The organism is Variovorax sp. 770b2 (assembly GCF_900115685.1).
Classification (GTDB): Bacteria; Pseudomonadota; Gammaproteobacteria; order Burkholderiales; family Burkholderiaceae_C; genus Variovorax.
The window spans coordinates 1-57671 of record NZ_FOXJ01000005.1 but is presented as its reverse complement, the minus strand read 5'-3'; the positions used below and the strand labels follow the sequence as shown (position 1 = coordinate 57671).

47 protein-coding genes and 1 pseudogene (1 of these 48 running past the window's edge) are annotated in these 57671 nt (G+C 68.0%); 20 read left to right on the top strand and 28 right to left on the bottom strand.

What is annotated here, in order from left to right; translation table 11 throughout:
- The 5 genes from BM133_RS24215 to BM133_RS24195 all read left to right on the top strand — a co-directional run.
- Positions 1 to 234, top strand: the 3' portion of a protein-coding gene (locus BM133_RS24215) for a phosphocholine-specific phospholipase C (protein ID WP_093440361.1). The gene continues 1971 nt to the left of window position 1, outside the view; only the last 234 of its 2205 coding nucleotides appear in the window; its start codon lies off the left edge, out of view; the stop codon is at positions 232 to 234.
- 22 nt (positions 235 to 256) lie between these two features.
- The gene (locus BM133_RS24210) at positions 257 to 2503 is read left to right on the top strand and encodes a phosphocholine-specific phospholipase C (protein WP_093439517.1); all 2247 of its coding nucleotides are present in this window, start codon (positions 257 to 259) and stop codon (positions 2501 to 2503) included.
- 424 nt (positions 2504 to 2927) lie between these two features.
- Positions 2928 to 3128: a hypothetical protein gene (locus tag BM133_RS24205; protein WP_093439515.1), complete on the top strand. Its 201-nt coding sequence runs from the start codon at positions 2928 to 2930 to the stop codon at positions 3126 to 3128.
- Between the two features lie 33 nt (positions 3129 to 3161).
- The gene (locus BM133_RS24200) at positions 3162 to 5432 is read left to right on the top strand and encodes a phosphocholine-specific phospholipase C (RefSeq protein ID WP_093439513.1); all 2271 of its coding nucleotides are present in this window, start codon (positions 3162 to 3164) and stop codon (positions 5430 to 5432) included.
- 22 nt (positions 5433 to 5454) lie between these two features.
- Positions 5455 to 6852, top strand: a complete 1398-nt coding sequence (locus tag BM133_RS24195; protein WP_093439511.1) for an 8-oxoguanine deaminase — start codon at positions 5455 to 5457, stop codon at positions 6850 to 6852.
- A gap of 15 nt (positions 6853 to 6867) precedes the next feature.
- Here the strand turns inward: BM133_RS24195 and BM133_RS24190 are convergent, their stop codons facing one another.
- Positions 6868 to 7287: a hypothetical protein gene (locus BM133_RS24190; protein ID WP_093439508.1), complete on the bottom strand. Its 420-nt coding sequence runs from the start codon at positions 7285 to 7287 to the stop codon at positions 6868 to 6870.
- The gene (locus BM133_RS24185) at positions 7278 to 8045 is read right to left on the bottom strand and encodes a LysM peptidoglycan-binding domain-containing protein (RefSeq protein ID WP_093439505.1); all 768 of its coding nucleotides are present in this window, start codon (positions 8043 to 8045) and stop codon (positions 7278 to 7280) included. The genes BM133_RS24190 and BM133_RS24185 overlap by 10 nt, the downstream gene beginning before the upstream one ends.
- A gap of 269 nt (positions 8046 to 8314) precedes the next feature.
- Between BM133_RS24185 and BM133_RS24180 the strand changes: the two genes are divergently transcribed.
- A complete protein-coding gene (locus tag BM133_RS24180) occupies positions 8315 to 10324 on the top strand; it encodes a lipoxygenase family protein (protein WP_093439502.1) in 2010 nt (669 codons plus the stop codon).
- 6 nt (positions 10325 to 10330) lie between these two features.
- On the opposite strand, the gene BM133_RS24175 is transcribed toward BM133_RS24180, so the two are convergent.
- The 3 genes from BM133_RS24175 to BM133_RS24165 are packed head-to-tail and all read right to left on the bottom strand — an operon-like array spanning position 10331 to position 12526.
- Positions 10331 to 11614 (bottom strand): c-type cytochrome, encoded by a 1284-nt coding sequence (locus BM133_RS24175; RefSeq protein ID WP_093439500.1) that lies wholly within the window; start codon positions 11612 to 11614, stop codon positions 10331 to 10333.
- Between the two features lie 7 nt (positions 11615 to 11621).
- On the bottom strand, positions 11622 to 12341 hold the full coding sequence (locus BM133_RS24170) for a c-type cytochrome (RefSeq protein ID WP_093439497.1): 720 nt from the start codon (positions 12339 to 12341) through the stop codon (positions 11622 to 11624).
- A complete protein-coding gene (locus BM133_RS24165) occupies positions 12338 to 12526 on the bottom strand; it encodes a DUF2970 domain-containing protein (RefSeq protein WP_093439494.1) in 189 nt (62 codons plus the stop codon). Before BM133_RS24165 ends, BM133_RS24170 begins: the two co-directional genes overlap by 4 nt.
- A gap of 98 nt (positions 12527 to 12624) precedes the next feature.
- Here BM133_RS24165 and BM133_RS24160 point away from each other — a divergent pair, with 98 nt between their 5' ends.
- Positions 12625 to 14055 carry an aminotransferase-like domain-containing protein gene (locus tag BM133_RS24160; protein WP_093439492.1) on the top strand — a complete coding sequence of 477 codons (1431 nt, stop codon included), beginning with the start codon at positions 12625 to 12627 and terminating at the stop codon, positions 14053 to 14055.
- On the opposite strand, the gene BM133_RS24155 is transcribed toward BM133_RS24160, so the two are convergent.
- The 5 genes from BM133_RS24155 to BM133_RS24140 form a co-directional block, all read right to left on the bottom strand.
- Positions 14003 to 15271 (bottom strand): MFS transporter, encoded by a 1269-nt coding sequence (locus BM133_RS24155; RefSeq protein WP_093439489.1) that lies wholly within the window; start codon positions 15269 to 15271, stop codon positions 14003 to 14005. The two genes, BM133_RS24160 and BM133_RS24155, sit on opposite strands and share 53 nt — an antisense overlap.
- A gap of 94 nt (positions 15272 to 15365) precedes the next feature.
- A complete protein-coding gene (locus BM133_RS35590) occupies positions 15366 to 15500 on the bottom strand; it encodes a hypothetical protein (protein WP_256219343.1) in 135 nt (44 codons plus the stop codon).
- A gap of 65 nt (positions 15501 to 15565) precedes the next feature.
- Entirely contained in the window at positions 15566 to 17281 is a 1716-nt protein-coding gene (locus tag BM133_RS24150; protein WP_093439487.1) for a putative 2-aminoethylphosphonate ABC transporter permease subunit, read from the bottom strand.
- 3 nt (positions 17282 to 17284) lie between these two features.
- On the bottom strand, positions 17285 to 18367 hold the full coding sequence (locus tag BM133_RS24145) for an ABC transporter ATP-binding protein (protein WP_093439484.1): 1083 nt from the start codon (positions 18365 to 18367) through the stop codon (positions 17285 to 17287).
- A gap of 118 nt (positions 18368 to 18485) precedes the next feature.
- Positions 18486 to 19520, bottom strand: coding sequence for a putative 2-aminoethylphosphonate ABC transporter substrate-binding protein (locus BM133_RS24140; protein WP_093439480.1), 1035 nt, complete (start codon positions 19518 to 19520; stop codon positions 18486 to 18488).
- Positions 19521 to 19698: 178 nt separating this feature from the next.
- On the opposite strand from BM133_RS24140, the gene BM133_RS24135 reads away from it, so the two are divergent.
- Together BM133_RS24135 and BM133_RS24130 are read left to right on the top strand one after the other, a co-directional pair.
- Positions 19699 to 20259 carry a phosphonate degradation HD-domain oxygenase gene (locus BM133_RS24135; RefSeq protein WP_093439478.1) on the top strand — a complete coding sequence of 187 codons (561 nt, stop codon included), beginning with the start codon at positions 19699 to 19701 and terminating at the stop codon, positions 20257 to 20259.
- 108 nt (positions 20260 to 20367) lie between these two features.
- Positions 20368 to 22158 carry an ABC transporter ATP-binding protein/permease gene (locus BM133_RS24130; RefSeq protein ID WP_093439475.1) on the top strand — a complete coding sequence of 597 codons (1791 nt, stop codon included), beginning with the start codon at positions 20368 to 20370 and terminating at the stop codon, positions 22156 to 22158.
- Here the strand turns inward: BM133_RS24130 and queC are convergent.
- Positions 22140 to 22853 carry a 7-cyano-7-deazaguanine synthase QueC gene (gene queC, locus BM133_RS24125; RefSeq protein WP_093439472.1) on the bottom strand — a complete coding sequence of 238 codons (714 nt, stop codon included), beginning with the start codon at positions 22851 to 22853 and terminating at the stop codon, positions 22140 to 22142. The genes BM133_RS24130 and queC overlap by 19 nt on opposite strands.
- A 77-nt stretch (positions 22854 to 22930) precedes the next feature.
- Between queC and BM133_RS24120 the strand changes: the two genes are divergently transcribed.
- Positions 22931 to 23341: a DUF2177 family protein gene (locus BM133_RS24120; RefSeq protein ID WP_093439470.1), complete on the top strand. Its 411-nt coding sequence runs from the start codon at positions 22931 to 22933 to the stop codon at positions 23339 to 23341.
- 87 nt (positions 23342 to 23428) lie between these two features.
- Positions 23429 to 24571, top strand: coding sequence for an acyltransferase family protein (locus tag BM133_RS24115; RefSeq protein WP_093439467.1), 1143 nt, complete (start codon positions 23429 to 23431; stop codon positions 24569 to 24571).
- A gap of 7 nt (positions 24572 to 24578) precedes the next feature.
- Here the strand turns inward: BM133_RS24115 and BM133_RS24110 are convergent, their stop codons facing one another.
- A complete protein-coding gene (locus BM133_RS24110; protein ID WP_093439464.1) occupies positions 24579 to 25064 on the bottom strand; it encodes a cyanophycin metabolism-associated DUF1854 family protein in 486 nt (161 codons plus the stop codon).
- Entirely contained in the window at positions 25061 to 27103 is a 2043-nt protein-coding gene (locus tag BM133_RS24105; protein WP_256219342.1) for a cyanophycin metabolism-associated ABC transporter, read from the bottom strand. Before BM133_RS24105 ends, BM133_RS24110 begins: the two co-directional genes overlap by 4 nt.
- Between BM133_RS24105 and BM133_RS35585 the strand changes: the two genes are divergently transcribed.
- The 6 genes from BM133_RS35585 (at position 27086) to BM133_RS24080 (ending at position 33819) form a co-directional block, all read left to right on the top strand.
- Complete coding sequence (locus BM133_RS35585) at positions 27086 to 27283, top strand: hypothetical protein (protein ID WP_256219341.1); 198 nt, start codon at positions 27086 to 27088, stop codon at positions 27281 to 27283. The genes BM133_RS24105 and BM133_RS35585 overlap by 18 nt on opposite strands.
- A 136-nt stretch (positions 27284 to 27419) precedes the next feature.
- Positions 27420 to 29729, top strand: a complete 2310-nt coding sequence (cphA, locus tag BM133_RS24100) for a cyanophycin synthetase (RefSeq protein WP_093439459.1) — start codon at positions 27420 to 27422, stop codon at positions 29727 to 29729.
- A gap of 76 nt (positions 29730 to 29805) precedes the next feature.
- Positions 29806 to 32373, top strand: a complete 2568-nt coding sequence (gene cphA, locus BM133_RS24095) for a cyanophycin synthetase (protein ID WP_093439457.1) — start codon at positions 29806 to 29808, stop codon at positions 32371 to 32373.
- A gap of 151 nt (positions 32374 to 32524) precedes the next feature.
- Positions 32525 to 32935, top strand: coding sequence for a hypothetical protein (locus tag BM133_RS24090; protein ID WP_093439454.1), 411 nt, complete (start codon positions 32525 to 32527; stop codon positions 32933 to 32935).
- Between the two features lie 34 nt (positions 32936 to 32969).
- Positions 32970 to 33431 carry a hypothetical protein gene (locus BM133_RS24085; protein ID WP_093439452.1) on the top strand — a complete coding sequence of 154 codons (462 nt, stop codon included), beginning with the start codon at positions 32970 to 32972 and terminating at the stop codon, positions 33429 to 33431.
- Between the two features lie 133 nt (positions 33432 to 33564).
- A complete protein-coding gene (locus BM133_RS24080; RefSeq protein ID WP_013539587.1) occupies positions 33565 to 33819 on the top strand; it encodes a hypothetical protein in 255 nt (84 codons plus the stop codon).
- Positions 33820 to 33844: 25 nt separating this feature from the next.
- On the opposite strand, the gene BM133_RS24075 is transcribed toward BM133_RS24080, so the two are convergent.
- A complete protein-coding gene (locus tag BM133_RS24075; RefSeq protein WP_093439449.1) occupies positions 33845 to 34621 on the bottom strand; it encodes an SDR family NAD(P)-dependent oxidoreductase in 777 nt (258 codons plus the stop codon).
- A gap of 119 nt (positions 34622 to 34740) precedes the next feature.
- Between BM133_RS24075 and BM133_RS24070 the strand changes: the two are divergent.
- Positions 34741 to 35613 (top strand): annotated as a pseudogene (locus tag BM133_RS24070) (LysR family transcriptional regulator); the annotation flags it as partial.
- Positions 35614 to 35656: 43 nt separating this feature from the next.
- Here BM133_RS24070 and BM133_RS24065 read toward each other — a convergent pair.
- The 10 genes from BM133_RS24065 to BM133_RS24020 all read right to left on the bottom strand — a co-directional run bounded on the left by BM133_RS24065 (position 35657) and on the right by BM133_RS24020 (position 48290).
- On the bottom strand, positions 35657 to 36574 hold the full coding sequence (locus BM133_RS24065) for a dihydrodipicolinate synthase family protein (RefSeq protein WP_093439447.1): 918 nt from the start codon (positions 36572 to 36574) through the stop codon (positions 35657 to 35659).
- Positions 36575 to 36583: 9 nt separating this feature from the next.
- Entirely contained in the window at positions 36584 to 38332 is a 1749-nt protein-coding gene (locus tag BM133_RS24060; protein WP_093439444.1) for an IlvD/Edd family dehydratase, read from the bottom strand.
- A gap of 30 nt (positions 38333 to 38362) precedes the next feature.
- The gene (gene yjfF, locus BM133_RS24055; protein WP_093439442.1) at positions 38363 to 39397 is read right to left on the bottom strand and encodes a galactofuranose ABC transporter, permease protein YjfF; all 1035 of its coding nucleotides are present in this window, start codon (positions 39395 to 39397) and stop codon (positions 38363 to 38365) included.
- Entirely contained in the window at positions 39394 to 40428 is a 1035-nt protein-coding gene (locus BM133_RS24050) for an ABC transporter permease (protein WP_093439439.1), read from the bottom strand. The genes yjfF and BM133_RS24050 overlap by 4 nt, the downstream gene beginning before the upstream one ends.
- Entirely contained in the window at positions 40425 to 41945 is a 1521-nt protein-coding gene (locus BM133_RS24045) for a sugar ABC transporter ATP-binding protein (protein WP_093439437.1), read from the bottom strand. The genes BM133_RS24050 and BM133_RS24045 overlap by 4 nt, the downstream gene beginning before the upstream one ends.
- A gap of 4 nt (positions 41946 to 41949) precedes the next feature.
- The gene (gene mmsB / locus BM133_RS24040) at positions 41950 to 43164 is read right to left on the bottom strand and encodes a multiple monosaccharide ABC transporter permease (RefSeq protein WP_093439434.1); all 1215 of its coding nucleotides are present in this window, start codon (positions 43162 to 43164) and stop codon (positions 41950 to 41952) included.
- A complete protein-coding gene (mmsA, locus tag BM133_RS24035) occupies positions 43151 to 44677 on the bottom strand; it encodes a multiple monosaccharide ABC transporter ATP-binding protein (RefSeq protein ID WP_093440358.1) in 1527 nt (508 codons plus the stop codon). The genes mmsB and mmsA overlap by 14 nt, the downstream gene beginning before the upstream one ends.
- 44 nt (positions 44678 to 44721) lie before the next feature.
- Positions 44722 to 45792 (bottom strand): multiple monosaccharide ABC transporter substrate-binding protein, encoded by a 1071-nt coding sequence (chvE, locus tag BM133_RS24030; RefSeq protein ID WP_093439430.1) that lies wholly within the window; start codon positions 45790 to 45792, stop codon positions 44722 to 44724.
- A gap of 15 nt (positions 45793 to 45807) precedes the next feature.
- Positions 45808 to 46773, bottom strand: a complete 966-nt coding sequence (locus BM133_RS24025) for an ABC transporter substrate-binding protein (protein ID WP_093439428.1) — start codon at positions 46771 to 46773, stop codon at positions 45808 to 45810.
- Positions 46774 to 46835: 62 nt separating this feature from the next.
- Entirely contained in the window at positions 46836 to 48290 is a 1455-nt protein-coding gene (locus tag BM133_RS24020; RefSeq protein ID WP_093439425.1) for an aldehyde dehydrogenase family protein, read from the bottom strand.
- A 141-nt stretch (positions 48291 to 48431) separates the two neighbouring features.
- Here BM133_RS24020 and BM133_RS24015 point away from each other — a divergent pair, with 141 nt between their 5' ends.
- Positions 48432 to 49391: a LysR family transcriptional regulator gene (locus BM133_RS24015; protein WP_093439423.1), complete on the top strand. Its 960-nt coding sequence runs from the start codon at positions 48432 to 48434 to the stop codon at positions 49389 to 49391.
- A 118-nt stretch (positions 49392 to 49509) separates the two neighbouring features.
- Here BM133_RS24015 and BM133_RS24010 read toward each other — a convergent pair whose 3' ends face one another.
- Entirely contained in the window at positions 49510 to 50283 is a 774-nt protein-coding gene (locus BM133_RS24010) for an SDR family NAD(P)-dependent oxidoreductase (protein ID WP_093439420.1), read from the bottom strand.
- A gap of 130 nt (positions 50284 to 50413) precedes the next feature.
- Here BM133_RS24010 and BM133_RS24005 point away from each other — a divergent pair, with 130 nt between their 5' ends.
- On the top strand, positions 50414 to 51334 hold the full coding sequence (locus BM133_RS24005) for an SMP-30/gluconolactonase/LRE family protein (RefSeq protein WP_093439417.1): 921 nt from the start codon (positions 50414 to 50416) through the stop codon (positions 51332 to 51334).
- Positions 51335 to 51430: 96 nt separating this feature from the next.
- Here BM133_RS24005 and BM133_RS24000 read toward each other — a convergent pair whose 3' ends face one another.
- The 3 genes from BM133_RS24000 to BM133_RS23990 form a co-directional block, all read right to left on the bottom strand.
- Positions 51431 to 52501: an aldose epimerase family protein gene (locus tag BM133_RS24000; RefSeq protein ID WP_093439414.1), complete on the bottom strand. Its 1071-nt coding sequence runs from the start codon at positions 52499 to 52501 to the stop codon at positions 51431 to 51433.
- On the bottom strand, positions 52498 to 53466 hold the full coding sequence (locus BM133_RS23995) for an alpha/beta hydrolase family protein (protein ID WP_256219339.1): 969 nt from the start codon (positions 53464 to 53466) through the stop codon (positions 52498 to 52500). The genes BM133_RS24000 and BM133_RS23995 overlap by 4 nt, the downstream gene beginning before the upstream one ends.
- On the bottom strand, positions 53463 to 57671 hold a 4209-nt coding region (locus BM133_RS23990), incomplete at its 5' end, for a CapA family protein (RefSeq protein ID WP_093439411.1). The genes BM133_RS23995 and BM133_RS23990, both read right to left, overlap by 4 nt.

The following is a 57671-nucleotide window of genomic DNA, read 5'->3' as shown; positions in this document are numbered from 1 at the left end:
GCCGCCAGGTTCACGGTGCGCGCCAAGGCCTATCGCAACGACGGCCCCTGGGGTGCCACCGTTGCCGGAGGCGCCAAGGCCGAGCAGCTGTGGGAACTGGCCGGCAGCGGCCAGTGGTACGACTTCGCGGTGACCTGCGATGCCGACCCGGCCTACTACCGGCGCTTCGCGGGCCGCGTGGAAACCGGCAGGCACACGGTGAGCGATCCGGCGATGGGCCTGGCCGATCTGTGAACCTTGCGCACGCCGACAACAGATGAACTCACGCCGCAAATTCCTCACGGGCAGCGCCACCACCGGCGCCGCCGCGCTGGCGCTCTCGGCCTTTCCGCCGAGCATCCGCCGCGCCCTGGCGATTCCCGCCAACAACAAGACCGGCACGATCATGGACGTGGAGCACGTCGTGATCCTGATGCAGGAGAACCGCTCGTTCGACCACTACTTCGGCACGCTCAAGGGCGTGCGCGGCTTCGGTGACCGCTTCACCATTCCGCTGCCCAAGGGCCTGAACGTGTGGCAGCAGAGCGATGCCGCCGGCAAGCCGATCCTGCCCTACCACTTCGACAGCCGCAAAGGCAATGCGCAACGCGACGGCGGCACGCCCCACGACTGGAACGACAGCCAGAACGCGTGGGACAACGGCCGCATGTACCAGTGGCCGCGCTACAAGACCAACAAGGCGATGGGCTACCACAAGGAGGCCGAGGTCCCCTTCCAGTACGCACTGGCCAATGCCTTCACGATCTGCGATGCGTACCACTGCGGGATGCACACCGGCACGGATGCGAACCGCTCGTTCCACATCACCGGCACCAACGGAGCGACCGCGCAAGGCGTGGCGTTCGTGCGCAACGAGTGGGACTGGATCGAGGGCAAGCCCGCATCGGCGAACACCGGCTACACGTGGAAGACGTATGCCGAGCGCCTGGAGGATGCAGGCGTCAAGTGGATCAGCTACCAGAACATGCCCGACGAATGGGGCGACAACATGCTGGGCGCGTTCCAGCAGTTCCGCCAGGCCAACCTCGCCTCTGGCTTTCCGGTCTCCAGCGGCGGTGCGCCGCAGAAGCCTTACGCGCTGACCGGCCAGGCGCTGCCGTACCACGCCTACGACGCGGCCTCGGACAACGCGAAGAACCCGCTCTACAAGGGCGTGGCCAACACGCTGCCGGGCACGACGCCCGAGACCTACCTGGACGCCTTCAAGCGCGACATCCGCGAGGGCAAGCTGCCGCAGGTCTCGTGGATGAATGCCCCCTCGATCTACTGCGAGCACCCCGGTCCCTCCAGCCCGGTGCAGGGCGCCTGGTTCCTGCAGGAAGTGCTGGACGCGCTCACCGCCGTGCCCGAGGTGTGGAGCAAGACCGTGCTGCTCATCAACTTCGACGAGAACGACGGCTACTTCGACCACGTGCCCTCGCCCTCGGCGCCTTCGCCCAATGGCGACGGCAGCTACGCCGGCAAGACCACGCTGGCCGATGCGGACCTGGGCGCCGAGTACTTCACGCATCCGGCGCCGGCTGGCAGCGGCAGCCAGCCCAAGCCCGATGGCCGCGTCTACGGCCCGGGGCCGCGCGTGCCGATGTACGTGATCTCGCCGTGGAGCCGTGGCGGCTGGGTCAGCTCGCAGGCCTTCGACCACACCTCGGTGCTGCGCTTTTTGGAAACGCGCTTCGGCGTGAAGGAACCGAACATCTCGCCATTCCGCCGCGCGGTGTGCGGCGACCTCACGAGCGCCTTCAACTTCGCCACGCCCAACAGCGAGGCGCTGCCCACGCTCACGGGCCGCACGACGAAGGCCGATGCCGACAAGCTGCGCACCGACCAGCAGGCGCTGCCGCAGGTGCCGCTGCCGCTGGACCCGCAGCTGCCGCGCCAGTTCACCGGCACGCGGCCTTCGCGCGCGTTGCCTTACGAATTGCATGCGAGCGCCAGGGCCGACACGATCGGCGGCAAGGTGCAACTGCTGTTCGCGAACACCGGCAAGGCGGCTGCGGTGTTCCACGTCTACGACAAGCTGAACCTGGACCGCCTGCCGCGCCGCTACATGGTGGAGCCGGGCAAGACGCTGGACGACGCATGGGCCGCGATGACAGACAACAGCGGCTTCTACGACCTCTGGGTGCTCGGGCCGAACGGCTTTCACCGTCACTTCAAGGGCGACCTCAATCGCCTGCGCGCGGGCGATGCGGCCGTGCCCGAAGTGCGCGTGTGCTACGACATCGCCAACGGCAACGTCTACCTGAGCATGCGCAACGACGGCAAGAACCCGTGCAGGTTCACCGTGCGTGCGAAGGCCTACCGCGACGACGGCCCGTGGACCGCGACGGTCAACGGCGGTGCCACAACCGACCAGCACTGGGAACTCGCCGCGAGCGGCCAGTGGTACGACTTCGCGGTGACCTGCGATGCCGATGCGAGCTACTACCGCCGCTTCGCGGGCCGCGTGGAAACCGGCAAGCACACGGTGAGTGATCCGGCGATGGGGTTGGCCGATCTTTGATCTTTTGTGAGGGGGTTCCCGGGGTGGGTGCACAGGCCACCGGGTACTCCCCTCCGCGAATGTCCCCCGGGCTTCGCCCTCCTCCTTTATTTCGCTGCGGGGAGCACCCGATGCCCTGCGCACTTGGGCACGCTCTGGGTGAACCGCGGATCAACGACTGCTCTGAAGCGCTCGCGCTGATGGTGGGCTCTGTTTCGCGAAATCAAGGGGAGGCCGCAGGCCGGAGGACATTCGCGAAACAGAGCCCACCGTCGGCGCGAGTGCCGCCCCGAATACGTAGCAACGGCCTTCCCGCGTTTCGCACGCTTACACCTCGCCCCCTCCGGTTCATGGCGATGTCACGAGCATTTTTTAGCCTCGAGTCCAGCGGCCTCCACGACCTGCGTGGAGTGCCCGCACAACAACTCCAAGAGGATCTCTTTCGATGCAACTTCTTTCTTATCCCATGCGGCTTGCACCCGCACTGATCGTGACCTGCATGCTCGCCGCCTGCGGTGGCGGCAGCGATGGCGGCGGCGGCTTCTTCGGCGCCCTGCCCGGTGCCGGCGCGCCCCCCACGACCACCCCGCCCGTCACGACGCCGCCCGATACCGGCGTCAAGCCCGAGATGCGCTGCGCGCCCTGATCGCACGACGAGAAACACCCAGAACAAAACACCATGACCTCACGCCGCAAATTCCTCACGGGCACCGCGACCACCGGTGCCGCCGCGCTCGCGCTCTCGGCCTTTCCGCCGAGCATCCGCCGCGCCCTGGCGATCCCCGCCAACAACAAGACGGGCACGATCATGGACGTCGAGCACGTCGTGATCCTGATGCAGGAAAACCGTTCGTTCGACCACTACTTCGGCACGCTCAAGGGCGTGCGCGGCTTCGGCGATCGCATGACCATTCCGCTGCCCAACGGCCTGGCCGTGTGGCAGCAACTGGACGACGCCGGCAAGCAGGTGGTGCCCTACCACCTGGATGCGACCAAGGGCAACGCGCAGCGCGTGAGCAGCACGCCGCACACCTGGGTCGACTCGCACAACGCCTGGGACGGCGGGCGCCTCTACCAATGGCCGCGGTACAAGAAGGTGAGCAACAAGGCGCCCTTCACGCAGTCGATGGGCTACCTCGCGGAAGCCGAGCTGCCGTTCCAGTTCGCGCTGGCCAACGCCTTCACGATCTGCGACGACTACCACTGCGCGATGCACACCGGCACGCACGCCAACCGTTCGTTCCACTGGACCGGCACCAACGGCCCCAACAGCGCGGCCGGCGGCAACCAGGCCTACGTGAACAACGTCAACCCGTGGAGCTCCACCGGTCCCTCGACCGAAGGCTACGAGTGGAAGACCTATGCCGAGCGCCTGCAGGAAGCCAACGTCAGCTGGATCGTCTACCAGAACATTCCCAACAACTACGGCTGCAATCCGCTCCTGGGCTTCAAGCCGTACCGCAAGGCGAACGAGACTTCGGGCAAGCCGGTGAGCACGTCCGGAGCGCAGGGCTCCTCGCCCGCCTACGCGCCCGGCGACGATGCCGGCAACCCGCTCTACAAGGGCACGGCCAACACGCTGCCGGTGGCCGACCAGGCGGCCTTCGATGCGGGCGCGATCTTCGATGCGTTCCGCGCCGACGTGAAGGCCGGCCGCCTGCCACAGGTCTCGTGGGTCATTCCGCCGGACGTGTACTCCGAGCACCCCGGCCCGTCGAGCCCCGTGCAGGGCGCCTGGTACATCCAGGAAGTGCTGGACGCGCTCACCGCAGTGCCCGAGGTGTGGAGCAAGACCGTCTTCATCGTCAACTTCGACGAGAACGACGGCTACTTCGACCACGTGCCCTCGGCCTCGGCGCCTTCGCCGATTCCCTCGGCCGACCCGGGCGTGAAAACCTTCGCCGGCAAGACCACGCTGTCGGACGCGGACCTGAGCTACGAGTACTTCAACCACCCCAAGCCCCCGGGCATGACCGCCTCGCAGCCCACGCCCGACGGCAACGTCTACGGCCCCGGCATGCGCGTGCCGATGTACGTGCTCTCGCCGTGGAGCCGCGGCGGCTGGGTCAACTCGCAGACCTTCGACCACACCTCGGTGCTGCGTTTTCTCGAAGCGCGCTTCGGTGTGAAGGAAACCAACATCAGCCCGTTCCGCCGCGCGGTGAACGGCGACCTCACGAGCGCCTTCAACTTCGCCACGCCGAATGAAGAGGCGCTGCCCACGCTCGCAGGCCGCCGCAGCAAGGCCGAGGCCGACCAGGTGCGCGCCGCGCAGGACGCGCTGCCGCAGGTCACGCCGCCGGGCGATGGCAAGCTGCCGGTGCAGGTCACGGGCACGCGGCCGTCGCGCGCGCTGCCTTACGAGCTGCATGCGAGCGCCAAGGCCGACACGACCGGGGGCAAGGTGCAGCTGCTGTTCGCCAACAGCGGCAAGGCCGCGGCCGTGTTCCATGTCTACGACAAGCTGAACCTGGACCGCCTGCCGCGCCGCTACATGGTGGAGCCGGGCAAGTCGCTGGACGACACCTGGGCCGCGGCCGCCGACAACGCCGGCAAGTACGACCTGTGGGTGCTCGGGCCGAACGGCTTTCATCGCCACTTCCAGGGCGACCTCAACGCCGTGCGCGCGGGCGATGCGGCGGTGCCCGAGGTGCGCGTGTGCTACGACATCGCCAACGGCAACGTCTACCTGAGCATGCGCAACGACGGCAAGGCGGCCTGCAAGTTCACCATCCGCGCCAAGGCCTACCGCGGCGACGGCCCGTGGACCGCGACGGTGAACGGCGGCGCCACGACCGACCAGCACTGGGAGCTTGCAGCGAGCGGCCAGTGGTACGACTTCGCGGTCACCTGCGATGCCGACCCGGCCTACTACCGGCGCTTTGCCGGCCGCGTGGAAACCGGCAAGCACACGGTAAGCGATCCGGCGATGGGCTTGCCGGACCTCTGAGCCTCGCGCGCAAAATGCCGGCATGCTGATCCTTCGACATGCCGACATCCTCGTCACCATGGACGCCGCGCGGCGCGAAATCGCCGACGGCGCCGTGGTGACCGACGGGCCCGCGGTGGCCTGGGCCGGGCCCACCGCCGAGCTGCCCACCGCGTACCTCGACGCGCTGCGCAACGGCCAGGCCGAGGCCATCGACATGCATGGCCATGTGGTGATGCCGGGCCTGGTCAACACGCACCATCACATGTACCAGAGCCTCACCCGCGCGGTGCCCGAGGCGCAGGACGCGGAGCTCTTCGGCTGGCTCACGAACCTGTACCTGCTGTGGGCGCGGCTCACGCCCGAGATGATTCGCGTCTCGACGCAGACCGCGATGGCCGAGCTGATGCGCTCGGGCTGCACCACCACGAGCGACCATCTCTATCTCTTTCCGAACGGCTCGAAGCTGGACGATTCGATCGAGGCGGCCGATGCGATGGGCATGCGCTTCCACGCAGCGCGCGGCAGCATGAGCGTGGGCCGCAGCGCCGGTGGCCTGCCGCCCGACGAGGTGGTGGAAACCGAGGAGGCGATATTGCGCGACAGCGAGCGCCTCATCGGCCGCTGGCACGATGCCTCGCGCCATTCGATGCGCCGCATCGTGCTCGCGCCCTGCTCGCCGTTCTCGGTCTCGCGCGACCTGATGCGGCTGTCGGCCGAGCTGGCGCGCGAGCGCGGCGTGTCGCTGCACACGCACCTGGCCGAGAACGACAACGACATCGCCTACTCGCGCGAGAAGTTCGGCATGACACCGGCCGAGTACGCCGAAGACCTGGGCTGGGTCGGCCGCGACGTGTGGCACGCGCACTGCGTGAAGCTGGACGAGGCGGGAATTGCATTGTTCGGTCGCACCGGCACGGGCGTGGCGCACTGCCCGTGCTCGAACATGCGCCTGGCCTCGGGCATCGCGCCCATCGGGGCGATGCGGCGCGCGGGCGTGTCCGTGGGCCTGGGCGTGGACGGCAGCGCATCGAACGACGGCGCGCACATGCTGGGCGAAGCGCGGCAGGCCATGCTGCTGCAGCGCGTGGGCTACGGCCCCGCGGCGATGACGGCGCGCGAGGCGCTGGAGATCGCGACGCTCGGCGGAGCGCGCGTGCTGGGGCGCGACGACATCGGCGCGCTCGAGCCGGGCATGTCGGCGGACATCGTGGCCTTCGACATGCGCGGCGTGGCGCACGCGGGGGCGTGGCATGACCCGGTGGCGGCGCTGGTGTTCTGCACGCCGGGGGAAGTTTCGTTGAGCGTGATCAACGGGGAGATCCGCATTCGTGAGGGGCGCTTCACGGGGCTGGAGCTGACGCCGCTGCTGGCGAAGCATCGGAATCTGGCGCGGACGCTGTACGAGAGCGCGCGGCATCCGCATGTGGCTGCGGGGTAGGCGCGGCCGGGGCGATCAGTTCAGGCGGACCATGGGGCATTCAAGGACGAAGCGTTCCGGCACAGGAGAATTGCGCCAATCCGGCAGCTCCCGCTTCTGGAACGCTTCGAGCGACGGATAGCCATCCGCCGCCCAGCCGTATCGACTGACCTGCTGGAGTTCGAACACTTCGTACCTGCACTGGCGGCTGCGCGTCTTGACGCGAAACGCGATCCGCTGGTGATCACCCGCCAGATCCTTCTCGAGAACTTCGTAGCGGCTCGGCTTGCAGATGCTGTAAGTCGATATCCACTCGATGGTCCGTTGGCGCACGAAGAGAGAACCGTTGCACGCGCGGCCCGTGCCGTTGAAAGCGCCGGTGAACGAGGTATCGGCCGCTGCCGCAAGGCCTGCAACGCAAAGCAGGCAAAGGCCCACGGCCCTGATCAATTGCATGTCGCACCCTTCGCCTGGCGCACGGCGCCCAGCGCGTGGTCCATCTTCCTTGCGTACATCGAATCGCCCCCGGCGTTGTAGTAGGTCGCGACACCCGAAGGAGTGATCGGCTTCCAGCCGGTAACGACACGCTGGATGGATGCCTTCTGGTACTTCAACACATCGCCGGGCTTGAGCAGGTAGCTCGACGGGTTGAGCTTTCTCATCACCTCGGGCGTACTTCCCTGCGCTCTCGCGATCTTGTCGATGCTGTCGCCGGCCCTCACGGTCACATCGTAGGTCTGGGTGTCTCGGTCCGGCACGCTCTTGAATTCAAAGTTCGCCATCCGCATGAGCAGGTAACCGATGCCGGCCCGGATGTTATGGGTAGGCGCGGACTTCACCGCGCCGACGGACAGGCCAACGCGAAACGACGGGGGGATGATCAGGTCGCCGCCCTCTTTGCCACCGAGCAGTGCCATCAAGCCAGGATCACTGTTGTTGCCGATCTGCATGGGGGCCGATCTCCATTGAGGAAGATTCGCCCCCGTCTCCACCCACAGCATCGCCTTGACGACCCGCCAATCGAGCGGAACGTAGCCCGGCGTGCGCGACAGATGCCTGTCGTATTCATCGACGGCCGACCGTATCTCGCAGTCGTAGGCATTCCATCGGTCGTCGGCCTTGTCGATGTTGTCTTCCCATTTTTCGAATCCGGTCCTGGGTTTGGGCTTCGGTGCGGCGTGCCTGGCTGCTGGATGTCCTGCGGTCGTGTTCATGAGCTCCCTTGTGCGCTTTTATTGGAAGCTCCGTTGTAGACCTCCCACGACAAACACACTGTCAAGCATCGTCACCCGCCATGGCACTTGTTCTCGCGGAACGCAATTTCATCGCCGCATGAGCACCTTCGCCCTACGCACCAACCCTCATTGCCAAGCCCCCGCCCCCTCCGCAGAATCCGCCCACTAAATAGAACGAGCGTTCGATTTAACAGGCCAAGCCCACCCACGGCCTCTCGAGATTCACAACAACGACAGGGACTCCCCGAATGAAGCGCAGAGACATCCTCAAGTGGTCCGCCTCGGCGGGCGGTCTCGGCCTGCTGGCCGGCAAGCCTTCCACCGCATCGGCCGCGCTGCCGGTGCTCAAGCCCACGCTGCCGCAGAAGATCGACCCGATCAGCGCCACGCTGCGGCGGCTCGAGCTGGTCGGGCGACAGGCGACTTACCTCTGGACCGAATCGCACATCAACCTCGCGGGCGTGCCGATGGGCGCGGTGGTGCCGGTGGGCGAGCTGCCGGCCGTGGAGCATCAGCTGAAGACGGTGTCGAAGGCGGTCGAGGCGGTGACCAACTTCGCGGCCTCGTTCGCCACCAGCACGCTCGCCTCGGGCAGCCTGCAGTCGCTGGACAACCTGCGCACGCGCATCGCCGGGCTGCAGGCCACGTTCGACCAGCTGGCGGCGCAGAACGCAGGCCTCCTCGCGCTGCCGGCGGCGGTGCTGGCGCTGCTGGGCACGCTCGCCGGCAGCGTGGGCGACGCGGGCACGCAGCTCAAGCAGATCCACCACGACCTGCTCTCGCAAGGACCGCTGGGCGCGCTGAACGGACCCAAGACGCTCGCGCAGTACGACGCGCTGTTCGTCACCATCGAGAAGCCGTCCATCTCGCAGATCCTGCACGACAACGACCTGTTCGCGGCCATGCGCGTGGCCGGGCCGAACCCGATGCTGCTGCAGCGGGCCACGTCGCTGCCCACCAGGTTCCCGCTGGGCAACGCGCAGTACCAGCAGGTCATGGGCGCCAACGACAGCCTCGCCGATGCGGCGGCCGCGGGCCGGCTCTACCTGCTGGACTACGAGGGCCTCGGCGACATGGCGCCGATCGGTCCGGTCGCCAAGCCGCTCACGGGCACGGGTTACGTCTACGCGCCGATCGCTCTCTTCGCGCGCCCGAAGAACGGCCGCTCGCTCGTGCCGGTCGCCATCCAGTGCGGGCAGGACCCGCTGCAGAACCCGATCTTCCTGCGCGCCGACGACACCACCGATGCCGAGGCCTACTGGGCCTGGCAGTCGGCCAAGACCGCGGTGCAGGTGGCCGACTTCAACTACCACGAGATGTTCGTGCACCTGGGCCGCACGCACCTGATGTCCGAGGCCTTCGCGATGGCCACGCAGCGCCAGCTCGCGACGGCGCATCCCCTCAGCCGCCTGCTCTCGCCGCACCTGGAAGGCGCGATGTTCATCAACGAGTTCGCCACGCTGATCATCATGGCGCCGCTGACCACGGGCGACGTGATCCTCGCGGCGCCCATCCAGACGCTGCAGCGCGAGTGCGGCCGCGACCGGCTGGCCTGCGATTTTTACGACCGCCTGATGTTGCCCAACGACCTGCGCGCGCGCGGCGTGGACGACACGACGGCGCTGCCCGACTACCCTTACCGCGACGACGCGCTGCTGGTGTGGAACGCCATCGCGCAGTGGGTGGCCGACTACGTGGCCGTGTACTACCCGAGCGACAGCGACGTGACGGGCGACTACGAACTCGCGGCCTGGGCGAGCGAACTGGCCACGACCGGCAAGGTGAAGGGCTTTCGCGCCATCGCCACGCGCGTGCAGCTGGTCGACGTGCTCACCGCGATCATCTTCAACACCAGCGCACAGCATGCGGCGGTGAACTTCCCGCAGTATTCGGTGATGACCTATGCGCCCTTCAGCGCAGGCGCGGGCGGCACGCCGGCACCCACGACGAGCGCGGGCCAGAGCGAGGCGAGCTGGTCGCAGATGCTGCCTTCGCGGCTCGCGGCGCAGGAGCAGATCCTGCTGTTCCACATTCTCGGAGGCGTGTACTACCGGCCGCTGGGCGAATACAAGGACAACATCTTTCCGCACCTGCCGGTGCTGCTGGATGCGGCGGTCGCGGGGCCGGGCGGGCCGCTGGAGCGCTTTCGCACCGCGCTGGCCGGCATCGAGAACACCATCCGCCAGCGCAACACCACGCGCACCCGGCCTTACGAGCACCTGCTGCCGAGCCGCATTCCCTCGAGCACGAACATCTGAGGGCGCTCAGCGCCGCATGGTGTCCAGTTGCGTGACGGGCGTGCTGTCGTTGCCCCACGCGCCGCGGATGTAGGTGAGCACGGCCGCCACTTCCGCTGCATCGAGCACCTGGCCGAACGGCGGCATGCCGTAGGGGCGCGGATTGCCCGCCGTCGATGGCAGGAAGCCGCCGTGCGAGACCACCTGGATGAGGTTCGTCGGCGGCGACATGTTCACCGCGCGGTTGCCCGCCAGCGGCGGGTAGGCGCCGGTCGCGCCCTGCCCCTGGTCGCCATGGCAGTAGGCGCAGCGCTGGTCGTAGATCTTGCCGCCGCGCGCCATCGTGCCGGCGTCGCGGCGGATGGAAGCGGGCGTGCGTGCAGGCTCGCCCGACTTGGGAACGTCGGGCAGGTCTTTCAGATAGCCCGCCATCGCCGTGAGGTCGGCCTCGCTCAGGTGCTGCGTGCTGCGGAACACCACGTCGGCCATCGGCCCCATCACCGAGCCGCCCGGCGCGGTGCCGGTCTTGAGCAGCGCCACCACGTCGGCCGTGGGCCATCCGGCCACGCCGGCCTGGTGCCTGTCGGTGAGCGATGGCGCATACCAGTTCTCCACCGCGATGAGCCCACCCGAGAGGCCGAGCCTGGTCTCGGTCGCACCCAACGAATTGCGCGCGCCGTGGCAGGCGATGCAATGGCCGAGGCCATCGACGAGGTAGGCGCCGCGGTTCCATTCGGCCGGCTTGCCCGCGTTGGCCACGAAGGGCTCGGGCTTGAACGAGAGCGCGCGCCACACCGCCAGCGCGGCCTGCGTGTCGTAGGGAAAGCGCAGCCGGTGCGCCAGGTTCGGCGCGGGTGCGGGCGCGACGGTGCGCAGGTACGCGTAGATGGCGTCCGAGTCCTCGCGCGTCACCTTGGTGAAGTTGGGGTACGGGAACGCCGGGTAGAGAAGCCGCCCGTCCTTGCTGCGGCCGTTGTGCATCGCGCGCCAGAAGTGCGCGCTGCTCCAGCCGCCGATGCCGGCCTTCGCGTCGGACGTGAGGTTGCTCGAATGGATGGTGCCGAAGGGTGTCTCGATCGGCAGGCCGCCCGCGTAGGGCTGGCCGCCGCGCGTGGTGTGGCAGCCCGCGCAATTGCCGGCCAGCGCGAGGTAGCGGCCGCGCTCGACCTGCTGGGGCGTGGCGTCGAAGGCCTGGGCTTGTTCGGGCAGCGGGTCTTCGCCGCGCAGGTTCATCGCCACGAGCACGCCGGCGCATACGGCCGCCAGCACGATCAGGGTGAGGAGGGTCCAGCCGAGGTGTCGCAGTTTCATCGCGCGCTCACTTCGGCATGCCGCCGCAGGCTACACGCTGCGATCCAGGCAGGGGTGCGGGCAGCGTTGCCGCCGGCTTTGTGTCCGCGGGCATCGGCTGCACGGCCAGCCAGCTCGCGACGGCATTGATGTCGGCCGTGCTCATGTGGCGGCCGACCTCGGCCATGCAGTCGGGCGCCATCGCATGCCGCTCGCTCGTGAGCCAGGCGCCCAGCTGCGAGGACACATAGAGCCGCGGCAGCCCGAGCAGCCCCGGGATCGCCGGCTGCACGCCGGTGAGCGCCGCGCCGTGGCACTGCACGCAGGCCGGGATGCCGCGCGCCGCATCGCCTTCGAGCGCGAGCTTGCGGCCGCGCTGCAATTGGTCGGGCGTGGCGTCGCTGCTGGGGGAGATCGGCGGATACGGCAGGTCGAGCCCCGCGAAGTACTCGGCCATCTCGCGCAGGTACGCGTCCGAGAGGTGCTGCACCATGTACGCCATGTCGGCGTTGAAGCGGCGGCCGTCGCGAAAGCTCACGAGCTGGTTGAACAGGTAGCCCGCGGGCTTGCCGGCCAGCCGCGGAAAGAAGCCCGCATTGGTGGTCGCGCCTTCGCGGCCGTGGCAGGCGATGCACGCGGCCACGCGCTGCTCGATGGTGTCGGGCACGGTGGCCGGCGGCGCGGCGCCCGCCAGGCCCTGCGCGAGGAACAGCAGCGCGAGCGCGAAGGAGCGGAGACCGGCCGTCATGTGCCGGCCACGAAGCGCGCCAATGTGATCAGGCCCGCGACCAGCAACAGCACCACGACCAGCGCGACGCCGATCAGCGGCAGGATGCCGACCTGCGCGGTCCGCCCCTCGGCGTCGGCGCGGCGTCCGCCCAGCCCGATGAAACTCCAGAGAACGGCGCGCACCGCGCGCATGAGATTGGACATGCACCGACTGTGCCCCAGAAAGCCCCCAAAAAACAGATGCAGATTCGACCCGATTCACCGGTGCAGATAAAGTCCGTGCCAATGAAGAACCCCGCGCCATGAAACGCTACGAGGCCCTGGCCGCAGACATCGAGGCCTCGATCCGCAACGGCACGCTGAAGACCGGCGACCGCCTGCCCTCGGTGCGCCACACCGGACAGAGCCGCGGGGTCAGCGCCTCGACGGTGTTCCAGGCCTACTACCTGCTGGAAGCGCGCGGCCTCGTGCGGGCGCGCGACCGTTCGGGCTACTACGTCACGGGCGGGGGCCTGCGCGATGCGCCGCCCGAATCCACCCTCACCTCGCGCCCCGCGGACGGCCCCATGTCGCTCGACGTGAGCGACCAGGTGTTCGACATCCTGGAAGCCAGCATGTCGCGCAAGGTCGTGCCCTTCGGCTCGGCGTTTCCGAGCCCGCTGCTGTTTCCGCTGGCGCGGCTGGGCCAGTTCATGGCCGCGAGCGCCAAGTCGCTGGACCCATGGAGCACGGTGGACGACCTCACGCCGGGCAGCGCGGCGCTGCGGCGGCAGATCGCGCTGCGCTATCTGGCCGACGGCATGCAGGTGCCGGCCGAAGAAATCGTCATCACCAACGGCGCGCTCGAGGCGCTCAACCTGTGTCTCGCGGCGGTCACGCGGCCGGGCGATGCGGTGATCGTCGAATCGCCCACCTTCTATGCCGCGCTGCAGGCGCTGGAGCGCATGGGCCTGAAGGCCATCGAGGTGCCGACGCATCCGGGCGAAGGCATCGACCTCGGCGCGCTCGAGCAGGCCATCGCGGCGCACCAGCCCAAGGCCTGCTGGCTCATGACGACTTTCCAGAACCCGCTCGGCAGCCTGATGCCCGATGCGAAGAAGAAGGCATTGGTCGAACTGCTCGCGCGCCACGAACTGCCGCTGATCGAGGACGACGTGTACGCCGAGCTCTACTTCGGCGAGCGCCGGCCCGCGCCGGCCAAGGCCTTCGACACGCAGGGGCTGGTGCTGCATTGCTCGTCGTTCTCCAAGTGCCTGGCGCCGGGCTACCGCATCGGCTGGACCTCGGCCGGGCGGTTCGCCCGCAAGGTGGCGCGGCAGAAGCTCACGTTCACCCTCAGCACATCGGCGCCCGCGCAACTCGCGCTCGCGGCGTACCTGGAAAAAGGCGGCCTCGACAAGCACCTGCGCAAGCTCCGCCAGACGCTCGCGATGCAGCAGGCGACCTTCGCGCAGGCGGTGGGGCACTACTTTCCCGAAGGCACGTGCGCCACGCGGCCGCTGGGTGGCTACTTCCTGTGGGTCGAGCTGCCGCCGCAGGTGAACGCGCTGGACATCCATCGCCAGGCGCTGGCGCTCGGCATCAGCGTCGCGCCGGGGCCGATCTTCTCGGCGACGCGCGCGTTCACGCACTGCCTGCGCCTGAACTACGGCCACGCGTGGAACGCGCAGAGCGAGAAGGCTATGCGGACACTGGGCCGCCTGGTGGCCGAAGCCGCAGGCGGTACAGCCTGAACAGCAGGAACGACGCGATGCAGAGGTTCAGCAGGTTCCAGCCGATGCCGTTCAAGAACGCCGCGTGGTAGCTGCCGGTCAGGTCGAAGACCTTGCCCGACATCCACCCGCCCAGCGCCATGCCGAACAGCGAGAACATCAGCACCGTGCCCACGCGCGCGCCGGCTTCCTTCGGCGGAAAGTGCTCGCGCACGATGATCGCGTAGGCCGGCACGAGGCCGCCCTGGAAAAGCCCGAACAACGCCGAGATCACGTAGAGCGACGCGAGCCCGTCGAACGGCAGGAACAGGAGCAGCGCAATGCACTGCAGCACCCCGCCCAGCAGCAGCGTGCGCAGCCCGCCGATGCGATCGCAGATGGCGCCCGACACCAGCCGGCTCACCACGCCGAAGCCCAGCATCAGCGACAGCATCATCGCGCCCTGCGTGGGCCCGTAGCCCAGGTCGCCGCAGTACGCCACGATGTGCACCTGCGGCATCGCCATCGCCACGCAGCAGGCCACGGCCGCGACGCACAGGAGGCCCTGCGCCGTTGTCATGCCGAGGCCGAAGGGGCGCGTCATGTCGCGCGGCGGCACGGCATTGTTCGATGCATTGCCGGTCGGCGCCACGGCCACTGCGGGCGGCCGCGCGCGAAAGAAGAGCGCGAGCACCGCCATCGCGATGCCGCAGAAGATGCCCATGCCGATGTAGGTCTGGCGCCAGCCGACCGTCTCGATGAAGTGCTGCGCGATGGGTGGCCAGATGGCACCGGCGACGTAGTTGCCGCTCGCGCAGATCGCCACCGCGATGCCGCGCCGCTTGACGAACCAGAGCGAGGTGTCGGCCACCAGCGGCGCAAAGGCGGCCGAGCTGCCGAGCAGGCCGACCAGCAGGGCCTGCGCGATGGTGAACGAGACGATGTCGCCCGACAGCCCCGTGGCGATGTAGCCCGCCGCGAGGAAGACCGAGCCCACGAGGAGCGGCCACATCACGCCGAAACGGTCCGCCAGCTTGCCCATGACCACGCCGCCGAAACCGAAGCCGAGCATCAGCCAGGTGTAGGGCAGCGAGGCCGCGGCTCGGTCGATGCCGAATTCGGCCTGCACCGCAGGCAGCATCACCGAGACCACGTACATGCCGCTGCTGCCGACCGTCATGATCAGGAGCGTGAGGGCCAGGCGCAGCATGGCGTAGCGCGAATCCGCCGCGTGGACGGTTGTCTCGGATGTCTTCATTGTTTTTCTCCTCGCCGAGGATAACCCTCCGGCGCGAAGACGCGGGCACGTAATGTCCGGCGGCGCGGGGCCGCCTGCGCGCGCGAGACGCGGATCAGCTCACCGACACGACCGGCAGCGTGACGTTCGCCGAAGCCTTGGGCATCGGCCCACCCGGCTTGGGCTTGTCGTCGCAACCGGCTGCGAGGAAGCCGATGCAGAACAGAAGAGCGAGTGCTGTGCTTCTCATGCGGCGGATGCTATGCCCGCCGCCTTGCGCGTCAAGTCGGACGCCGCGCCGAGAGAGGCCAGACGCTACCGGTTTCTCCAGGCCTGGGTGCGCTCGAGCGCCCAGTGGCCGGCCAGTGCGAACACCCCGCGGCCGATGGCGGCCGTGAGCATGATCAGCGAGGCCATCGCGGCCGCGGGCGCCACGTCGCCGGCATCGTCCATGTTGAGCACGGCGATGGCGGCCAGCGTGGTCTGCGGCGAGTAGAGGAACACGACGGCCGACACGGTGGTCATCGCGTTGACGAAGAAATAGCCGCCCACGTTGAGCACGGTCGGCAGCGCCACCGGCAGGTGCACGCGCCAGAGCGTGCGCCAGAACGGCACGCCCATCGACTCGGACACCAGCTCGTACTCGCGGTCGAGCTGACGCAGCGCGGCGAGCGAGGTGAGGTGCGCTACCGAGAAGAAATGCGCCACCGTGCAGATCACCAGGATCGTCATGCCGCCGTAGAGGCCGTTCAGCGGATTCGACGGCGAGATGAAAAAGAAGATGTAGCCCACGCCCAGCACCAGCCCCGGCACCGCGAGCGGCAGGTTCGCCAGCAGGTTGAGCAGTTCGCGCAAGAGGCCGAAGTGGCGCGGCTTCTCCACCAGGTAGGCCGAGACGAAGGTGACGAGCGCACCCGCCAGCGCGGCGCACAGCGCAAGGCGCAGCGAGTTGAAGTAGCTGCCCCAGCCGCCGCCGTCCATGTTGCTGAAGTCGTAGTTCTTCAGCGACGGCGCGAGCTGGTAGGGCCAGTAGGTGGCCAGCGATGCGAACACCGCCATGCCGATCATCACGAGGATGGCAAAGGCCGTGAGCACGCAGAACGCGAGCAGAGCGCGATCGCGCACCTTCACCGGTTCAGGCCGGTATGGCGTGGCGCGTGCCGAGAGCGCCGAGGCCTGCTTGCCGCGAACGTGGCGCTCGACCAGGAAGGACAGCACCGCCGGAATCAGCAGCACGAGGCCGACCACCGCGCCCATCTGGAAGTTCTGCTGGCCGACCACCTGCTTGTAGATGTCGGTCGCGAGCACGCCGGTCTGCCCGCCGACCACCTTGGGCACGCCGAAGTCGGTGATGACGAGCACGAACACCACCATCGCGGCCACGATGAGGCCGTAGCGCGAGGACGGCAGTGTCACGGTGCGGAAGATGCGCCAGCGCGAGGCGCCGAGCGTCTCTGCCGCTTCATAGAGGCGGCCATCGGACGTGGCCATGGCGGTGGTGAGGATCAGCAGCGCATGCGGCAGCGTCCAGAACACCGAGCCGAGCACGATGCCCAGCGGCCCGTAGATCGAGGCATCGCCCATCAGCCCCTTGAAGAGGCCCTGGTTGCCGAACAGGTAGACCAGGCTGATGGCCGGCAGCAGCGAAGGCGCGAGCAGCGGGATGAGCGCCACCGCGCGCAGCAGCCCCTTGGCCGGCATGCACGAGAGCGTGAGCGCGTAGGCGAACACGTAGGCGATGGCCGTGCAGATCACGGCGCTGACCGCGGCGATCCACAGGCTGTTGAAGGCCGACTGCACGAGCGCCGGGCTGTCGAGGTAGCGCGCGAAGTTCGCCAGGCCCACGAAGGCGCCCGTGCGATCGAAGAAGCTCTGGCCGACCAGCGCGCCGACGGGCAGCGCGACGATCACGACCAACAGCAGCACGACGAGGGCAACCGCCGCACCGGTGAGCCAGCGCTCGCGGTCGAACGCGCTCGTGCGCGGCATCGCCATCGGCCGGGCGGCGATGGCGTCGGGGGTGCTGCTCATGGCTCAGTGCGCCAGGACCGACAGTGCATTCAAAGGCAGTTGGATGTGCACCATGCTGCTGGGCACCAGCGGCTCTTCGCCGCCGTAGCGCGCATCCGCGGGCAGCTCGGCTTCGATCTCGATGCCCAGCGGCTCGCAGGCCAGCCGCGCCGAGGTGCGGTTGCCGAAGAATTCCGTGTCGAGCAAACGTGCCGCAAAACTGTTGGCGCCCAGCTCGGTGCCGAAGCGCTTGACCACCACGTGCTCGGGACGGATGCCCACGGTGGCCTGCGAACCCACACTCAAGCTGTTGAGGTTGCCCGGCGCGCAGAACAGTTCGCTGTCCCGCACGCGCACCTTGCCGTCGGCCAGCACGGTCGCGGGCAGCATGTTCATGCGGCCGACGAAGCCCGCGACGAAGCGGGTGCGCGGCTGGCGGTACAGCTCATCGGGCGTGCCGGCCTGCTCGATGCGGCCGTTGTGCATCAGCACCACGCGGTCGGCCATCGAGAGGGCTTCTTCCTGGTCGTGCGTGACCATGATGGTGACGATGCCCAGGCGCTTTTGCAGCGAGCGGATCTCGCTGCGCAGGCTCGCGCGCACCTGCGCGTCGAGCGCGGAGAGCGGCTCGTCCAGCAGCAGCAGGCGCGGGTTGGGCGCCAGGGCGCGGGCCAGGGCCACGCGCTGCTGCTGGCCACCCGAGAGCTGCACCGGGTACTTGTCGGCATGCGCGGCGAGGCCGACGAGGTCGAGCATCTCGCGCGAGCGCCTGGCCATCTCGCGGGCGAGGGCGCCGGTGGGATGCAGGCCGTAGGCGATGTTCTGCGCCGCCGTGAGGTTGGGAAACAGCGCATACGACTGGAACACCACGCCGAAGCCGCGCGCCGCGGGCGGCAGGCCCGCAATGTCCTGGCCGCCCAGCAGGATCTGCCCGCTGTCGGCGCGCTCGATGCCGCACACGATGCGCAGCAGCGTGGTCTTGCCGCAACCCGAGGGACCGAGCAGGCACACGAATTCGCCCGGCTCGATGTCCAGGTCGATGCCGTCGAGCACGCGGGTGGCGCCAAAGGACTTGCCGATGCCGCGGAGAGAAAGAAAACTGGTCATGGTCGAAGCCCGTCAGTCAAGGAACACCGCGGAACCGGCTTTGCCGGGCCGCAGGTGTTGCCCCCGGTAGGGGGTTGGCGAAGCGACACGAAGTGCGCGCAGACTGGGGGCGAGCTCATTACATCGGCTTCTTTTCGGACTTCGATTCGTAGCGCTTGGACCATTCCGTCAGGATGCGGTCGCGGTTCGCGGCAGCCCAGGTGAAGTCGTTCTTGGCGAGCAGCTTCTCGACGTCGCCCGGCACGAATTCGAGCTTCTCCTGGATGCCCGGCAGCGCGAGCACCGCGAAGTTCTTTGCGTACAGCTCGTTGGCCTGCTTCGTCACAGCCCAGTCGGCCAGCGCCTTGGCGGCTTCCTGCTTCTTGCTGGTCTTGATGATGCCGGTGGCTTCCATGTCCCAGCCCAGGCCCTCCTTGGGCAGCACGATGTCGATCGGCGCGCCGTCGCGCTTGGTCTTGTTGGCGCGGTATTCGAAGGACATGCCGAGGGCGAACTCGCCGGCGCCGGCCTGGCGGCAGGGCTTGCTGCCCGACTGGCTGTAGATGCCGATGTTCTGGTGCAGCGCGTCCATGTACTTCCACGCTTTTTCTTCGCCCATCATCTGGATCCAGCCCGACACCATCAGGTAGCCGGTGCCCGATGCCGCGGGGTTGGGCATGGTGATCTGGCCCTTGTAGATCGGGTTGGCGAGGTCGGCCCAGCTCGTGGGCTTGGGCAGGTTCTTCTTCGTGGCTTCGGCGGTGTTGAAGCAGATGGCCGACGACCACACGTCCATGCCGACCCACTTGGGCGGATTGGCCGGATCGCGCATGGTGGGCTTGATGGCGTCCAGGCCCTTGGGCGCGTAGGGCTGGAGCATGCCTTCCTTGTCCAGCAGCATCAGCGAGGTGGCGGCCAGGCCCCACACCACGTCGGCCTGCGGGTTGGCCTTTTCGGCCAGCAGCTTGGCGGTGACGATGCCGGTCGAATCGCGCACGAACTTCAGCTCGATGCTGGGGTTTTCCTTTTCGAACGCGGCCTTGTAGGCCTGCACCTGGTCGGCTTCGAGCGCGGTGTAGACCAGCAGTTCGGTGCGGCCCTGTGCAAAGGCTGCGAACGCCAGCGAGAACAGGGCGGCTGGCACGGCGGCACGACGGATGAAGCGAAGCAGCATGATGGGAAATCCCTCGGGAAAATTGGAAATGACGCGGACAAAAGTACGCACGACCTCGGCCGTGAACGCGGCGATGCTCGCAGCGCCATGTGACAGGGGTTTGTCAGATGCGTCACACGGATGTCATGGCGCACGGCGACGCTTCACGGGCTGTCGCACGCGCTTCCGTTTCACTTCCATGACACTCGACCTCGCAGAGATCGCCCGCCTGTTCGCCGAACGCGGCGGGGTTGCCTACGCGGGCGAGCCGGTGTCGCAGCTGGAGCACGCGCTGCAGTGCGCGTGGTTCGCCGAGCAGGCGGGCGCGGGCGATGCGCTCGTCACGGCCGCGCTGCTGCACGACCTGGGCCACCTGCTGATCGCCGAGCACCAGACGCTCGTGCAATCGCCCACCGAACTGGGCATCGACGACCGCCATCAATACATCGCGCTGCCTCTTTTGCGCGGCGCCTTCGATGTGGAAGTGCGCGAGCCGATCCGGCTGCATGTGGATGCCAAGCGCTACCTGTGCGCGACGCGGCCGGACTATTTCTCCAGGCTCTCGCCGGATTCGGTGCGCAGCCTGGCGCTGCAGGGCGGGGTGATGGATGCGGCGGCGGCGAGCCGTTTTGCCGAGCACCGCTGGGCCGGCGATGCGGTGCGGCTGCGGCTGTGGGATGAAGAGGCGAAGGTCGAAGGGCTGAAGACGCCGCCGCTCGCGCACTTTCTTGCGACGGCTGCGCGGGTCCTGTTGCGCTGACGGAACTTTTGCGGTCCGGCGGCCAGGTTTCAGGTCCGTTTAAGAAACATTTGTCTACTATGGTTTCCTCATGATGTCCGGCGCACCTGCGCCTGCGAGGAAATCTGCATGTCTTCATCCGTCACGGCGCGCGCGAGCTCGTTCATCCAGGTTCTGCGCCGCGTCTTCACGCTGGCGGCGCCCTACTTCCGGTCCGAGGAGAAATGGCGGGCCCGCACGATGCTGCTGGCCATCGTGGCGCTCAATCTCTTCTATGTGTACGTGGCGGTGCTGGGCAACCAGTGGTACGGGCGCTTCTACGACGCGCTGCAGAACAAGGATTCGGTGGTCTTCTGGCGCGAGGTCGGCGTCTTCGGCTGGATCGCGTTCGCCAACATCGCGGTGCAGGTGCTCAAGTTCTACGTGACCCAGCTGCTGCAGTTGCGCTGGCGCGCCTGGATGACGCGCAGCTACCTTGCGCGCTGGATGGCCGATCGCACCTTCTATCACCTGGAACTCGCGCGCTATGCGGGCCAGAACGGCCAGGCGCCGGACAACCCCGACCAGCGCATCCAGGAAGACATGCAGATGTTCACCAGCGCCACGATGTCGCTGTCGATGGGCCTGCTCAATGCCGTCGTCACGCTCCTGAGCTTCATCGGCCTGCTCTGGGGACTGTCGGGCAACTTCTCCTTCACGTTCAGTGGCACCACCTACCAGATCGTCGGCGCGATGGTCTGGGTGGCACTGGGATATTCGATTGCCGGCACGGTCGTCACCCACTTCATCGGCCGCCCGTTGATCGGGCTGAACTTCAGGCAACAGCGCTACGAGGCCGACTTCCGGCACCACCTGGTGCGCGTGCGCGAGTACAGCGAAGCCATCGCGCTGGACCGCGGGGAAAAGGTCGAACGCGAGCAGCTCGGCCTGCGCTTTGGCGACGTGCTGCGCAACTACCTGCTGCTGATCAAGCAGCAGAAGAACCTGGTGACCTTCACCTCGTTCTTCGGGCAGGCGGCCGTGATCTTTCCGTTCCTCGTGGCGGGGCAGCAGTACTTCGGCGGGGCCTTCCAGCTTGGCCACCTGATGCAGATCGGCTCGGCCTTCGGCAAGGTGCAGGAGTCCCTCAGCTGGTTCGTGGACAACTACGACAGCGTGGCCGTGTGGCGCGCCACCACCGACCGTCTCACCACCTTCGACGATGCCATGCGCGCCCACGCCACGCGGGAGAACGCCCTGCAGCGCGACCCGGCGGCCATGCTGCAAACCGGCGACCTGGCGGTCTCCCTGCCCAACGGCACCCCGTTGCTTTCAAGCGCCGCGTTCTCGGTCCTGCCGGGCGACAGCGTGCTGCTGCAGGGCCCCTCGGGCAGCGGCAAGTCGACGCTGTTCCGCTCCTTTGCGGGCATCTGGCCCTTCTCGCGCGGCCGTGTGCAGGTGCCGGACGATGCCGTCTTCATGCCGCAGCGGCCCTATGTGCCCGATGGCAAGCTGCGCGATGCGTTGACCTATCCAAACCCCGCCGCGAACTTCACCGACGACCAGTTGCGCCAGGCCCTGGCCGACGCCCTGCTCCCCGACCTGGCCAGCCGCCTGGACGACAGCGATTCGTGGAGCCAGAAGCTCTCCGGCGGCGAGCAGCAGCGCCTGGCCATCGCGCGGGTGCTGTTGAAGAAGCCGGCATGGCTGTTCGCCGACGAGATCACCAGCGCCCTCGATGCCAAGGCCGAGGGCGAGCTCTACAAGCGGTTGTCGGACACGGTGCATGCGGCCGGCGGCGCGATGGTGTCGATCGCGCACCGCGCGGCGGTCGGCGACTTCCACAACCAGCGCTGGACGCTGGTGCCGCAGGAAGAAGGCGCCGCCGGTGGCGCGCGCTACCGGCTGGACACCTCGTCGATTCAGCCGGCAGCGGCCTGATCGGAGTAACGCTCCCAGCCCTTCTTGCGCAGGTCGCAGGCGGGGCATTCGCCACACCCGTAGCCCCAGGCCTGGCGGTGCACGCGATCGCCGAGGTAGCAGGTGTGGGTCTCTTCCACGATCAGCTCGACCAGCGGCTCGCCGCCCAGGCGCTGCGCCATCTGCCAGGTCTCGGCCTTGTCGATCCACATGAGCGGCGTCTCGATGACCAGGCGGCGCTCCAGCCCGAGCGAGAGCGCGAGCTGCATCGCCTTCATGGTGTCGTCGCGGCAGTCGGGGTAGCCGGAGAAGTCGGTCTCGCAGACGCCGGTGACGATCACCTGCAGGCCGCGCCGGTACGCCAGCGCGCCGGCCAGCGTGAGGAACAGCAGGTTGCGCCCGGGCACGAAGGTGTTGGGCAGGCCGTCGGCCTGCATCGCGAAGGCGACCTCGTCGGTGAGCGAGGAGCCACCCAGCTGGGCCAGCGCCGCGAGCGTGAGCACGTGGTCTTCGCCCAGGCGCGGCGCCCAGTCGGGAAAGCGCTCGCGCAGCTGCGCGAGGATGGTGCCGCGCACGTCCAGCTCGACGCGGTGGCGCTGCCCGTAGTCGAAGCCCAGCGTCTCCACACGCTGGTATTTGGAGAGCGCATCGGCAAGGCAGGTGGTCGAGTCCTGGCCGCCGGAGAACAAGACGAGGGCGGTGGTGTGCAGGGGCATGTCCGTCAGCGGGGCCGTTGTAGTCCAAAGACGCGATTTTCGCAGGCCGGGCCGAAAGCGCGAATACGATCCCGCGCATGAGCACCAAACACCTTCTTGCATGGGCCGCCACCTTCATCGTGCTGCTGGTGATCGACATGCTCTGGCTCGGCGTCGTTGCCAAGAACCTGTACCAGCAAGCGATGGGCGACCTGATGTCGCCCGAGCCCCGGCTGGCCTTCGCGGCGGTGTTCTACCTGCTGTACCCCATCGGCCTGCTGGTCTTCGCGATCCTGCCGGGCGCCGATGCGCAGAGCGTGACGCGGGCGGCGGTGCTGGGCGGGCTCTTCGGGCTCTTCTGCTACGGCACCTACGACCTGACCAACCTGGCGGTCATCCGCAACTGGCCGCTGGCCCTGTCGTTCATCGACATCGCCTGGGGCACGCTGGTGAGCGGCGTGGCCGCCGCGGCGGGCGCCCTGGCGTTGCGCTGGTACGCCGGGCGTTGATTTCGTCCCACACTATGACTTTAGTCATGGTGGTTGTAACGCCTTGTCAAGGCAAAATCCTGCACCAACGATGCAGGGGACAACAAGATGGGCGAGCGCGGCACCGCGATCAGCTTCGAAGACTTTCAGGGCACACGCAATTTCGCCGCACTCGACGGTCTTCGGGCCGTCTCCGTCTTCCTCGTCTTCAGCGACCATTTCGGCGGCATCGGCTGGACGCGCTTCTCGGGCTGGCTCGGCGTCCACGCCTTCTTCGTGCTCTCCGGCTTCCTCATCACCACGCTGCTGCTGCGCGAGCGCGACACCACTGGCGGCGTGTCGCTCAAGGCGTTCTACATCCGCCGCACCACCCGCCTGCTGCCGCTCTACCTGCTGGTCTTGCTGGCCGTGCTGGGCCTGAGCCATGGTGCGCAGAACGGCACCTGGGAGCAGATGAAGGCGGCCATGCCGTACTACCTGACGCTGCTCAACGAGCTGGCCGACATGGCACCCCTGCACATGACCTGGACGCTGGGCGTGGAGTGGAAGTACTACCTGGTCTGGCCCACGCTGCTCGTGGTCTTCGGCATGACGCTCAGGTCGGGCCTGGCGACCGTCGGCTTCTGCCTCGCGGCGCTGGCCATGATCGGCATCGGCGATTTCCAATGGAAACTCCTGCTGCCGCAGAACTACGTCGGCATGCTGTTCGGCTCGGGGCTGGCCATCCTGATGAACACGCGCCGCACCTTCGGGTGGGTTCGCTGCCTCATGACGCATGGCGCGGCCATCGCGCTCGTGCTGGCGCTGCTGGTGGTGCACCGGCGCTTTCCGCTGATCGCCGGGCGCATCGGCGATGCGTCGGCCATCGCGGTGTACAGCCTGCTGATCGCAATGCTGATCCCGGCCCTGATCGCCGCCCGCACCTGGGTCGCCCGGGCGCTGGCATCGAAGCCGCTGGCGTTCGTCGGGCACCGCTCGTATGCGATGTACCTGGTGCAGTACACCGCCGCGCACGCGGTGATCGCGGTGTTGCCGGGTCCCACCATCGTGGGCGGCACGCTGCTTTTTCTTTCGTTCGCCGTGGCGCTGGTGCTCTCGGACCAGCTCTACCGCTGGTTCGAGAAGCCGATCACCGACTGGGGCCACCGCTGGGCCAAGGCGGTGAAGCTAGCGGCCCTCTCGAAGACGCCGCTGCCAGGCTGCGACGCCGCTGGCGCGCTGCAACCGGGCCACAACCGCAGCCCGCTCTGAATCGGCTCTAGAGGAAGCGCTCGAGCAGCTTGCGCGAAGGCCGGTCGAGCGCCTTCGCATCGGCAATGCGGAACTGCACGCCGTGCGCGCTGGCAATCAGCAGCGCGCCGCCTTCGAGGCGGCGGATGTCTTCCTCGGCCTTGAGCACGAAGCTGGTGTCGCCGCGGTCGGTGCTCACGGTCCAGGTGCTGGGCACGCCGAAGCTGGAAACCTTGTGCAATTTCAGCAGCGTGGGCGCGAAGTCGCGCACCGCCAGTTCTTCTTCGAGCAGTGCGCGGGTCTGCGGCGGCAGCATCTCCACGCGGTCGATCCAGACCAGTTCGCGGCCGTCGCCGCCGACCAGCGAAATGCCTTCGCCGGGCGCCGTGAGCGGAAAGGCGCGCACGGGCGTGATGCCCACATGGCGCTCGCCCTGCGCGTCGGTCAGCACGAGGCGGCCGAAGGTGTCGCGCTCCATGGCGAAGGTGATGGTGGTGGTGTTGTCGGGGGTCATGCGTCACCTGCCGGATGTGCTGCGTGGCTGACGAGCGGCAGCTGCGCGCCGGCGCGCTCGTCGGCCGCGCCTTCGCTCGCATCGTCGTCGCCCTGACGCAGTTGCGCCTGGTAGAGCCGCCAGTAGGCGCCCTGCCTGGCCATGAGCGCATCGTGCGGCCCGACCTCGACCACCTCGCCGCGGTCCATGACCACGAGCCGGTCGGCCTTGCGCAGCGTCGACAGCCGGTGGGCGATGGCGATGGTGGTGCGGCCCTGCACGAGGTTGTCCAGCGCCTTCTGGATTTCCTTCTCGGTCTCGGTGTCCACCGCCGAGGTGGCCTCGTCCAGGATCAGGATGCGCGGGTCGATCAGCAAGGCGCGCGCAATGCTGATGCGCTGGCGCTCTCCGCCCGAGAGGCCCTGCCCGCGCTCGCCGACCAGCGAGTCGTAGCCGTGCGGCAGGCGCAGGATGAAGTCGTGCGCATGCGCGGCGCGGGCGGCGGCCACCACCTCCGCGCGGGTGGCGTCGGGCTTGCCGTAGGCGATGTTCTGCGCGATGGTGCCGAAGAACAGAAACGGCTCCTGCAGCACCAGCCCCACGTGGCGCCGGTAGTCGGCCACGGCGAAGCGGCGGATGTCGGTGCCGTCGACCTTGATGGCGCCGTCGGTCACGTCGTAGAAGCGGCAGATCAGGTTGACCAGCGTGCTCTTGCCCGAGCCGCTGTGGCCCACCAGGCCGATCATCTCGCCGGGCTCGATCACCAGGTCCAGGTCGTGGATCACCGCGCGCGAGCCGTAGCGGAAACCCAGGCCGCTCATCTCGATGCGCCCCTGCACGCGCTCCACCTTCACCGGGTTCGCCGGCTCGGGCACGTTGCTCACGTGGTCCAGGATGTCGAAGATGCGCTTGGCGCCGGCCGCGGCCTTCTGCGTGACCGAGACGATGCGGCTCATCGAGTCCATGCGCGTGTAGAAGCGGCCGATGTAGGCGATGAAGGCGGTCAGCACGCCCACCGTGATGCTGCCGCGCGAGACCTGCCAGATGCCGAAGCCCCACACCACGAGCAGGCCGATTTCGGTCAGCAGCGACACGGTCGGCGTGAACACCGACCAGGTGCGGTTGAGCTTGTCGTTGACCTGCAGGTTGTAGGCGTTGGCCGTGCGGAAACGGTCGGCCTCGCGGCGTTCCTGCGCGAAGGCCTTGACCACGCGGATGCCGGGAATGGTGTCGGCCAGCACGTTGGTCACCTCGGACCAGACGCGGTCGATCTTCTCGAAGCCGGTGCGCAGCCGGTCGCGCACCACGTGGATCATCCAGGCGATGAAGGGCAGCGGCACCAGCGTGACCACCGCGAGCAGCGGGTTGATCGAGATCAGGATGGCCGCGGTCATCACGATCATCAGCACGTCGTTGGCGAAATCGAGCGCGTGCAGCGACAGGAAGACGTTGATCCGGTCGGTCTCCGAGCCGATGCGCGACATCAGGTCGCCGGTGCGCTTGCCGCCGAAATAGTCCAGCGGCAGCGTCAGCAGGTGCTCGTAGGTGCTGGTGCGCAGGTCGGCGCCGATGCGCTCGGACACCAGCGCCAGCAGGTAGGTGCGCGCCCAGCCCAGGCCCCAGCCCAGCAGCGCCGCGCCCAAAAGGCCGCTCAGGTAGAGGCCGACGCGGGACGGGTCGATCTGCTTGCCGTTCTGGAACGGGATCAGGATGTCGTCCATCAGCGGGATGGTCAGGTACGGCGGCACCAAGGTGGCGGCGGTCGACAGCAGGGTCAGGAAAAACCCCAGGAAAAGCTGCTTGCGGTAAGGCTTGGCAAAACGGCCCAGGCGCAGCAGCACCCAGGTCGAGGGCGGGGTCTGAAGTTCGGTGTCGGCCGGTTCTTCCGCGTCGATGGCTTCGGGTGTCGCTTCCGCGACATCGGCGGCACGCTGGCCGAACAGCTTGAGCAGGCGCAGGGCATTGGCCTGGCTGGCGAGGGTGTAGCGCCAGCGCGCCAGGCGGCCATCGGGGCCGATCAGGTCGAGCGTGCCGACGCCCGAATGGTCGGCCAGCTGCAACTGAAGTGCGGGTTCTGTGAGTGGCCACTCACGCCATTCGCCACCCGGTTCCAGCGCAATCAGGCGCTGGTCAGTCAGGGCAACCAGGCCGGAAGCGAAACGAAGTTCGTAATCGAGGTCAACCGCGAGTGTTACCAGAACGTTTTCCGCGACTGCGAGCCGGTTTTTCAGCGCGCCTGAAGCCGCCTCGATTTCGCCCTCCCGGGTGCCGACTGGATCGTGATGTTGCATTGTGTTTCTTTGACTCTTGCCCGTCGCGGGCCGCGGGGACCGCTTCATGGCGTCCTTTGTCGGGCGCCGATTCTGACTGATCGCCATGGGCGCGCTTGAAGGCGCCGTGGTGCTCGGCCAAAGCACATCGAACGTTTTCATGACCCGTTTCGACGACATCCGCCTGCTGCGCATCAACTATTTGCGCGGTCCCAACCTCTGGACCTACCGTCCGGTGCTCGAAGTCTGGCTCGACCTGGGCCAACTGGAAGATTTCCCCTCCAACAAGATCGACGGCTTCACCGACCGCCTCACGGCCCTGCTCCCGGCGCTCATCGAGCACCACTGCGGCGTGGGCGAGCGCGGCGGCTTCATCCAGCGCCTTACCGAAGGCACCTGGTCGGGCCACGTGCTCGAACACGTGGTGATCGAACTGCTGAACCTGGCCGGCATGCCGACCGGCTTCGGGCAAACCCGCAGCACCTCGGAGCACGGCGTCTACCGCATGGTGTTCCGGGCGCGCGACGAGCAGGTCGCCCGGGTGGCGCTGGCCGAGGGCCACCGCCTCCTGATGGCGGCCATCAACAACGATCCGTTCACCGCTGGCGACGTGCAAAAGGCCGTCGAGGCGGTCAAGGCCAAGGTCGAGGACTGCTACCTCGGCCCGAGCACCGCAGCCATCGTGTCCGCCGCCACCGACCGCGGCATCCCGCACATGCGCCTGAACAGCGGCAACCTGGTGCAACTGGGCTACGGCGCCAACCAGCAGCGCATCTGGACCGCCGAGACCGACTACACCAGCGCCATCGGCGAATCGATCGCCAGCGACAAGGAACTGACCAAGTCCCTGCTCGCCAGCTGCGGCGTGCCGGTGCCCGAAGGCCAGATCGTCGCCAACGCCGAGGAAGCCTGGGAAGCCGCCGAAGACATCGGCCTGCCGGTGGTCGTGAAACCCTCGGACGCCAACCACGGCCGCGGCGTGTCGCTCGAACTGACGACGCGCGAAGAAGTGATGGCCGCCTTTGCGGTCGCCGAGCCCGAAGGCAGCGACGTGATGGTCGAGCGCTTCATCCGCGGCCACGAACACCGCCTCTTGGTGGTGGGCGGCGAAGTGGTGGCGGCCGCACGCGGCGAGATCATCACCGTGACCGGCGACGGCAAGCTCAGCGTGGCCGAACTGATCGAAAAGCAGCTCAACAGCGACCCGCGCCGCGGCGCCGAAGAGGAATACCCGCTCGACCTGATCGTGCTGGCCACCGACGCCAAGCTGCAGCTCGAGCTCAAGCGCCAGGAACTGGACGGCGCCGCCGTACCGGCCGCCGGCCGCGTGGTCACGATCCAGCGCAACGGCAACATGGCCAACGACTGCACCGACCAGGTCCACCCCGAAGTCGCGCATGCCGCCGTGCTGGCCGCGCGCGTGGTGGGCCTCGATATCGCCGGCATCGACCTCGTGGCGCTGGACATCTCCAAGCCGCTCGGCCCGCAGCGCGGCGCGATCGTCGAAGTCAACGCCGGCCCGGGCCTGCTGATGCACCTGAAGCCGGCCGTCGGTTCGCCGCGTCCGGTGGGCCGCGCGATCTGCGACCACCTGTTCCCCAACGATGCGCCCGGCCGCATTCCCGTGGTCGGCGTGGCCGGCTCGCAGGACACCGCCGTGCTCGCGCGCCTGGTGGCCTGGCTCATCAACCTGGGCGGCCGCCACACGGGCCTGGCCTGCCGCGACGGCCTGTTCCTCGAACGCCGCCGCGTCGACGCGCGCAACAGCGCCAACTGGGACGCCGGCCACCGCCTGCTGGTGAACCGCGCGGTCGAAGCCGTCGTGATCGAGAACGGCGCCGAGACCATCCTGCGCGACGGCCTGGCCTACGACCGCTGCGAAGTCGGCATCGTGACCGACCTGGAAGGCGCCGAAGCGCTCGGCGACTACGACATCACCGAGAGCGACCAGATGGTCAAGGTGCTGCGCACGCAAGTGGACGTGGTGCTCGGCGAAGGCACCGCCGTACTGAATGCGGGCGATGCGCGCGTGGCCGGCCTTGCGCCGCTGTGCGATGGCGCCGTCATTCTTTACGCCGCCGATCCGCAGGCTGCCGCGCTCACCGCGCACCAGGCCGCGGGCGGCAAGGCCGTGCTGGTGCGCCAGGACCGCGTGGTGCTGGCCAACGGCACGAGCGAATCGTTCCTGCCCGGCCTCGGGCGCCTGACGATCTGGCGCGCGACCCATGCCGGCGTGAGCCTCGAAAGCCTGCTGGCCGCCGTGGCCGCCGGCTGGGCCATGGGCATTCCGCTGAACCTGATCGGCGCCGGCGTCGAAGCCTTCGAGGCCGACCTGCAAGCGGCGCTGGCCTCGCTGCAGCTGTCGCAGACGCAGCCGCTCTCGTCGCAACATCCCCAACAACAACAATTTGCCTGATGCGCCATGACGCCTCCCACGAGGCGGGTCCCATCGTCCAACTGAAAAGAAATCGCGCGAAGCGTGCCGTAGCCCCATGAAAGTCACCCGCATCCGAGCCCTTCGCGGGCCCAATCTCTGGAGCCGCCACACCGCCATCGAGGCGGTCGTGGCCTGCGAAGGCGATGAGAACGCCATCAGCAAGCTGGCCGGTTTCGAGGCCCGCCTGCGCGCCCGCTTCCCCACCATCGGCGAACTGCACCCGATGGTGCTGGGCCAGCCGCTGGCGCTCGCCCATGTGCTGGAAAACGCCGCCGTGGCGCTGCAGGCGCAGGCCGGCTGCGCGGTCAACTTCGGCCACACCGCGCAAACGATGGAAGACGGCGTCTACCAGGTCACCTTTCAATACAGCGAAGAACCTGTCGGCCGGCGGGCCATTGCACTGGCCGAAGAATTGATCGCAGCCGCCCTGGCCGATACCGCCTTCGATGCCGCGGCCGCCATCACCGAGTTGCGCGACCTCGACGAATCCGAACGCCTCGGCCCGAGCACCGGCTCCATCGTCGATGCCGCCGTGGCGCGCGGCATTCCCTACCGCCGCCTGACCAGCGGCAGCCTGGTTCAGTTCGGCTGGGGCTCCAAGCAGCGCCGCATCCAGGCAGCCGAAGTCGACAGCACCAGCGGCGTGGCCGAAGCCATCGCGCAGGACAAGGAGCTGACCAAGCAACTCCTCAACGCCGCCGGCGTGCCGGTGCCGCTGGGCCGCCCCGTCACCAGCGCCGACGACGGCTGGGCCGCGGCAGGAGAAATCGGCCTGCCGGTCGTGGTCAAGCCGCAGGACGGCAACCAGGGCAAGGGCGTCACCGTCAACATCACCACGCAGGAGCAACTGACCTCGGCCTACGACTCGGCCGCCGTCTACGGCGAGGTGATGGTCGAGAAATTCCTCCCCGGCTTCGACTTCCGCCTGCTGGTGGTCGGCGACCGCCTCGTGGCCGCCGCACGGCGCGATCCGCCGCAGGTGATCGGCGACGGCACGCTCACCGTGCGCCAGCTGGTGGACACGGTGAACCTCGATCCGCGCCGCGGCGAAGGCCACGCCACCTCGCTCACCAAGATCCGCCTGGACGACATCGCCATCGGCCGGCTCGAATCGCAGGGCCTCACGCCCGAGAGCGTGCCCGCGCGCGGCCAGCGCGTGGTGCTGCGCAACAACGCGAACCTGTCCACCGGCGGCACCGCCACCGACGTGACCGACACCGTTCACCCCGAAGTGGCCGCGCGCGCGGTCGATGCGGCGCAGATGGTCGGGCTGCACATCTGCGGCGTCGACATGGTCTGCGAGAACGTGCTGCGCCCGCTCGAAGAGCAGCACGGCGGCGTGGTCGAAGTGAATGCCGCGCCGGGCCTGCGCATGCACATCTCGCCTTCGTTCGGCCGCGGCCGCGCGGTCGGCGAGGCGGTGATGGACACCCTCTTCTCCCACGGCGACGATGGCCGCATTCCCGTGGTGGCCGTGACCGGCACCAACGGCAAGACCACCACCGCGCGCCTGATCAACCACCTGCTCACGTCGAGCGGCCTGCGCACCGGCATGACCAACACCGACGGCGTGTATGTCGACGGCCGCCAGACCGACAGCGGCGACTGCAGCGGCCCCAAGAGCGCGCGCAACGTGCTGATGCACCCCGACGTGGATGCGGCCGTGTTCGAAGTGGCCCGCGGCGGCGTGCTGCGCGAGGGCCTGGGCTTCGATCGCTGCCAGGTGGCCGTGGTCACCAACATCGGCAGCGGCGACCACCTGGGGCTGAACTACATCACCACCGTCGAAGACCTGGCGGTGCTCAAGCGCGTGATCGTGCGCAACGTGGCGGCCGACGGCTACGCGGTGCTGAATGCGGCCGACGTGAACGTCGCCGCGATGGCGGCCGGCTGCCCCGGCCATGTGATCTTCTTCACCGCCGACCGCATGCACCCGGTGATGGCCACGCACCGCGCGCAAGGCAAGCGCACCGTCTATGTGGACCAGGACACGCTGGTCGCGGCCGAAGGCTCGTGGCGCGAGCGCATCGCGCTGCGCGACGTGCCCATCACGCGCAACGGCACCATCGGCTTCCAGGTCGACAACGTGATGGCCTCGGTGGCCGCGGCCTGGGCCGTGGGCCTGGACTGGGACACCATCCGCAGCGGCCTTGCGAGCTTCATGAACGACGCGGCCGGCGTGCCGGGGCGCTTCAACGTCATGGACTACCGCGGCGCCACCGTGATCGCCGACTACGGCCACAACACCGACGCCATGCGCGCGCTGGTCTCGGCCGTGGACACCATGCCGGCCAACAAGCGCTCGGTGGTGATCAGCGGCGCGGGCGACCGGCGCGATTCGGACATCCGCGACCAGACCGCGATCCTCGGCGAAGCCTTCGACGACGTGATCCTGTACCAGGACGCGGCGCAAAGGGGCCGCGCCGACGGCGAAGTCATGGCGCTGCTGCGCCAAGGCCTGCAGGGCGCGGCGCGCACGCGCTACATCGACGAGATCCGCGGCGAGTTCGTCGCAATCGACACGGCGCTGGCTCGCCTGCAGCCGGGCGACCTGTCGCTGATCCTCGTGGACCAGGTCGAGGAAGCGCTCGCTCACCTGGCGCAACGCATCGCAGCAGGCTGACACCGGGGTTGACGGACGTGTCCCACACACAGGGGCGCGTCCGGCCCGCCCGGTGAGTGGGGCTGTCCCACACGTCACGGGCCCGGGCCAGCACCACACTGTGGCTCCGGTCGCGCACCTCTCGGAGGACGCGCCCCAACCAGGAGCCCGCATGACAACAACAGTTCGTTCCCTTCTTTCCGCCACGGCCCTCTTCGCCGCCAGCGGCTTCATCGTCTTCGGCGCACAGACGGCCAGCGCGCAGGCGCCAGGGTCCAGCGTCCGCATGCAGCAAGAACGCGCGACCTGCGACGGCGTGCAGCAAGACCGCGCGGCGTGCCTGCGCGAAGCAGGCGCCGCGAAACAGGAAGCCGGCCGCGCCGGCCTCACCACGCCGAGCCCGGCACGGGGCCAGGTCAATTCGCTGGCGCGCTGCGCCGAGCAGCCCGCGGCCGACCAGGCCGAATGCGAAGCCCGCATCAAGGGCGGCGCCCGCACCACCACCGAAGGCAGCGTGATGGGCGGCGGCGTGATCCGCGAAACCGTGACGCCCCTGCCGGCGCAGCCCGCGCCGGCGCGTTGATTTGCTGACCACTCCAGAGACCAAGGAGCACATCATGAAAAGCAACACCCGTTCGATCGTCCTCGCCCTGCTCGCCGTTGGCGGCATGGCCGGCGCCACCCTGGCCAACGCACAGAGCGGCCGTGGCGGCATCTACCAGCAAGAGCTTTCGGTCTGCGGCCACAACCAGCAAGACCGCGCAGCCTGCATCCGCGAAGCCGGGGCCGCTCGCCAGGAAGCCGCGCGCGGCGGCCTGACCGGTGCACCGGACTACCGCGCCAATGCGCTCGCACGCTGCGGCCTGCAGCAATCGCCCGGCGACCGCAGGGATTGCGAAGCCCGCGTGCTCGGCGGCGCGGGCAACACCAGCGCCAGTGTCGAAGGCAGCGTGATGGGCGGCGGTGTGATCCGCGAATCGGTCACGACGGTCGTGATGCCGGCGCCGATGCCCATGGACCGCGCGCCCGACCCTGTCATGGCGCCGCGGCCCATGCCGATGCCGGCACCGCTGCGCTGATCGGCGCATACGCCCACGGCCCCGCTTTGCGCGGGTGGCCGGGCGATGTCCTTGCTTGTCACACGACTGTCATAAAACACACAGTCGTGCTAGCTATAGTTCTCGGTCCCTGCCCACCGAGGAACTCTTTCCCATGAATGCCATCAAGGTCGCTCGCCGATTCATAGAAACGGACCCGGCCAACGAATCGGCCAAGATCCTGGCCCAGCTCGTGTTGGCCCTCGAGTCCGAACGCAGCTTCGAGCTGGTCACCCTCTACAGCCTGGACTACAAGAGCTTCGAACTCGCCATGGACATCCTGAAGGAATGGCGCCTGGACCGCTACTACGCCAGCAAGTCCAAACTGTTCGACCTGTCCCTGCAAGTCACCGAACTCGAGAAAAACTGAGGTCCGCGCGGCACCCCCCGCGCGTTCAGACCAGCATCCCGCCCGACACCTCGATGCGCTGGGCATTCACCCAGCGATTCCCCTCCCCGAGCAAGCCCGCGATCGCACCGCCGATGTCATCGGGCTGGCCCGCGCGTCCGAGCGCCGTGAAGCCGGCGACCATCGCGTTCACCTGCGGGTTGTCGCGCACCATGCCGCCGCTGAAGTCGGTCGCGATCGCGCCCGGTGCGATCGTGTTCGCCGCGATGCCGCGCGCGCCCAGTTCCTTGGCGAGGTAGCGCGTGAGCGTTTCCACGGCGCCCTTCATGGCGGCGTAGGCGGATGCACCGGCCATCGAGAACCGGGTCAGCCCCGACGACACGTTGACGATGCGCCCGCCATCGTTGAGGAGCGGCAGCAGCTTCTGCGTGAGGAAGTACGTGCCCTTGAAGTGCACGTTGTAGAGCATGTCGAACTGCGCTTCGGTCGTGTCCTCGAAGTTCGCGTGCAGGCCCACGCCCGCGTTGTTCACCAGGAAGTCGAAGCGCTCGCGCTGCCAGGTGGCCGCGAGCGCCGCCTTCACCGACTCGGCGAACGCGGCGAAGGCCGTGCTGTCGCCGACGTCGAGCTTGAGCGCGACGGCGCGGCGCCCCTTCGCCTCGATCTCCGACACCACCGCCTGCGCGCCGGCTTCGTTCGACACATAGGTCAGGATCACATCGACGCCATCGGCGGCGAGCGCCAGCGCGGCGCTGCGGCCCAGGCCCCGGCTGCCGCCGGTGATGAGTGCGATGCGGGATGGGGTGGTGGTGGAAGCGGTCATTTCAAAGTCCTCGGTGGTTGATCGGTGGATCGATGGGTGGACTTTAAAAATTACCGGCAGAAAGATAAATTCCGCAAAACTACGCACACTGTTATCCGGAAAAGAAACAATCGGCCGCCATGATCACCGACGAACTGCGCATCTTCTCCAAGGTCGCCGAGCTCGCGAGCTTCAGCCGCGCCGCGGACCAGCTCGGCCTGACCCGCGCGCGCGTCTCGGTGGCCGTGCAGCAACTCGAAGAGCGCCTGGGCACGCGGCTCCTGCAGCGCACCACGCGCAGCGTGCGTCTCACGGAAGACGGCGCGCGCTTTCTCGACCGCTGCAAGGACTACCTGGCCGAAGGCGAGCAGCTGGCCACCATGTTCCGCTCGAACACCGGCGGCCTCACGGGGCGCCTGCGCATCGACCTGCCAGCCACCGTGGCGCGCGACCTCGTCATTCCGCGCCTGCCCGAATTCCTTGCGCGGCATCCCGCGCTGGAGATCGGCATCAGCACCACCGACCGCCGCGTCGACCTGGTGAACGAGGGCTTCGACTGCGTGCTGCGCGTGGGCGTGCTGGGCGACTCCGAACTCGTCGCGCGGCCGCTCGGTTTCATGCGGATGGCCAATGCCGCAAGCCCGGCCTACCTGCAGGCACATGGCACGCCCCACACGCTGGCCGACCTCGCGCAGCACCGCATCGTGCACTTCGCGCAGACCCTCTCGCCGAACGACGCGGGTTGGGAATACCTGGACGCGGCCCAGGGCCGCTACCGGATGCAGGCGATGCGCTCCATCGTCACCGTGAACGGCACCGACGCCTACAACACTGCGGCGGTCGCGGGCCTCGGGCTGATCCAGGCGCCGATCGGCGGCCTCGCGCCCTGCTTTGCGGAAGGCTCGCTCGTGCAGGTGATGCCGGCGTTCGGCGCGCGCCCGATGCCGGTGTCGCTGGTGTACGTCAACCGGCGCCAGCTCGCGCCGCGCGTGCTCGCCGTGATGAACTGGCTCACCGAACTCCTCGCACCCTACTTCGTGGAGGACAGCGAACTGGCTATCGCCCCCAGCGCAGCACCAGCGGATCGAGCCGCTTCGCCGTCTCGATCAGCCCGGCGCGCGTCGCGGGGTGCATCGCCGGCAGCGGGTGCCGCGGCGCCTCGCAAGCGATCACGCCGCCCTCCTTCATGAGCGACTTGCAGGCCAGGAGCCCCGCCTGCCGGTTCTCGTAATTGATGAGCGGCAGCCACTGCTGGTACAACGCGAAGGCCTTGTCGCGATCGCCCGCGCGGTGCGCTTCGATGATCGGGCGAATGCCGTCCGGGTAGCCGCCGCCGGTCATCGAACCGGTCGCGCCGGCGTCGAGATCGGGCATGAGCGTGATGGCCTCCTCGCCGTCCCACGGGCCTTCGATGGCGTCGCCGCCCAGGCGGATCAGCTCGCGCAGCTTCGCGGCCGCACCGGCGGTCTCGATCTTGAAATACGCGACGTGCTCGATCTCCTTGGCCATGCGCGCGAGGAACGGCGCCGACAGCACCGTGCCGCTCGCGGGCGCATCCTGGACCATGATCGGAATGCCCACCGCATCCGAGAGCCCTGCATAGAACTCGTAGATCTGCGGCTCGGGCACGCGGAAGGTCGCGCCGTGGTACGGCGGCATCACCATCAGCATCGCGGCGCCCATGTCCTGCGCGCGGCGGCTGCGCTCGGCGCACACCTTGGTGCTGTAGTGCGTGGTGGTCACGATCACCGGCACGCGGCCCTTCACGTGCTCCAGCATCGTGCGTGTGAGCACTTCGCGTTCCTCGTCGGACAGCACGAACTGCTCCGAGAAATTCGCGAGGATGCACAGGCCATCGGAGCCCGCGTCGATCATGAAATCGACGCAGCGCTTCTGGCTCTCCAGGTCGAGCGCGCCCTGCTCGGTGAAGGTGGTCGGCACCACCGGGAAGATGCCGCGGTATCTGGGGGTCATGGTGTGTGATCAGTGTGAATGGCGGGGAACGGCGGAGCCTCTGCAGCCCACCAGAAAGTCGAAGTCGCAGCCTTCGTCGGCCTGCAGCACATGGTTGACGTAGAGCTTCTGGTAGCCGCCGCCGCGCGTGCTCATCGGCTGCGCGTCGGTGCTCGTCAACGAGGCCAGTCGCGATGCGAGTTCTTCGTCGCTGATGTCGAGGTGCAAGCGCCCCGCATCGCAATCGAGTTCGATCCAGTCGCCATCGCGCACCGCTGCCAGCGGCCCGCCGTCGGCGGCTTCGGGCGCAACGTGCAACACCACCGTGCCATACGCCGTGCCGCTCATGCGCGCGTCCGAGATGCGCACCATGTCCTTCACGCCCTGGCGCAGGAGCTTCGGAGGCAGCCCCATGTTGCCCACCTCGGCCATGCCGGGATAGCCCTTGGGGCCACAGTTCTTCAGCACCATCACCGAGCTGGCATCGATGTCCAGCGACTCGTCGACGATGCGCTCCTTGTAGTGCTCCAGGTTCTCGAACACCACGGCGCGGCCGCGGTGCTTGAGCAACTCGGGCGATGCCGCAGAGGGCTTCAGCACCGCGCCGCGCGGCGAGAGATTGCCGCGCAGGATGCGGATGCCGCCGTCGGCGATCAGCGGGTTGTCGAGCGGACGGATCACCTCGTCGTTCAGGCTCGGCGCCTCGCGCACGTTGTCCCAGATCGAATGACCATTGACCGTGAGCGCACCCGGATGCGGCAGCAAGCCGTTCTCGCCGAGGCGTCGCAGCACGGCGGGCAGGCCACCCGCGTAATAGAACTCTTCCATGAGGAAACGCCCCGAGGGCATCAGGTCCACGATGGTCGGCGTGTGGCTGCCGATGCGCGTCCAGTCTTCCAGTTCGAGATCGACGCCGATGCGCCCCGCAATCGCCTTCAGGTGGATCACCGCATTGGTCGATCCGCCGATCGCCGCGTTCACGCGGATCGCATTCTCGAACGCCTCGCGCGTGAGGATCTTCGAGAGCGTGAGCCCTTCCCTGGCCATCTGCACCGCGCGCATGCCCGACATCTGCGCGAGCACATAGCGCCGCGCATCGACCGCCGGAATCGCCGCGTTGTGCGGCAGCGAAGTGCCCAGCGCCTCGGCCATGCAGGCCATCGTGGAGGCCGTGCCCATCGTGTTGCAGGTGCCCGCCGAGCGCGACATGCCACCCTCGGCCGAGAGGAACTGGTGCAGGTTGATCTCGCCCGCCTTCAGCGATTCGTGCAGCTGCCACACGGCGGTGCCCGAGCCGATGTCCTTGCCGTCGAGCTTGCCGTTGAGCATCGGCCCGCCCGTCACCACAATGGCCGGGATGTCGCAGCTCGCCGCGCCCATCAGGAGCGCCGGCGTGGTCTTGTCGCAGCCCGTGAGCAGCACCACCGCATCGACCGGGTTGCCGCGGATCGCCTCCTCCACGTCCATGCTCGCGAGGTTGCGCGTGAGCATCGCGGTCGGACGCAGGTTCGACTCGCCATTCGAGAACACCGGGAACTCGACCGGGAAACCACCCGCCTCCGAGATGCCGCGCTTCACGTGCTCCGCGATCTTGCGGAAGTGCGCGTTGCAGGGCGTGAGCTCCGACCAGGTGTTGCAGATGCCCACGATCGGCCGCCCGTCGAATTCGTGGTCCGGAATGCCCTGGTTCTTCATCCAGCTGCGGTACATGAAACCGTTCTTGTCGGCCGAGCCGAACCATTCGGTCGAGCGCAGTTTCTTCGGAGGGGTGTCCGGCATGCGAGAGTGTCCTGAGAGAAAAGGAGAAAGTCAGCGGCGTGGCGCGCGCGAGGTGAAAAAGCGTTGCAGCAGGCAGAACACGAAGAGCAGCGCGCCCACGACGATGCGCGTCCACCACGAGCTCAGCGTGCCGTCGAAGGAGATCAGCGTCTGGATGATCCCGAGCATCAGCACGCCGAAGAGCGTGCCCGCCACGTAGCCCACGCCGCCGGTGAGCAGCGTGCCGCCGATCACCACCGCCGCGATGGCATCGAGCTCCAGCCCGAGCGCATGCAGGCCGTAGCCCGAGAGCATGTAGAAGGTGAAGATCACGCCCGCCAGCGCCGAGCAGAAGCCCGAGAGCGTGTACACGCCCACGAGCGTGCGCCGCACCGGCAGGCCCATCAGCATCGCCGAATGCTCGCTGCCGCCGATGGCATACACCGCGCGGCCGAAGGGCGTGCAGTGCGCGATGAACACCGCGGCCAGCAGCACCACGATGGCGATCACCGCGCTGATCGAGACCGAGGCCTCGCCCCAGACCGGAATGCGGATCTGCGAGACCTCCGAATAGAACCCGTTGGTGATGCTGATCGAGTCGATGCTGATGAGGTAGCAGAGCCCGCGCGCGAGGAACATGCCCGCGAGCGTGACGATGAAAGGCTGCAGCCGGAAGCGCTCGATGAGCAGGCCCATGAATGCGCCGAACGCGGTGCCCATCGCCAGCACCAGCGGAATCACGATCGCCGGGCTCCACCCGTGCTTCTCGACCAGCGAAGCCGAAACCATCGTCGTGAGCGCGATCACCGAGCCCACCGAGAGATCGATGCCGCCCGAAAGAATCACGAAGGTCATGCCGACCGCGACGACGATCAGGAAGGCGTTGTCGATCAGCAGGTTGAGAAACACCTGCGCCGAGAAGAACCCGTCGTAGAACACCGAGCCCAGCGTCGCCATCAGCACGAACAGCGAGATGGTTGCCGTCAAAGGCAGGTACTTCGGATTGAGCCCCCTCTTGCCCGCTCTCCCGCGCGCGGGAGCGGGTTGGGATGAAGGTGCTGCGGCCGTCTCGATCACCGCGCTCATGCCCGTCCCCCTTCATGCGCTGGCCGCTGAACGAGCGACCGCACCTGGGCCCTGAACTCCGGCGACTGCAGCAGCATCACCACGAACACCACCACCGCCTTCACCACGAGGTTGATCTCGGGCGGCACGCCCAGCGAGTAGATCGCATAGGTCAGCGTCTGGATGATCAGCGCGCCGATCACGCTGCCCATGAGGCTGAAGCGCCCGCCGGTCAGTGCCGTGCCGCCGAGCGTGACCGCGAGGATCGCATCGAGCTCCAGCAATTGGCCGGCGTTGTTGCCGTCCGCGCTCTTCACGTTCGAGCTGATCAGGAGGCCCGCCACGCCGGCGCATACGCCGCAGAACGCATACGCGCCGACGACCAGCCGCCGCGCCTGGATGCCCGCCACGCGCGCCGCCGTCGGGTTGATGCCCACCGCCTGGATGAAGAGCCCGAGCGCCGTGCGCGTGATCGCGAGATACAGCAGCACGAACACCGCCGCCACGATGAACAGCGAGAACGGAAGGCCCATCAGGTAGCCGCTGCCCAGGAAGAAGAAGGGCTTGTAGTAGATCGTGATGATCTGCCCGTCCGCAACCAGTTGCGCGATGCCACGCCCCGCCACCATGAGGATCAGCGTCGCGATGATCGGCTGCATGCCGACCTTCGCGACCAGGAGGCCGTTCCAGAGGCCGCACAGCAGCGCGGCGCCGATGGCCGCGAGGATCGCGAGCGGCATCGGGAAGCGGCTCACGTCGCTGGAGACCGAGCCGCCGATCATCCAGGCCGCAACCGACGCCGCGATGGCCACCACCGCACCCACCGAGATGTCGATGCCGCGCGTGGCGATCACCAGCGTCATGCCCAGCGAGACCAGCACGAGCGGCGCGGCGCGGTTCAGGATGTCGATCAGGCTGCCGTAGAGATGGCCTTCGCGCCATTCGAGGTGCAGGAAGCTCCCGTTGAACGCGGTGTTGATCGCGAGCAGCAAAAGCAATGTGACGATGGGCCAGGCGAGGCGGTGGCTCATGAGGGAGGAGAGGCGGTTCATGCGGCGGCAATCATTTCGTAGACCTCGTCCTCAGTCGAACCGCCCGGCAGTTCGCCCACTTTCTGCCGGTCGCGCAAGACCACGATGCGATGCGCGACGCGCACCACCTCGCTCATCTCCGACGAGATGAAGATCACCGCCATGCCCGCACGCGCGAGCCGGAGGATCTCTTCCATGATTTCCTGCTTGGCCGCGACGTCGATGCCGCGCGTGGGCTCGTCCAGGATCAGGAGGCGCGGCTCGGTTGCGAGCCAGCGCGCGATCATGGCCTTCTGCTGGTTGCCGCCCGAGAGCAGGCCGATGGGGGTTTCGACGCTCGCTGTCTTGATGCCCAGCGACGCGACAAAGCGCTCGGCCATCGCGGTCTGCTCGGCGTGCGACAGAAATTTCCGCGTGCCCAGGCGGGCCTGCAATGCCAACGCGATGTTCTCGCGCACGGACAACTCAGCCACGATGCCGTCTGTCTTGCGCTCTTCAGGGCACAGCGCCAAGCCTTCGCGGATCGCATCGGCCGGATTCGAAAAGCTGACCGAGCGGCCGTCGATCTTCAGCACGCCACGGTCGGGCGATTCGAGACCGAACAACAGGCGCGCAAGCTCGGTGCGCCCCGCGCCGAGCAGCCCCGCGATGCCGACGACTTCGCCGGCACGCACGCGCAGATCGGTCGCCTGCAACTGTCCCGCTTGCCCCAGCCCTTCGGTCTGCAGCAGGGCGGACGCGGATTCATCGAATGCGGGAAGCGCGGCAGGTCGCGCAGATTGCGCCGCCAGCTCGCGCCCCAGCATCGCGGCGATCAACGCCTGCGGGCCGAGGTCCGAAGCCTTCCATTCGCCCACCCAGTTGCCGTTGCGCAAAACCGTGATGCGGTCCGACACCGCGTACATCTGGTTGAGAAAGTGCGTCACGAAGACGATCGCGAGCCCTTCGCCGCGCAATCGTCGAAGCACCTCGAACAGCTTCTCGACTTCGTCGTCGTCCAGGCTCGATGTCGGCTCGTCGAGGATCAGCACCTTCGAGGACACGCCGAGCGCACGTGCGATCGCCACCATCTGCTGCACCGCGACCGAGTAGCTCGACAGCAAGCGCGTCACGTCGATGTCCAGCCCGATGCGCGCGAGCAATTCCTCCGCCCGGCGGTTCACCGCCGCCCAGTCGATGCGAAAGCCCTGCATCGCGCCGCAGCGCGGATAGCGCCCCGCGAACACGTTCTCCGCCACCGAAAGGTTCGGGCACAGGTTCACTTCCTGGTAGACCGTGCTGATGCCCAGCTTCTGCGCCTCCAGCGGCGAGCCGGGCCGGATGGCCCGCCCATCGAGAAACATCTCGCCGCCGCTCGAAGGCAGCACGCCCGTCAGCACCTTGATCAGCGTGGACTTGCCCGCGCCGTTCTGCCCCATCAGCGCGTGGATCTCGCCGGGGTAGAGCTTCAGCTGCACGTCGTTCAGCACGGAGATGCCGCCGAACTGCTTGTGGATGCCCCGCAGTTCCAGCACGGGGGTGGCGGTGCTGCCGGTCATGCGTTCACTTGTTCTTGTTGTAGACGTCGATGAACACCGCCGCCAGCAGTACCAGTCCCTTGATGACCTGCTGGTAGTCGATGCCGATGCCCAGGATCGACATGCCGTTGTTCATCACGCCCATGATGAAGGCGCCGATCACCGCGCCCATCACCCGGCCCACGCCGCCCGAGGCCGAGGCGCCGCCGATGAAGCAGGCCGCGATCACGTCGAGCTCGAAACCCAGACCGGCCTTGGGCGTGGCCGTGTTCAGGCGCGCCGCGAACACGAGGCCCGCCAATGCGGCCAGCGCGCCCATGTTCACGAAGGTGAGGAACGCCAGGCGCTGCGTCTTCACGCCCGACAGCCGCGCCGCCTTCTCGTTGCCGCCCAGCGCATAGATGCGCCGGCCGATGGTGGTGCGGTTGGTGACGAAGTCGTACACCACGATCAGCACCGCCATCACCACCAGCACGTTGGGCAGGCCCTTGTAGGTGGAGAGCAGGTAGCTGAAGAAAAGAATGATCGCTGCGAAGAACAGGTTCTTCACGAGGAAGAAGGCATAGGGCTCCTGCTCCATGCCGTGCGCCTTGAGCTTGGCGCGGCCGCGCAGCTTGAAGAACACCAGCGCCGCGGCCGCGAGCACGCCCACGACCAGCGAGGTGGTGCGCAAGGTGTCGCCGCCCAGCGGATCGGGAATGAAGCCCGAACTCAAGCGCTGGAACTCCACCGGAAACGGCCCCACCGACTGCCCGGCCAGCAGCGCCAGCGTGAGCCCCTTGAACACCAGCATGCCCGCGAGCGTGACGATGAACGACGGGATCTTGCGGAACGCGACGAACCAGCCCTGCGCGGCGCCGATCACCGCACCGGCCGCGATGCTCACGATGGCCGTCGGCACGAAATGCCATTCGTACTCCACCATCAGCACCGCCGCGAGCGCGCCGATGAAGCCGCACACCGAGCCCACCGACAGGTCGATGTGCCCCGCCACGATCACCAGCAGCATGCCCAGCGCCATGATGACGACATAGCTGTTCTGCAGCAGCAGGTTGGTGAGGTTCAGCGGCCGCAGGAGCGTGCCGTCGGTCAGCACCTGGAACAGCACCATGATCGCGACCAGCGAGATCAGCATGCCGTATTCGCGCAGGTTGTTCTTCAGGAAGCCCACGTGGAGCTTCGCAGCGACCGGGGTCGCGGGTGCGGCGCCCTGCACCGCGTTGGCTTCAGGCTGCGACATGGACGGAACTCCCCGCACTGACGATCGCATGCATGATGCGCTCCTGCGAAGCCTCGGCCGCCGTGAACTCGGCCACGAAGCGCCCCTCGTTCATCACATAGATGCGGTCGCACATGCCGAGCAACTCCGGCAGTTCGGAAGAAATCATGAGAATGCCTTTGCCCTCGCTCGCGAGCTGGTCGATGATGGTGTAGATCTCGTACTTGGCGCCCACGTCGATGCCGCGCGTGGGTTCGTCCAGGATCAGCAGTTCGGGCTTGGTGAAGAGCCACTTGCTCAGCACCACCTTCTGCTGGTTGCCGCCCGACAGATTGACCACCAGCTGCTCGACGCCCGAGCAGCGGATGTTCAGTGCCTTCCTGTAGTCGTTGGCCACCTTGAACTCGCGGCCGTCGTCGATCACCGAGCGCTCGGAAATCGCATCGAGGTTCGCAAGGCTGATGTTCTTGCGGATGCCCTCCTCCAGCACCAGCCCGAGGCCCTTGCGGTCTTCGGTGACGTAGGCGATGCCGTGGTCGATGGCCTTGCGCACCGTGCTCACGTCCACCGGCTTGCCGTGCATGAGCACCGAGCCGCTGATGCGCTGGCCGTAGGACTTGCCGAACACGCTCATCGCCAGTTCGGTGCGGCCCGCGCCCATGAGGCCCGCGATGCCGACGATCTCGCCCTGGCGCACGTGCAGGTTCACGCCCTTGATCTGCTCGCGGTCGGCGTGCAGCGCGTGGTGCACGCGCCAGTCGCGCACCTCCAGCACCGTTTCGCCGATCTTCGGCGAGCGCTGCGGGTAGCGGTGTTCCATGTCGCGGCCCACCATGCCGCGGATGATGCGGTCCTCGCTGATCGGGTCGCTGCGGCAATCGATGGTCTCCACCGTCGCGCCATCGCGCAGCACGGTGATCGAGTCGGCCACCTTGGCGATCTCGTTGAGCTTGTGCGAGATGAGGATCGACGCGATGCCTTGGCGCTTGAGTTCGAGCAAAAGCATCAGCAGCGCATCGCTGTCGTTCTCGTTCAGGCTGGCGGTGGGCTCGTCGAGGATCAGGAGCTTCACCTCTTTCGCGAGCGCCTTGGCGATCTCCACCAGCTGCTGCTTGCCGACGCCCAGGTCGGTCACCAGCGTCGTGGGCAGTTCCTTCAGGCCCACTTTCGCGAGCAGCTCGCGCGTCTTTGCATAGGCGGCGAACCAGTCGATCACGCCGCCGGTGGCGATCTCGTTGCCGAGAAACAGGTTCTCGGCAATCGAGAGCAGCGGCACCAGCGCGAGCTCCTGGTGGATGATGATGATGCCCAGCTTCTCGCTGTCGGCAATGCCCTTGAAGCGGCGCAGCTCGCCCTCGAAATGGATCTCGCCGGTGTACGAATCGCACGGGTACACGCCGCTCAGCACCTTCATGAGCGTGGACTTGCCCGCGCCGTTCTCGCCGACGACCGCGTGGATCTCCCCCGCGCGCACGGCGAGGTTGACGTTGCTCAGGGCCTTCACCCCGGGGAACGTCTTGGTGATCCCGCGCATCTCGAGGATCGTGCGTTCGTCTGCGCTCACCGTGCTCGCCTCGTTCACTTGACCTGGCTTTCCTTGTAGTAGCCGCTGTCCACCAGCACCTGCTTCCAGTTCGAGGCGTCCACGCTCACGGGCTTCAGCAGGTACGAGGGCACGACCTTGATGCCGTTGTTGTAGGTCTTGGTGTCATTCACCTCGGGCGTCTTGCCCGAGAGCATGGCGTCGACCATCGCCACCGTCACCTTGGCCAGCTCGCGCGTGTCCTTGAACACGGTGGAGGTCTGTTCCTTGCGCAGGATCGACTTGACCGAAGGCACCTCGGCGTCCTGGCCCGACACGATGGGCATGGCCTGCGAGCCCGAGCCGTAGCCCACGCCCTTGAGCGACGACAGGATGCCGATCGAAAGACCGTCGTAGGGCGACAGCACCGCATCCACGCGGTCCTTCGTGTAGTAGGCCGACAGCAGGTTGTCCATGCGGGCCTGCGCCACGGCGCCGTCCCAGCGCAGCGTGCCGACCTTGTCCATGCCCATCTGCTTGCTGCGCACCACCAGCTTGCCGCTCTTGATGTACGGATCGAGCACCGACATCGCGCCGTTGTAGAAGAAGAAGGCGTTGTTGTCGTCGGGCGAGCCGCCGAAGAGTTCGACGTTGAACGGGCCCTTGCCGCTCTTCAGGCCCAGCGCCGATTCGATCGATTGCGCCTGCAGCACGCCGACCTGGAAGTTGTCGAAGGTGGCGTAGTAGTCGACGTTCTTGGAGCCCTTGATCAGCCGGTCGTACGCGATGACCTTCACACCCTTGTCGGCCGCCTTCTGCAGCACGTCGGACAGCGTGGTGCCGTCGATGGCGGCGATCACCAGTACCTTCGATCCCTTGGTCACCATGTTCTCGATCTGCGCGAGCTGGTTCGGAATGTCGTCGTCCGCGTACTGCAGGTCGGTCTTGTAGCCCTTGTCCTTGAAGTACTTGGCCATGTTCGCGCCGTCGGCGATCCAGCGCGCCGACGACTTGGTGGGCATCGAGATGGCGATCAGGCCCTTGTCCTGCGCGTTGGCAAGCGGCGTGAAGCCGACGACGGCGAAGGCGAGGCCCGCGAGCGAGGCCTTGAGGAAGTTGCGTTTCATGTGTGAGTGCTCTTCTTAGTACTTGCGGTTCGGGAATTCCTTGGCGGCGACTTCCATCGGGAAGATGCCCTCTTCGGTGACGATGCGCTTGGGCAGCGTCTTGCCGGCCTTGATGTCTTTCACCGCCTGCATGAGCTGCGGCCCGAGCAGCGGGCTGCATTCCACCGACACGTTCAGCTTGCCGGCGATCATGGCTTCGAAGGCGCCCTTCACCCCATCGATCGAGATGACGGTGATGTCCTTGGCGGGCTTCAGGCCCGCCTCTTCGATCGCCTGGATCGCGCCGATGGCCATGTCGTCGTTGTGCGCGTAGAGCACGTTGATCTTCTTGCCCTCGGCCTTGAGGAACGCTTCCATCACTTCCTTGCCCTTGGCGCGCGTGAAGTCGCCGGTCTGCGAGCGGATGATCTTGAACTTCGGGTCGGCCTTGATGATTTCCTCGAAGCCCTTCTTGCGGTCGATGGCCGGTGCCGAGCCCACGGTGCCCTGCAGCTCGACGATGTTCACCTCGCCCTTCTGGTCCTTCATCTTCTCGGTGAGCCAGCGGCCGGCCTTGCGGCCTTCCTCGGTGAAGTCCGAGCCCATGAAGGTCACGTAGAGCGTGTCGTCCTTGGTGTTGACCGAGCGGTCGGTCAGCACCACCGGGATCTTGGCGGCCTTGGCTTCGCGCAGCACGGTTTCCCAGCCCGACTCGACCACCGGCGAGAACGCGATCACGTCCACCTTCTGCGCGATGTACGAGCGGATCGCCTTGATCTGGTTCTCTTGCTTTTGCTGCGCGTCGGAGAACTTGAGCTCGATGCCCGCCTCCTTGGCCGAGGACTTGATCGACTCGGTGTTGGCGGTGCGCCATTCGCTCTCGGCGCCCACCTGGGCGAAGCCGAGCACGAGTTTCTTCTGCGCGAACGCGGAAGCGGGCAGCAGGCTGCCCAGGGACGCTGCGGCGAGCGCGATGTTGAGGGTGCGGCGATTCATGGTCATGGCTGTCTCCTTCTTGATGAGTCTGTGGTTGTGTTGTCGATAAGCGATGAAACCCCGTCCGGTCAGGCCAGCATGTAGCCGGTCTTGACCGTCGTGTAGAACTCCGCGGCGTGGCGCCCTTGTTCGCGCGGCCCGTAGCCCGACCCCTTGCGGCCGCCGAAGGGCACGTGGAAGTCCACCCCCGCGGTCGGCAGATTGACCATCGTCATGCCGACCACGGCATGGCGCCTGAAATGCATCGCGTGCTTGAGCGAGTTGGTGCAGATGCCCGCGCACAGGCCGAAGGGCGTGTCGTTGCACAGCGCCAGCGCCTGGTCGTAGTCGTCGGCGCGCAGCACGCAGGCCAGCGGCCCGAAGATCTCCTCGCGCGCGATGCGGTGCGAGGGCTTCGCGAGGAACAGCGCAGGGCTCATGTAGTGGCCGGGCGTCGAGCGCTCCAGCGCTTCGCCGCCCCACACATGCTCGGCGCCTTCTTCGCGCGCGATGTCGACCCACGCGAGGTTCATCGCAAGGCGCTCCTCGTTGGCCACCGGGCCGATGTCGATGCCGCGCTCCAGCGCGTGGCCGATCTTCAGCATCTTCAGGCGCTGGCGCAGCTTGGCCACGAAGGCGTCGTGCACCGCGGCCTCGACGATGAGCCGGCTCGACGCCGTGCAGCGCTGGCCCGTGGAGAAGTACGCGCCCTGCACCGCGCAATCGACCGCGCGGTCCAGGTCGGCATCGGCCAGCACCACGAGCGCGTTCTTGCCACCGGTCTCCAGTTGCACCTTGGCGCGGCGGGTGGCCGCGGCCTGCAGCACGCGCTCGCCGTTGGCGGCCGAGCCGGTGAAGCTCAGCGCATCGACCAGCGCGCTGTCGACCAGCGCCTGACCCACTTCGCGGCCGCTGCCCATCACGAGGTTGAAGGCGCCCGCCGGCAGGCCGGCGCGGCTGATGATCTCGGCCAGCGCCCCGCCGCAGGCCGGCACCAGCTCGGCCGGCTTGAACACCACGCTGTTGCCATGGGCCAGCGCGGGCGCGATCTTCCAGGCGGGAATCACGAAGGGCGCGTTCCACGGCGTGATGAGCCCGACCACGCCGACCGGCTCGCGCGTCACGTCGACCTGCACGCCGGCGCGCACAGACGCCACGTTCTCTGCGCCGCCACCCCGCAGCGCCTCGCCCGCGAAGAACTTGAAGACCTGCCCCGCGCGCGCCGTCTCGGCCACGGCCTCGGGCAATGTCTTGCCTTCCTCGCGCGCCAGCAGGAGGCCCAGCTCGTCCTTGCGCGCGATCAGCTCGCCGCCGATGCGGTCGAGCACGTCGGCGCGGCGCTGCGGGGTGCTGTGGCTCCAGTGCGGGAAGGCCTCGGTGGCCGCGCGGATGGCGGCCTCGGCCTGACGGCGGTCAGCGCGTGCGTACTCGGCGACCACCTCGCTGGTGTCCGACGGATTGGCACTCACACCGGTGGTCGCGCTGGTTTCCCAGCGGCCATTGATGTACTGCCGCACGTTCTGATGGATCTCGCCGTGGATCACGAAGGCGCCGACCTTGTCTCTTTGTTTGAATTGCCGCGAGTCTAGGAACAGAATTGATATCGATCCAATCGTTTTTTCGACAAAATGCATATCGATCACCGGATTCTGGAAAACCCGATCAGCCCTTAGTTCCCACAGGCCATGACCAACTACAACCACTGGTTTATTCGCGCGCGGCTCAAGACGCGGCAGCTGCTCTTGCTGGTCGCGCTGGCCGAGGAAGGCAACATCCACCGCGCGGCGCAGGTGCTCAACATGACGCAGCCCGCCGCGTCGAAATTGCTCAAGGACCTGGAAGACGTGCTGGAGGTGCCGCTGTTCGACCGCCTGCCGCGCGGCATGCGGCCCACCTGGTACGGCGAGACGATGATCCGCCACGCCCGCGTGGCGCTCGCGAGCCTGAACCAGGCGCACGACGAGCTCACCGCGCTGAAGGCCGGGCGCTTCGGCCATGTGAGCGTGGGCGCCATCACCGCGCCGGGGCTGGCGCTGCTGCCGCCGGCCGTCGCGATGGTCAAGCGCGAGCAGCCGGACCTGCGCGTGTCACTGGAAATCGAAACGAGCCCGGTGCTGATCGAACGGCTCGAGCAGGGCAAGCTCGATATCCTCGTGGCCCGGCTCTTCGCCGAGCACGACAAGTCGCAGCTGCGCTACGAGGCGCTGAGCGAGGAGCCGGTGTGCGCGCTGGTGCGCCCGGGCCACCCCATGCTCGGCGAGAGCGGCCTCACGCTGCGCGACGTGGTCGGCGCCGGCTGGATCGTGCCGCCCGCGGGCAGCGTGCTGCGCCACCGCTTCGAGCTGATGTTCCAGGAGGAGGGGCTCGCGCCGCCGACCAACACGATCGAGAGCTCGGCCCTGCTCTTCATCACCCGCATGCTGCAGCAGAGCGACATGGTCGCCGTGCTCGCGACCGACGTGGCGCGCTACTACGCGGCGCACGGCATCGTGTCGCTGCTGCCGCTGGACATGCCCTGCCACATGGACCAGTTCGGCATCATCACGCGCACCGACCGGCTGCTGTCGCCCGCGGCGCGGGTGATGATGAAGGCGCTCAAGACCGCCAGCATGAGCGTCTACGGACGCAAGCTGGAGATGGACTGACCTGACGGGCGTCTCAGCGGAATGCCGCGGCACCGGCTTTGCCGGGCCGCTGGCATTGCCCCCGGCGAGGGGGTTGGAGAAGCGACACGAAGTGCGCGAAGCCTGGGGGAGCGCCTATTCAGGTCCAGCCGGCGTCCACCGTGAACTCCTGCGCGGTGCACATCTTCGCGTCGTCGGACGCGAGGAACAGCACCATGCGCGCGATGTCCTCGGGCATCAATTTGTCGGGCAGGCACTGGTTGCGCTTGAGCGCCTGCTCGCCCTCCTCGTCGAGCCAGAGCTTCACCTGCCGCTCGGTCATCACCCAGCCCGGCGACACCGTGTTGATGCGGATGCGATCCTTGCCCAGGTCCACCGCGAGCCCGCGCGTGAGCCCGTTCACCGACGACTTCGCGATCGCATAGCAGGGATAGCCCGAGCCCTTCGTCTGCCAGCCCGTGGAGCCGAGGTTGACCACCGAGCCGAAGCCCAGCCGCTTCATGCCGGGCACCACGGATTGAATCGCGAACAGCGCCGGCCGCTCGTTGATCGCCATGCGGTTGTCGTAGTAATCGGGCGTGACCGATTCGAGCGTGTGGCGGTCGTCGCTCGCCACGTTGTTGACCAGCACCGCGAAGTCGCCGAGCGCGGCGGCCGCATCGGCGATGGCGCCTTGCAGCGCGCCGATGTCGCGCACGTCGCAGGCGCGCCACCACGGCGCGTCGTGGCCGTCTGCGACGATCTGCTGCGCGAGCGCGGCGCTGGCGCTTTCGGCGATGTCGACGAAGGCCACCCGCGCGCCCTGCGCGGCGAAAGCGGCGACGATGGCCGCCCCGATGCCGCTGCCGCCGCCGGTGACGAACACGGTGCGGCCTTTCAGGCTCGGATGGATCGAGAGTTGGGGGGAATTCAAGGAGGGTCTCCAGTGAGATGGAAAAGTGACATTGCAAAATGCATATCGATCTATTCCATATTGTTTGATTTCAATTATCAATATGCCTTGATACGATCCGCCGCGTCAAGGAGACATGACAAGGAAAACGATGACCCGCTACACCGCACCCTCGATCGAGGGCACCCCCGAATGCATCTGGCCCGCCGAGGCGAACCTCGGCGAGGGCACGCTCTGGTCAGAGCGCGAGCAAGCGCTCTACTGGATCGACATCCTCACGCCGCGCCTGTTCTGGTTTCGCCCGTCCGACGGCGCGCGCCGGGCCTGGCAGTTCGATGAGGAGATCACCGCGATCTCCGAACGCGCGAATGCGCCGGGCCTCGTCCTCACGCTGCGCCGCGGCTTCGCGCTCTTCGACACGACGCAACTGCCGGGCGCCGGCGCCCAGCCGCGCTACCTGCACCAGCCCGAACCCGAACGCACGAACAACCGCTTCAACGACGGCAAGTGCGACAGCCGCGGCCGCTTCTGGGGCGGCAGCATGGACTTCGACTGCAAGGCTCCCACCGGCGCGCTCTACCGCTACGACGCCGACGGCCACTGCACGAAGCACGACGACGGCTTCGAGGTGACCAACGGGCCCACGTGGTCGGCCGACGGCCGCACCATGTACTTCAACAACACGGTGCTCAACAACCTGTACGCCTACGACTTCGACATGGAAGCCGGCACGGTGTCGAACCGCCGCGTGTGGCACCGTTTCCCCAAGCCGGACGGCTTGCCCGACGGCATGACCACCGACGCGGCCGGACGCCTGTGGATCGCGCACTGGGACGGCGCCTGCGTCACCTGCCACGACCCGGTGACCGCGGCGGAACTCGCACGCATCACGCTGCCCGCGAGCAACGTCACCGACTGCGCGTTCGGCGGCGCGGACATGCAGACGCTCTACATCACGACCGCGCGCAACGGCCGCACCGAAGAACAGTTGAAGAACGAGCCGCTGGCCGGCGGCCTCTTCGCGGTACGCATCGGCAGCCCCGGCGTGCCCGCCGCCCTGTTCGCTGGCTGAGCCCCGACCACCGTTCGGGCTGAGCTTGTCGAAGCCTCACGCAGCGCTTCGACAAGCTCCGCGTGAACGGGGGTTCATTGAGCTTCTTGCGGGTACTCAGCCGACGCTGAAGCGGTGTTCCGTCGTGCTCGCGAACACCTCGCCCGGCCGCAGCACGGTCGACGGAAAGCCCGGCTGGTTCGGCGAATCCGGGCAGTGCTGCGTCTCCAGGCAGAGGCCATCGCCCTGGCGCAGGCTCGCACCCTGCGACCCCATGAGGCTGCCGTCGAGGAAGTTGCCCGAATAGAACTGCACGCCGGGCTCGGTGGTGTGCACTTCCATCACGCGGCCCGAGGCTTCGTGCGCGACGCGCGCCGCCAGTGCGAGGCCATCGCCATTGCGCTCGCCGTCGAGAATCCAGTTGTGGTCGTAGCCATGCGCGCGCAGCAGTTGCTCGTGCCCCGCGCGAATGCGTTCGCCGATGCGCACCGGCGTGCGGAAATCGAAAGGCGTCGCATCCACCTCGGCCGTGCCGAGCGGAATCAGCTGCGCATCGACCGGGCAGAAGCGGCTCGCGGGCAGCGTCAACCGGTGGTCCATCACATCGCCGCTGCCAGCGAGGTTGAAGTAGTCGTGGTGGCTCAGGTTCAGCACCGTCGGCTTGTCGGTCTCGGCGCGGTAGTCGATGCGCCATGTGTTCTGCGTCGCCGAGAGCGTGTAGCGCACCGTGAGCTGCACTTCTCCCGGGTAGCCCTCTTCGCCATCGGCGCTCGTGTAGCGCAGCTCGATGGCGATGTCGCCCCGCGCGTCTTCCGCGGACACCGGCGCGATCTCCCAGAAGCGCGTGCCGAAACCCTTCGGCCCGCCGTGCAGCGAATTCTCGCCGTCGTTCAAGCCCACCTGATGTGCGACGCCATCGAGCGTGAAGCGCCCCGCAGCGATGCGGTTCGCATAGCGGCCGACGATGGTGCCGAAATGCGGATGCGGCTTCAGGTAGTCGTCGAGCGACGGCAGGCCCAACACGATGTTCGCGCCCTGCCCGTGCCGGTCGGGCACATGCAATGCGGTGACGATGCCGCCGTGGTTGATCGCACACAGGCGCAGGCCGCGCCCGTTGTCCAGGGTGTATTCGGTCACCGCGCGCCCATCGGGCATGCGGCCGTATTCACATGAAGTGATGCTGCTCATTCGGCTCCAGAGGTTGGCGGAAACAACGCTTCCAGCGCGCACTTCGATGCGGTGTGCAGGCCGATGCGGTCCGTGAGGTCGTGGTAGGTGGGTGGCTCGGCCGCATGGGTCTTCACCTCGATGCGGTGCCCCGCCTTCGCCACCGCATCGCCGAAGCGCTGCTGCAGGGCGAAGGGCGTGTTCCTGTCGTCGCGGTTGCCGATCAGCACGATGCGCCGCGCCGGGTCGCGCACGATGCCGTTCACATGGTCCAGCGGATCGTAGAACTGCGTGCTGCCCGTGGTGTCGGTGCGCCCGTCCCTGGACATGCCCAGCATGCGCGCCCGTTCGAGCAGCCCGTAGGCGCCGGAGGTCAGCACCGCGCAGGCCACGCGCGTGCGGCCCATCGTGAGCAGTGCGGCGCCCGCGGTCGCGCCGCCGCTGTGGCCCAGGATCACGATGCGCTGCAACTGGTGGCGCTGCATGAGCGCATCGAGCGCCGCATCCAGCGCGTGGAACTCCACGGGCTCGCGGCGCCTGCGGTGGTCGCCCGACGAGCCGTAGGTGCCGGGCCGCGCCATGAAGATCCACGGCACGCCCGCGCGGTCGCGGCTGCGCTGCGCATCGAGCGTGCGCAGCGCCTCGGTGTTGCCGGGAATGCGCGTGGGCGGCTGGTCCATCACGCTGTCGCGGTCGCCGGAGAACTGCACGATGGCCACGCGCGCGCCATCGATCTCGTCGCTCGCGAAATAACGGATGCACGCCGGGCCTTCGACAGCCTGCACCCAGAGGTAGCCGCGGCGGTCGGGGCAGTTGGCGCGCACGGCCGGCTGGTTCCAGTGCAGCACCGCATCGTCGGCGGCCACTGCGGGTGCGCGCAGGTCCGCGCCAGCTCGCTGCGCGCAGGCGGCCTGCATCAGCGCGAGCAGCACGAACGCAAGGCGCCGGTGCCACCGCAGGACGGGGATGAGAAACCGGGCCGTCACAGCTTCTTCAACAGCGAAGGAATGGTGCCGAAGTCCGAGCGGTCGCGGTCGCCCTTCACCAGCAGCAGGTCGCCGTCGCGCAGGTACTCGCCCAGGTAGAGGGTCAGTTCCGCCGCGTCGTCGAAATGCGGGCCGAGCAGGCTCACCGGCACTTCTTCGCGCAGCCAGCGCATCTCGTCGCCGTGCGTCACCAGATGCGCGATGCCCGAGGCCAGCAGCGGCTCGGCCAGCCCGCGGTGCATCGCCTCGGCCTGTTCGCCCAGGTTGACGATGCGCCCGAGCACGCCGACCTTGCGTGCGACCGGCGCGTTGCCGGGGCCGCGGTAGCTGCGCACGAAGCTCATCGCGTTGCGCATCGACATGACCTCGGCGTTCCAGCTGTCGTCGACCAGCGTGACCAGCGCGCCGCTGCGGGTGCGCAGCGGCTCCACCTGCATCACCGAGGCGGGCAGCCGCACGTGGGGCATGCGCGCGCTGGCCTCCTCGGCGTCGAAGCCCATCGCCACGATCGCGGCGAAGGCCAGCGCCGAGTTGCGCACCAGCCCGATGCTGGCCACCGGGAACAGGTACTCGTGGATTCGCCCCTTGAACGAAAGCCGCACGCGGCAGCCCGAGGACTCGGGGCGCGCATCGAGCAGGCGGATGTTGTCGTTCGGCCCGGTGCCCACGGTCCACACCTTGGCGGCCGTGCGCATCGCGGCCTTCACCACCTTCGCCATGTAGGGAATGTGCGCGCTCACGACGGCGATGCCGCCGGGCTCCAGCCCGAGGAAGGCGCGCGACTTGTACTCGGCCGTCTTCTCCAGCGTGTCGGTCTTGGTGGTCTGCGAGAGGCCCACCTCGGTGAGGATCGCCACGTGCGGACGCGCCTCCAGCGAGATCGGTCCGCGGTCCATCCACAGCGCGCTCTGCGCCATCTCCAGGATGCACACGTCCACGTCGGCGCCCAGGCTGGCCATGGCGCCGGGCACGCCGACGCGCGAGTTGTTGTTCTCCACCGTGGTGAGCACGCGCGCGCCCGGCGGCAGCAGGTCGCGCACCATCGCGATGGTGGACGACTTGCCCACCGTGCCGGTGACGCCCACCACCAGCCCCTTGTAGCGCGCCCGCGCGGCCGCGCCGAGCGAGAGCAGCGCGCGGATCGGGTCGGGCACCTGCAGCAGCGGAAAGTCCGGCGGCAATCCTTCGACCGCGTGCTGCACGATCGCGCCCGCGCACTGGGTGTGCAGGCGCTGCAGGTCGTCGTGCTGGTCCCACTCTTCGGGCGCGCGGCTGAAGTTCTCGTGCGCGGCCAGCGTGCGGTAGTCCGATGCGACGAACAGCGCCGGCCCCGGCCGCACCTTCAGGTGCATCGGAAGGCGCACCACCGACTGCACCGACCAGCCCGCGGGCGGCGGCACCAGCCACTGGCCGCCGGTGATCTGCGCGAGCTGCCCGGCCGTCCACACCGGCCCGGGTTCGCGGCTCGCGCCCGGCAGGTTGACCGAGAGCACCGGCGCGCGGGTCTCGGGCAGCGGCGCCGGCACGCCGGGCATGCGCAGGCCGCACCACACGGGAAGCCGCCGCGGCCCGGGCAGCTCGGGTGCGCCGCGCAGGCGCACTTCGAGCTGCAGCACGTCGCTCTCCATCTGGCGCGAGAGCGGCGGCCGAAGGCCGTAGCGGTCGCGGTAGATGCGCCCGGGCGTCCAGCGGCTGGTCGGCCACATCCAGTCGCAGGGGTCGTGGTCCATGCCCTCGCCCCAGGCCGGCATGGTCTTGCTGCGCACGGGCAGCGCGCGGAACTGCAATCGCAGGTCGGCCTCGACCGGCGCATCGACCGTCCAGAACGACTCGACCCACAGCAGCTGGCGGCCGAACACCTGGTTGGGCGTGCAGCGCATGCCCACCAGGCGCAGCGGGCCGATCTTCAACGGCGCCATGGCCGCGTCCGCGGGCACGGCATCGACGACCCAGCCGGGCCTTGCGGTGCGCAAGGGCGGCGAGGCGGGGCGAGCCGCCGCCGCTTCGGACGTCGCCGGTTGCAGCGGCTGCTGCGGCAGCACCTCCCGCACGGGCGGCGCCAGGTGCAGCACGCAGCCGCCCTCCGGCGTGGGAAAGACCTGCGTGCCCAGCGCGTGGCATTGGGCGGCGAAGTGTTCGCTCGCGGCGCGGGCGCGATCGCCTTCGTAGGGTTCGGAGAAACCGAAGTCCACGCGAATGGGCGTGAACTGAACCCGCTCGACGCCGTGCGCATGGAGCGTGAGCGAGAAGATGCCTGCGTTCCACTCATCGCCGCGCATCGCGTCGAACAGCAGGTCGCCCGCGTCGTGGATGATCGGCCGTCCGCGGTAGATCTCGATGCCCTGCAGCACGTGCGCCGAGGTGCCCAGGATGGCGTCGGCGCCCGCATCGACGATCGCGTGGCCCACGGCGATTTCGGCGCGCGAGGGCACGGTCTCCAGGTTGTCGCCCCAGTGCACCGCCACCAGCACCACGTCGGCCTCTGCGCGTGCCCGCGCGATGCGCGGCGCGAGCGTCGCGGTCCATTCGGCGGGGTCGGCCAGCGACAGGTAGGCGCCACCCGGATGCCAGGCCGTGGCCGCGAACCTGGGCTGCGTGGCATCGAGCGAGAACAGCGCCACGCGCACCTCGCCGGCGCGGGCCATCACCGGTTGCAGCGCCGCCTCCAGGTCGGGCCCGGTGCCCGCCGAGCCGATGCCCGCGGCGTCCAGCAGCGTCTTCTGTTCCAGCAGGGCCTGCGAGCCGTAGTCGCCGCTGTGGTTGTTGGCGGTGCTCACCAGGTCGATGCGCGCGGCGGTCAGCACGTCGATCATCTCGGGGCGAGCGCGGTAGTAGTAGGCACCGGTCTCGTCCTTGTCGGCGCCCTGCTCGCCGGTGGTCGCGACCACGCATTCGAGGTTGGCGATGCGAAGGTCCGCATCGCGCAGCGCGGCGATGTTTCCCAGCATCGCCTGCGGTCCGCCCAGCTCGGCCACCCGGTAGTGCTGGCGCCGGCCCAGGTTCACGTCACCGCCCCAGGCGACCACGCCGCGCGGGCCCGCTGCGGCGGCCGTTTCCGCGGCACCGGCTTCCGCCTGCTGCGCCTCGCGCTTCCGCAGCAGCCGGTGGTACGCCACGTAGCCCGAGAGGTAGTGCTCCACGTCGTCGATGCGCACCCTGAAGCTGTGGTGCTTGATGAAGAACGAACCGGCCACGCGGTCGGGGTTGCGAAAGAACATCGCCAGCTCGGGCCAGAAGTGGCCGTTGGCCAGATACCGCGCGCGGTGCTCCAGCGCGCGGTCGAACTTCTCGCGGTCCAGGCCCTCCAGCAGCGGGCGCAGCGCCGGGTCGGCCTCGATGCGCAGCACCATCTCGCGCGCGGCCATCATCAACTCCAGCAGCGTCGGGAAGGTGGTGATGCGCTCCAGCACGAAGTCCAGGTAACCGGCCACGTTCTGCAGCCCGAAGCGGTAGTAGCGCGTCTCGGGCCGGTAGCGCGTGAGCTCGTTCACGCAGTAGCTCAGCCAGTGGTCGTGCGCCTCCCAGTGCCTGGCGGCGATGAAATGGTCGAAGGCTTTTTCCACCACCGCGAGCCAGCGCTCGTCGCGCGTGAGCCCATAGAGGCGCATCAGCCCGAAGGCGGCCTCGCCGTCGTAGTAGATGACGCGGAACGCATCCTTGATGTCCAGCTTGGGGAAATTGAGCACGTGCACGAAGCGCCCGCTCTTCTGGTCCTGCATGGCGCGGATGCCGAGCGCGAGCTGCTCCATGAGGGTCATGTACTGCCGGTCGCCGGTGAGCTCGGTGTACTTCACCAGCGCGAGCAGGCAGACCGCATTGCCGCCGAGCTTGACCTCGTTGCCCACGTCCACCAGCAGCGCCGCCTGTGTGCCGTCGGGCAGCGGCACCTGGCGGATCAGGCGCTGCGTGAGGATGCCCAGCGAGCGGTCGATGGCCGCCTTCTGCGTGGCGCTGCGCGTGAGCTCCCAGGCCTCCAGCATCGCGTAGGTGGTGCTGGCGTGGCGCAGGGTGTTGTAGGTGGGGATGGCGCGGTCGAAGCAGGGAAACCAGCCGTAGTGGAATTCGCCGGTGGGCTTGACCTGTTCGGCCAGGTAGTCGCTCGCCGAATCGATCAGCTGGCGGACCTGCCGCGCGTTCCAGTGGTCCAGCCGGCGGTAGCCCGCGGCCTGCCCTTCGGCGGTGATCGGCCAGGCGCCCTCTGCATC

Coding starts and splice junctions, on each gene's coding strand:
- BM133_RS24160 (WP_093439492.1), top strand. CDS start 12,625: ATGAAACGCTACGAGGCCCTGGCCGCAGACATCGAGGCCTCGATCCGC.
- BM133_RS24205 (WP_093439515.1), top strand. CDS start 2,928: ATGCAACTTCTTTCTTATCCCATGCGGCTTGCACCCGCACTGATCGTG.
- cphA (WP_093439459.1), top strand. CDS start 27,420: ATGGGCGCGCTTGAAGGCGCCGTGGTGCTCGGCCAAAGCACATCGAAC.
- BM133_RS24065 (WP_093439447.1), bottom strand. CDS start 36,574: ATGACCCCCAGATACCGCGGCATCTTCCCGGTGGTGCCGACCACCTTC.
- queC (WP_093439472.1), bottom strand. CDS start 22,853: ATGCCCCTGCACACCACCGCCCTCGTCTTGTTCTCCGGCGGCCAGGAC.
- BM133_RS24180 (WP_093439502.1), top strand. CDS start 8,315: ATGAAGCGCAGAGACATCCTCAAGTGGTCCGCCTCGGCGGGCGGTCTC.
- BM133_RS24005 (WP_093439417.1), top strand. CDS start 50,414: ATGACCCGCTACACCGCACCCTCGATCGAGGGCACCCCCGAATGCATC.
- BM133_RS24195 (WP_093439511.1), top strand. CDS start 5,455: ATGCTGATCCTTCGACATGCCGACATCCTCGTCACCATGGACGCCGCG.
- BM133_RS35585 (WP_256219341.1), top strand. CDS start 27,086: ATGGTCGGCCAGCTGCAACTGAAGTGCGGGTTCTGTGAGTGGCCACTC.
- BM133_RS24210 (WP_093439517.1), top strand. CDS start 257: ATGAACTCACGCCGCAAATTCCTCACGGGCAGCGCCACCACCGGCGCC.
- BM133_RS24080 (WP_013539587.1), top strand. CDS start 33,565: ATGAATGCCATCAAGGTCGCTCGCCGATTCATAGAAACGGACCCGGCC.
- yjfF (WP_093439442.1), bottom strand. CDS start 39,397: ATGAGCGCGGTGATCGAGACGGCCGCAGCACCTTCATCCCAACCCGCT.
- BM133_RS24170 (WP_093439497.1), bottom strand. CDS start 12,341: ATGACGGCCGGTCTCCGCTCCTTCGCGCTCGCGCTGCTGTTCCTCGCG.
- BM133_RS24060 (WP_093439444.1), bottom strand. CDS start 38,332: ATGCCGGACACCCCTCCGAAGAAACTGCGCTCGACCGAATGGTTCGGC.
- mmsB (WP_093439434.1), bottom strand. CDS start 43,164: ATGTCGCAGCCTGAAGCCAACGCGGTGCAGGGCGCCGCACCCGCGACC.
- BM133_RS35590 (WP_256219343.1), bottom strand. CDS start 15,500: ATGAGAAGCACAGCACTCGCTCTTCTGTTCTGCATCGGCTTCCTCGCA.
- BM133_RS24025 (WP_093439428.1), bottom strand. CDS start 46,773: ATGACCATGAATCGCCGCACCCTCAACATCGCGCTCGCCGCAGCGTCC.
- BM133_RS24000 (WP_093439414.1), bottom strand. CDS start 52,501: ATGAGCAGCATCACTTCATGTGAATACGGCCGCATGCCCGATGGGCGC.
- BM133_RS24200 (WP_093439513.1), top strand. CDS start 3,162: ATGACCTCACGCCGCAAATTCCTCACGGGCACCGCGACCACCGGTGCC.
- BM133_RS24135 (WP_093439478.1), top strand. CDS start 19,699: ATGACACTCGACCTCGCAGAGATCGCCCGCCTGTTCGCCGAACGCGGC.
- BM133_RS24015 (WP_093439423.1), top strand. CDS start 48,432: ATGACCAACTACAACCACTGGTTTATTCGCGCGCGGCTCAAGACGCGG.
- BM133_RS24145 (WP_093439484.1), bottom strand. CDS start 18,367: ATGACCAGTTTTCTTTCTCTCCGCGGCATCGGCAAGTCCTTTGGCGCC.
- BM133_RS24115 (WP_093439467.1), top strand. CDS start 23,429: ATGGGCGAGCGCGGCACCGCGATCAGCTTCGAAGACTTTCAGGGCACA.
- BM133_RS24085 (WP_093439452.1), top strand. CDS start 32,970: ATGAAAAGCAACACCCGTTCGATCGTCCTCGCCCTGCTCGCCGTTGGC.
- BM133_RS24155 (WP_093439489.1), bottom strand. CDS start 15,271: ATGAAGACATCCGAGACAACCGTCCACGCGGCGGATTCGCGCTACGCC.
- BM133_RS24140 (WP_093439480.1), bottom strand. CDS start 19,520: ATGCTGCTTCGCTTCATCCGTCGTGCCGCCGTGCCAGCCGCCCTGTTC.
- BM133_RS24165 (WP_093439494.1), bottom strand. CDS start 12,526: ATGTCCAATCTCATGCGCGCGGTGCGCGCCGTTCTCTGGAGTTTCATC.
- cphA (WP_093439457.1), top strand. CDS start 29,806: ATGAAAGTCACCCGCATCCGAGCCCTTCGCGGGCCCAATCTCTGGAGC.
- BM133_RS24130 (WP_093439475.1), top strand. CDS start 20,368: ATGTCTTCATCCGTCACGGCGCGCGCGAGCTCGTTCATCCAGGTTCTG.
- BM133_RS24150 (WP_093439487.1), bottom strand. CDS start 17,281: ATGAGCAGCACCCCCGACGCCATCGCCGCCCGGCCGATGGCGATGCCG.
- mmsA (WP_093440358.1), bottom strand. CDS start 44,677: ATGCGCGGGATCACCAAGACGTTCCCCGGGGTGAAGGCCCTGAGCAAC.
- BM133_RS24110 (WP_093439464.1), bottom strand. CDS start 25,064: ATGACCCCCGACAACACCACCACCATCACCTTCGCCATGGAGCGCGAC.
- BM133_RS24175 (WP_093439500.1), bottom strand. CDS start 11,614: ATGAAACTGCGACACCTCGGCTGGACCCTCCTCACCCTGATCGTGCTG.
- chvE (WP_093439430.1), bottom strand. CDS start 45,792: ATGAAACGCAACTTCCTCAAGGCCTCGCTCGCGGGCCTCGCCTTCGCC.
- BM133_RS24045 (WP_093439437.1), bottom strand. CDS start 41,945: ATGACCGGCAGCACCGCCACCCCCGTGCTGGAACTGCGGGGCATCCAC.
- BM133_RS24075 (WP_093439449.1), bottom strand. CDS start 34,621: ATGACCGCTTCCACCACCACCCCATCCCGCATCGCACTCATCACCGGC.
- BM133_RS24120 (WP_093439470.1), top strand. CDS start 22,931: ATGAGCACCAAACACCTTCTTGCATGGGCCGCCACCTTCATCGTGCTG.
- BM133_RS24190 (WP_093439508.1), bottom strand. CDS start 7,287: ATGCAATTGATCAGGGCCGTGGGCCTTTGCCTGCTTTGCGTTGCAGGC.
- BM133_RS24185 (WP_093439505.1), bottom strand. CDS start 8,045: ATGAACACGACCGCAGGACATCCAGCAGCCAGGCACGCCGCACCGAAG.
- BM133_RS24050 (WP_093439439.1), bottom strand. CDS start 40,428: ATGAACCGCCTCTCCTCCCTCATGAGCCACCGCCTCGCCTGGCCCATC.
- BM133_RS24090 (WP_093439454.1), top strand. CDS start 32,525: ATGACAACAACAGTTCGTTCCCTTCTTTCCGCCACGGCCCTCTTCGCC.